Here is a 57,671-nt window from a genome sequence, read left to right on the forward strand (position 1 = left end):
GGACCAGTAGGACCAGTAGGGAGTTGGAAGGGTTGTATAGGTGGGAGTGTAGGTCCAATTAAATCCGGATTAAATGCAGCAGAAGATAGAAACTCATCCATTGTGTTATCACCTCTGAATAATTCGTATACTAATATTAAATGCAAGAGAGAGAAAAATGAAATGGACAAGTGATTGTATTTTTTCATTTAACAAAGCCTTTATTTAATAGAGTTTAGATAATATATCTAGGAGCCTTGAACATGCGAAAAGGAATATTAGTTTTTAGATACAATTATTGCGTACATTGATTTTTCGTACATAAAGAAAAAAAGACTGACATATTCTGTCGGTCCTATTTTCGTACCATAATATCATTAAGAATCGCATCAAATATATCTTTTTGCGTGAAGTTATCTGTAAAAATAGTTTCTCTAGCAACTTCAATTGTATCATGCGGATTATACCATTTTTGTAGGGAATCCTCACCAAATTCATTTCGCTTTTCCCTTGTAGTATGTCGTCGAATCGTTTCTTTTAACGATAAATCAAAGTAATATGTATACGTGTTTCCTTCAAAAAAATGTATTAATTCTTTCAGCATATCACCGTATCTACGACTGTTTAAAATACCTTCTAAAATAATAAACTCACATTTTCCTTTTCCGTACTTTGTAATTTCAAATAGTAAATCATGTGATAAATTACCCATTGTGTCGTGTACTCTAAGCATATCTCTACGTACAACATCCTGTGATACTAAAAGTGTACCTTGTCCGAAATATTCTTGTAGTTGCTTTGCGATTGTTGTTTTACCGCTTGCGGAGTTTCCTCTAAGGATGATTAAAGTTGATTTAAGTATAGGATTAGACATAATATATTCCCCCAACGCGAATGATTATATAGAAAATTTTAACAAATGAAACATAGAAAGTGTATAATTAATAGGATGCAAATAAAAAAGGTGGGGGCTAAATGGAAACGAACATGGTTTCGCTATCTTGGGGCATTTATAATTGTACAATTGTTGTTTATTATTTGTGAAGTAACTGCATGGGCACCAAACTTTAGACCTGGCGGAGAAATTTTTAATAGAGTATTAAATTCTCAATTTTTCACAGAATGGTTCACGCCATATAAAATCCCTCATTTTAATATGTTTACAGCTTTTTTTGCGGTTACATTGTTACCATACGCACTAATAGGTGCAATTAAAGATTTCACTACAAGAAAAAATATAAATAATTAAAAAGAGGTACTATATGCTATTTCAAAAAGATCATATATCGGTTCGGTACGTAAAAGAAGAGGATGCACAGAACATTTCAAAATGGTTAACAGACCCAGAAGTACTGCAGTATTATGAAGGGCGAGATAATCCGCAATCAGTAGAAATGGTACTGGATCATTTTATACATAATCCAAATAGTCATGAAAAAAGATGCTTAATAGAGTTTTATGGTATGCCGATCGGTTATATTCAAATGTATCCAGTTGATTCGGAGTGGAAAACTTTATATGGCTATGAAGCATCACAAAATGTATGGGGACTGGATCAATTTATCGGAGAACCGGCCTATTGGGGAAAAGGAATTGGAACTAAACTCGTTCAGGCAGCAATTACATATATTATGGAGAACGCGGGAGCAGAAGCAATTGCAATGGACCCGAAAGTAAATAATGAACGTGCAATAAAGTGTTATGAAAAATGCGGATTTAAAAAGGTAAAGATTTTAAAAGAACATGAACTGCATGAAGGGGTATTAGAAGATTGTTGGATGATGGAATATAAACAAAGGGAGCTGCGCGATATGAAAAAAGCGTTATTAGTAATTGATGTGCAAGCAGGTATGTATACAGCAGGAATGCCAGTACATAATGGGGAAAAATTTTTAGAAATATTACAAGAGCTTATTGGGGAATGTCGTTCAAATGATATTCCGATAATTTATGTGCAACATAACGGACCAAAAGACCATCCGTTAGAAAAAGGTACAGAGGGATGGAAGATCCATGCGGCAATCGCTCCACTAGAAGGAGATTGTGTTGTTGAAAAAACGACTCCAGATTCATTCCACAAGACGAACCTAAACGAAGTATTGCAAGACAAGGGAATCAATCATGTTATCATTTCAGGAATGCAGACGCAGTACTGTGTGGATACGACAACTCGCAGAGCATTTAGTGAAGGGTATAAAGTAACGTTAGTGAGTGATGCACATAGTACGTTTAATACAGAAGTATTACGTGCTGAAGACATTGTAAAGCATCATAATGTAGTGTTTGGAGCGTTTGCTGATGTTATTCCGTTAAAAGATTTGAAAGTGACTGCCTCTAAATAAGAGGCAGTTTTTTATTATAAGAAGTACGAATATTGACGGTAAGTCAATATTTTGAAATAATCGTTCTTATAATTTCATGTACCATAATGAATACATAAAAAAGGAGCACCACATAATTAAAAAGGGCGCTCCTGCATCAAAATGTCATTTCTTCTTATTCTTATCTTTATCCAATATATTCTGCTCTTCAGCAAATTCCGTACCATATGCAAAGCGGCGATTAATATGAATGTTATCATTGTTGTGCCTTGTGTGTGAGTTAGAGAAGCGATGAACGATTACTTCAGATAATGTAAAGACAATAGCGGAAAGGAAACTACCCCATGCAATTTGCATGTAATTGTCTAATAAAATATTACCGAAAATCCATACGCTTAAATATGTTAGTAAGAAATCCGACATAATGGCACCAGTATTGCCGATTCGGTTTAAGATGATTTTATCAACGAACATATAAGATACGATTGTAACAAAAAGACTGAATGAAATAATTTGGACGAAAGTTGCAGGGAAAAATAAAGCGAGTCCAATACTAAATGCGATAATGCACGATATAAACTTGATGAGTACTACAGTAAAACCATTCAATATTTACACCTCCGATTTATACATAGTTTTACAATAAAATTAGGAGTTCATACATTGTAACGAATATATTTATATAAAACTTTTTCACGTCCAATTTATGTCTAAATATTAAAAAAACAAAGAAAAAATGTTATAGTAAAATGAGAGTATATGACATTTTTAGGTAAGGGGGAATCCTAAGTGTGGATTACTTCAGAAGTAGAAATTCCAGATGAGTTAATTGATCATCTTGAACAAGGGAAGTTAGTACTATTTGTTGGAGCGGGAGTTTCTATGAAAGGGAAGTCAAACTTACCGAATTTTGATGATCTAGTTGATGAAATTGCGAAAACGTTATATGTAGAAACACGTGAAATAACAGAACCTCATGATTATTATCTTGGTAAAATTGCAAAAACAAAAGATGTACATCAAGTTGCAAGAGACCTAGTTCATATAGAAAAGTCAAAACCAAATCCGCTTCATTATGCAATTCCGAGGTTGTTTCCTTTAGATACAGAAGTCCGCATTGTAACGACAAACTTTGATCGACATTTTACAACTGCGATGAAAGAAATGAATAGAGAATTAAACGTATATTACGCACCTGCGTTACCTACAGGTAGGGCGTTTAAGGGACTCGCTTACATACATGGAAATATTGAACAAGAGAAAGAAGCGTTAATTTTAACAGATGGTGATTTTGGAAGGGCTTACTTAACGGAAGGATGGGCAAGAAGATTTTTAGTTGATTTATTCTCGAATTATACCGTTTTATTCGTTGGGTATAGCCATAATGATCCAGTAATGAAATATTTAGCGACTGGTTTACCACCAAGTACAAGGCGTTATGCATTTGTCGCACAAGGGGAAAACACATACCACTGGGAGCATTTAGGAATACGACCGATTGTATATCCGAATAAAGGTAACAATCATCAATCTCTTGTTAAAGCAGTGAAGCGATGGGCGGAATTAATGGGGGATAACTATATTACAAAACGAATGCGAATTCGTGACATTGTAACAGTTCCACCGTCAGTAGAGCAGGAACAATTATCATACATAAAACAGTCAATTAAAAAAATTGAAACAGTCCGCTACTTTGTTGAATTTGCTCACGATTATGAATGGGTGGAATGGCTTGAAGTAGAAGGGAAGTTACAAAATTTATTCTTAGTTACATCAAACTATAATGAGGTAGATGAATTACTTGCAGAATGGCTAGTGGAACAATTTCTTTTTAGTCATCAAAAAGAATTATTTCAATTAATTTTTAAAAACCATTCTAAAATATCTCCTTTATTATGGAGGACAATTTGTAGCTACTTAAACGAAACGAAAATGAAAATGAATCCGTTATTGTTTGCAAGATGGACACTCCTTTTATTAGAAACAGCTGAAAAAGATAGTAAATCAATTGAAAAAATTTCTTACTTACTGCAAAAATGTTCTTTCCCTGAGCATAAAGAAATTGCTTTATTGTTACTAACGTTTATTTTGGACGGAAAACTTAAATTGAAGCGGGAAAGGAAATGGGGAAATGATACGCAAGAATCAATAGAACTTGAGGAATCGAGTCGTTTACCAGTGTCTACATTTTCTTATGTGGAGCAAATGTGGAATGAGGAGATGAAACCGCATATTTCCTATTACGCCGTACCAATTATGATGATGGGAATAGAGAAGATGCGAATCTTATCACTACGACAAACGGCATTGAAAAAAAAGGATAAGGAAAATGTTGAAAAAGAGTTTCAGCAAAATGATCTTGCGTTTTTAATTCAAATTGTAAAAGAGTGTTTAGCCTATTTATGTGAAAACAATGAGAAAAAAGCAAATTATTATATTACAGAAATGATAGAAGCAAACAGTGTGCTCCAGACCCGAATTGCAATTGATGCGATGAATAAAAATTTATTTGTTAGCGCTGATGACAAAATGAAATGGTTGTTACAGGAAGGACTTCTTTTAGATGTCACGTATAAACACGAAGTTTTTCAACTTATAAAAAATCATTTCGCATCTTCTTTAGAAAAAACAAAGGAAGAGGTCATTCAAATTGTACTGAAAGACCTTGCAGAGGAGAGAGCATTTGATGTTTGTTTAGTATTAGATTTATTATTCACTTGCGATTCAAATAGTCCATCTACAGCAAAAGGTTATGAGGTAATGAAGCAAAAACATCCTCACTTTCATTCGGATCGATACAGTGTACAAAAGAAAGAGACCGCAGAACAAAGTATTACTTGTAATGTAACTGCTGATGGATTATTACAACTGAAAGACGATGAAATTATGAAACAAGTTCGGCAGTTTTCTCAAGACGGTGTTTTTGAACAACGTCATTTTTTAGAGATGTTATCAAAAGCATGTAAATTGAATACAGAATGGAGTATTTCATTTGCTTATCAATTAGTTAGCATGCATGAAATAAGTAATGAAGTATGGTTTGTTTGTATTAGAGAGTGGCGAAATAACCGAGGACTGACAAATGAACAAATCCAAAAAGTTATTCCGCTATTGCAGAAATTTGTTAGAAATACTGCTTTTCAGTGGTTAATTAGTAGCTTTCTATATGAAATTAGTAACCGATTAGAAGAGTTAGAGGAAAATAGTATACGTAATGTGAAACGATTTGCTTTTTCGGTATTCCCTCAAGTAATGAAAAGTGATACAGATTTTAAGCTTGGAAAACAAGATTTTTACAATGAATCAATCCAGCATCCTGTTGGGAAAATGACAGCTGTATTATTAAAACTGTTATCATATGATCATTTATACGATCGTAACGTGTATGAATATTTATTTTTATTTGAAGAACAAGTAAGAGTTAGTTCAGAGCGGACAAATTACATGTTAGCTCGTTTAGTAGCAGATATAACATTTCTTTATCATATTGAGAAACAATGGTGCCGAAAATATTTGTTACCGTACTTAGATTTAAAGAAGGAAAATGAGATTACGAAATACGCATGGGCAGGCTTATGTTACACGCAAATCAATTTACCTTTATTTACAGAGATGAAGCGATTTATTAAGTATGCGGTAGAACATTTGGAAGTATTGCATCCGCATACGAGGGAAGCTTTCTTGAAATGGCTTAGTTTTGTATTTATTAAATGTGTACTGTATTGGGAGCAAAAAACAGATTGGTTATACCCATTGCTTATACAAGAAAATGAAGAAAATAAAATTAAATTTATGCAGTTTTTATGCTATTACGTCAAAACGTTAAGTGCAAAAGAACAACAAAAATTTTGGGTAGCTTGGCTCAGTATATTTTTGCGAGAGCGACCGAAAATGGGTGAAATCACAGCTAGAGAATATGTAATGCTTTTACGTATTATTTTATTTATGGATGAAATAGTAGAAAGAGGATTATCTATCATTTGTAAAACATTTTTGGACGTGGGTGGAAAAGGAAATCAAACGGAGTTAAAACAGTTACTTAATGAAATACTTCAAAAAACAGAGAGTATAAAAATGTATAAAGAATTGTATGCAAATATATTTTTCACCTTACTGCAAACGCTTCAAGAGGCCGATATACTTGAAACTGAAATTATTCAAATAAAAGAAGTATTAGTCCGGTATGGGATAGGAAAATATGTATTAAATGCAATAGATAATGAGATAATTCGCATCGGAATTGTTATGGGAAATTTACAAGAAGAAATGTAGGACGAAAGTGGATTTTTAAAAAATATATAAAAAGTTGTTGACAGTGTTTTGAAAAGCGTTCTATAATACGAATCATACTTATTCAATTTCAAAAACATTTGAATAAACAAAGTGCAATGAAGAGATCACAGTAGTGGTTAGTCTTACTGTAACAGAGAGCTGGTGGTTGGTGTGAACCAGTACAGGGATAATCATGAATTACAGTCTTGGAGCATCTTTTTCGTAGTAAAGATAGTTTCGTCTTTATGAAGAAAAAGCGGTCAATTGATCGTTAACAGTGAAGAGAGGTAGACGGAAAGTTAGTCTACAACTAGGGTGGTACCGCGATAAATATCGTCCCTACTGATTTATTCAGTAGGGACTTTTTGTATTTTAGTGGTCCAACTTGAAAATTAAATATTCATGCGTTGAAAGGAAAAGCAGTAGTTGTTGTTTCCCTGTAACAGAGAGCTGGTGGTCGGTGCGAACCAGTACAAAAACAAGAGCGAATTACAGTCCTAGAGCATCTTTTTCGTAGTAAAGATACTATTTGTCTTTATGAAGGGAAAGACGGTCAGATGATCGTTAACAATGAAGAGAGGTAGACGAAAGAAGTCTACAACTAGGGTGGTACCGCGATAAATATCGTCCCTACTGATTGGATCAGTAGGGATTTTTTGTACAAAAAAAGTGGGTTTTTAGCTAGTAGATAGTGTCTTTGTACTAATTATTAGTTTAAAATAAGAAGAGGTATCGATTCCACTTTAAATTTGTATAATTGACCAGTTCAGAAAATAGAGAATTTTTCATTCTCTTACTATACTTTTAAAACATTAGAGGAGGATTTCCAAATGGCAAATCATGAATTAGATCAATTACGTAAACAGGTAGATGAAATTAACTTACAACTATTACACCTTTTAAACAAACGTGGTGAAATCGTTCAAAAGATTGGGGAACAAAAGCAAGTACAAGGTACGAAACGTTTTGATCCAGTACGTGAGCGTGAAGTACTTGATATGATCGCAGAGAATAACGAAGGACCATTCGAAACGTCAACAGTTCAACATATTTTCAAAACAATCTTCAAAGCTAGCTTAGAATTACAAGAAGATGATAACCGTAAAGCATTACTAGTATCACGTAAAAAGAAACAAGAAAACACAATCGTTGATGTAAAAGGTGAATTGATTGGTAACGGAACACAAACGTTCATCATGGGACCTTGTGCGGTAGAAAGCTTAGAGCAAGTTCGCCAAGTAGGGCAAGCGATGAAAGACCAAGGATTAAAATTAATGCGCGGTGGTGCTTTCAAACCGAGAACATCTCCATACGATTTCCAAGGTTTAGGAGTAGAAGGATTACAAATTTTACGCCAAGTAGCAGATGAGTTCGACTTAGCGATCATTAGTGAAATTTTAAATCCGAACGATGTTGAAATGGCATTAGACTACGTTGATGTAATTCAAGTTGGTGCACGTAATATGCAAAACTTCGATTTACTACGAGCTGTAGGTAAAGTTAACAAGCCAGTATTATTAAAACGTGGTTTAGCAGCAACAATTGATGAATTCATTAACGCAGCGGAATACATCATTGCACAAGGTAACGACCAAATTATTCTATGTGAGCGCGGTATCCGCACATACGAAAGAGCAACGCGTAACACATTAGATATTTCAGCAGTACCGATTTTAAAGAAAGAAACACATTTACCAGTTATCGTTGACGTTACGCATTCAACTGGACGTAGAGATTTATTATTACCAACGGCGAAAGCAGCACTTGCAATTGGTGCAGATGCAGTAATGGCTGAAGTACATCCAGATCCAGCAGTTGCATTATCAGATTCTGCACAACAAATGGATATTCCAGAATTCCATAGATTCATGGATGAGTTAAAAGGATTCAAAAATAAATTATCTTAATTCCATATTATATATGCGCTGAAGAGGAAACAGTAGTGCTTATCTCCCTGTTAAAGAGAGCTGATGGTCGGTGTGAATCAGTACAAAGGTAAGCATGAATTACAGCCTTGGAGCATCTTTCTCGCCATTTATGGAGGGAAAGACGGTCAAATGATCGTTAAAGAAGAAGAGAGGTAGACAGAAACGTAGTCTACAACTAGGGTGGTACCGCGATAAACATCGTCCCTACTGAGCGCTCAGTAGGGACTTTTTTGTACAAAAAAATAGTAAAGGGGCAAGAGAAATGAGATACATTACAGCTGGAGAATCACATGGGCCGCAGTTAACAGTCATTTTAGAAGGTGTACCAGCAGGTTTGACATTAACAGCGGAACATATTAATAAAGAATTATTAAGAAGACAAAAAGGGCACGGACGCGGAAGACGTATGCAAATTGAAACCGATACAGTTGAAATTGTAAGTGGTGTTCGCCATGGGATGACACTTGGCTCGCCGATAACGTTAATCGTAAAAAATGATGATTTCAAACATTGGACGAAAGTAATGGGTGCAGAGCCAATTTCGGAAAAAGAAAGTAAAGAAATGAAACGTACAATTACAAAACCACGTCCAGGACATGCGGATTTGAACGGAGCAATTAAATATGGGCATCGTGATATAAGAAACGTACTAGAGCGCTCATCGGCAAGAGAAACGACAGTTCGTGTAGCTGCTGGTGCAGTTGCGAAACAAATTTTAAAAGAATTAGGCGTAGAAATTGCAGGGCACGTTCTTGAAATTGGTGGTGTGCAAGCGAAGCATATTTCTAACTTACCAATAGAAGAAATTCAAACAATTACTGAAAATTCACCAGTTCGATGTTTGGATAAAGAAGTAGAACAAGAGATGATGGATGCGATAGATAACGCTAAAAGTAGTGGGGATTCAATCGGCGGTATTGTTGAAGTCATTGCAGAAGGTATGCCAATAGGTGTTGGTAGTTACGTTCATTACGATCGTAAATTAGATGCAAAACTTGCCGGTGCGATTATGAGTATTAATGCATTTAAAGGTGCTGAAATTGGTGTTGGTTTTGAAGCTGCAAGACAGCCAGGAAGTAAAGTGCATGATGAAATTTTATGGGATGAAGAACAAGGATATACGAGAAAAACGAATAATGCCGGCGGTCTAGAAGGTGGTATGACAACAGGAATGCCAATTGTCGTAAGAGGTGTTATGAAACCAATACCTACATTATACAAACCGTTAGCAAGTGTTGACATTGATACGAAAGAAGCATTCCAAGCGAGTATTGAAAGATCTGATAGTTGTGCAGTACCAGCAGCAGGTGTAGTAGCTGAATCTGTTGTAGCATGGGAACTTGCACATGCGCTTGTCGAACAATTCGGAAAAGATCGTATGGATTTAATTCAGCAAAACATTACGCAACATAATAAATACGCAAAAGAATTTTAATAAAAAGGTGGTTTTAACATGCAAGTAAAAGATCAACTATCATCATTACAACCATATAAACCAGGTAAATCACCTGAACAAATGAAAGAAGTGTACGGAGATCATGCATTTGTGAAATTAGCATCGAATGAAAATCCATTCGGCTGTTCACCACGTGTTTTAGATGAGTTGCAAAAATCTTGGTTAGAACATGCCTTATATCCTGACGGAGGTGCTACTACGCTCCGTCAAACCATTGCAAATAAGTTACATGTACAAATGGAACAAGTACTTTGCGGTAGTGGTTTAGATGAAGTCATTCAAATGATAAGTCGCGCAGTACTCAAAGCAGGAGATAACATCGTAACAGCCGGAGCAACATTCCCGCAGTATCGTCATCATGCAATTATTGAAGGGTGTGAAGTGAAAGAGGTTCCATTAAATAACGGTGTATACGATTTAGACGAAATTTCGTCAGCTGTAAATAATAATACGAAAATCGTATGGATTTGTAATCCGAATAACCCGACAGGCACATATGTGAATGACCGAAAATTGACTCAATTCATTGAAGGTGTTAGTGAAAATACGTTAATTGTCATTGATGAAGCGTACTATGAATACGTAACAGCAAAAGATTTCCCAGAGACATTACCGCTTTTAGAAAAACATAAAAATTTGCTTGTACTTAGAACATTTTCTAAAGCGTACGGATTAGCTTCTTTCCGCGTTGGATATGCGATTGGACAGGAAGAGTTAATCGAGAAATTAAATGTCGTACGTTTGCCATTTAACGTATCTTCATTAGCGCAAAAAGCAGCGACGATTGCTTTTGGTGACGAAGAGTTTATTGAAGAAATAGTTCGTGTGAATACAGAAGGATTACAGCAATACGAGAGCTTTTGTAAGGAAAAAGAAATTGCATTCTATCCATCACAAACAAATTTCATCTTCTTGCCGGTAAATGATGGTGGAGAGATTTATGAGGCTTGTGCACACGCAGGGTTTATTATTCGTCCGTTCCCAAATGGTGTCCGTATTACAGTCGGAACAAGGGAGCAAAATGAAGGAGTGATTTCAGTGTTAAAACAACACTTTGAAAATAAAAAAAGAAAGTCTCGAGATGAGGCTAATGTGTAAAAATGTAGTATTAATTGGAACAGGTTTAATAGGAGGCTCTCTTGCATTAGCAATTAAAAAAGAGCACGATGTAACGATAACAGGTTATGATATATTTCAAGAACAAGTAGAACGAGCGAAAGAACTACATGTAGTAGATGAAGTGGCAGTAGATTTACAGCAAGCATGTGAAGAGGCACATTTAATTGTTTTTGCTTCACCAGTTGAAGAAACGAAGAAGTTATTACACAAATTAGCGTCATTTCGTTTACGAGAAGATGTTATTGTAACCGATGTTGGTAGCACAAAAGGAACAATTATGAATGAAGCGGAAGCTTTGTTTTCAAAAGAAATTCCTTTCATTGGTGGACATCCGATGGCAGGTTCTCATAAAACAGGGGTTGAAAGTGCAAAAGCACATTTATTTGAAAATGCATTTTACATTTTAACACCGATGAAACATGTACAAAATGAACAAGTGGAAGAGTTAAAAGATTGGTTAAAAGGAACAGGGTCACATTTCCTTGTTTTAAATACAGAAGAACATGATTATGTAACAGGGATTGTAAGTCATTTCCCGCATCTTATTGCCGCTGGATTAGTAAAACAAGTAGAGAAACATGCAGGAGATAATCCGCTCATTCATCAACTAGCTGCTGGCGGTTTTAAAGATATTACGCGAATCGCATCTAGTAGCCCGAAAATGTGGAGTGATATTGTTAAGCAAAATCGTGAGCATTTAATGGTATTATTAAAAGAGTGGATCTCTGAAATGGAAGATTTATATGATACAGTTTCTTCCGGAGATGCAGGCGAGATTCAAAACTATTTTGCAGACGCGAAAGAATACCGTGACTCTTTACCAGTAAGAAAGAGAGGGGCGATTCCTGCCTATCACGACTTATACGTCGATGTTTTAGATAAAGTAGGGGCATTAGCTCACATTACGAGTATTTTAGCGCGCGAAGAAATTAGTATTACGAACTTGCAAATATTAGAAGCACGTGAAGGGTTGCTTGGGGTATTACGTATTAGCTTCCAACGAGAAGAAGATCGTATGAAAGCAAAGCTAGCGCTTGGAGAAGAAAAATACCAAACTTATGAAACAATTTAAATGAGAAGGTGAAAACGTGAAGGAAAGAACAATACAACCTGTTAATAACGGATTAAATGGCAACATTACAATTCCAGGAGATAAATCGATTTCTCACCGAGCTGTTATGTTCGGTGCGATTGCAGAAGGAAAAACAACAATTAAAGGTTTCTTGCCCGGTGCAGATTGTTTAAGTACAATTTCTTGTTTTAAAGAAATGGGAGTAGACATCGTGCAAAACGGTGATGAAGTCACTGTAGTTGGTAAAGGATTAGAAGGTTTACAAGAACCGAAAGCTGTATTAGATGTTGGTAATTCTGGTACAACGATACGTTTAATGTCAGGAATTTTGGCAAATACACCATTTTTCTCTTGCGTACAAGGTGATGCATCTATTGCAAAAAGACCGATGAAACGTGTAACAAATCCATTAAAACAAATGGGTGCGAACATTGATGGCCGCGAAGAAGGAACGTTTACACCGCTAACAATACGTGGTGGAGATTTAAAAGCAATTGAATACACTTCGCCGGTAGCAAGCGCACAAGTGAAATCAGCTATATTACTTGCAGGACTTCGTGCAGAAGGTGTAACAGCTGTTACAGAACCACATATTTCCCGTGATCATACGGAAAGAATGCTTGAAGCATTTGGCGTTAAAGTCAATCGCGAAGGAAAGACAGTGAAACTAGCAGGTGGACAAAAGTTAACAGCGACAGAAGTTCAAGTGCCAGGTGACGTATCATCAGCTGCATTTTTCCTAGTAGCAGGTGCAATTATTCCAAATAGTAAACTAGTATTAGAAAATGTAGGGATGAATCCAACTCGTACAGGCATTATTGATGTTTTAGAGAAAATGGGTGCTACGTTCACTGTAGAGCCAATTAACGAAGGAGCATCAGAACCAGCTGCAAACATTACAATTGAAACATCTTCATTAAAAGGAATCGAAATCGGCGGAGATATTATCCCTAGATTAATCGATGAAATTCCTGTAATTGCATTAGCGGCAACGCAAGCAGAAGGAATTACAGTTATTAAAGATGCACACGAATTAAAAGTAAAAGAAACGAACCGTATTGATACAGTCGTAGCGGAATTAACGAAACTAGGTGCCCGCATAGAAGCAACTGAAGACGGGATGATTATTTACGGGAAATCAGTTTTAAAAGGAAATACAGTTAATAGTTATGGTGATCACCGCATCGGAATGATGCTTGCGATTGCCGGCTGTCTAGCAGAAGGAAAAACAACAATTGAAGACGCAGAAGCAGTAGGTGTATCATACCCTACATTCTTCGAAGAACTTCAAAAATTAGCTAAATAAAGTAACGAGAAGCAGATACAGGATGTATCTGCTTTTTTTATTGAATTTGTGTCGTTAAGTCCATATAATTTCATTTACCGTACTGTAATATTTTAAATTATGGTACAATTCAAATAAAGAAGGGAGGAGAAATTTATGAACGTTATACGATTAAAAGAAGATAAATTTAGAGAAGCATTACGCTTATCAGAATACGCTTTTCAATATACAGTAGATGAGGAACGTTTACAGCAACAAATTACAAAAATGAAAGAAAGTCATGAAATATACGGTATTATGGAAGGAGAAGAGTTAGCAGCAAAACTACACCTTATTCCATTTCATATTTACATAGGTAAAGAAAAGTTTAAAATGGGTGGCGTTGCAGGGGTAGCGACGTATCCAGAGTATAGAAGAAGCGGATATGTGAAAGGATTGCTTCAATACTCACTTCAAACGATGAAAAAAGACGGATATACAGTATCGATGTTACATCCATTTGCTGTTTCATTTTACCGTAAATATGGCTGGGAACTTTGTGCGGATCTTCTTGTATGTCATATGACAAAGAGTGATTTAGTTATGAAAAAACAAGTGAATGGTACTGTGAAACGTTTCAATAAAGAAAATCACCCAGAAGAGGTCGAGAAGCTTTATGAAACATTTGCAGAACGTTTTTCTGGTATGCTAGTTCGCAGTGAAAAATGGTGGTTACAAGCTGTTTATGATGATTTAACATTAGCAATTTACTACGATGAAAATAAAACGGCCGCTGGTTATATGTTATATAAAATAGAAAACTATAAAATGACAGTAGATGAATTTGTTCCACTGCATAATGAAGCACGAAATGGTCTATGGAACTTTATTTGCCAGCATGATTCTATGATTAAAGAACTTGAAATGACAGTAAGCGAAAACGAACTGTTGTTATATACATTGCAAGAGCCACGTGTGAAGACAGAAATAAAACCATATTTTATGGGAAGAATTGTAGATGTAGAGCAGTTCTTAAAACAATATGAGTTGAACTGGAACAATGTACAGCAAGAAGTGATTTTACATATTACAGATTCATTTGCTCCGTGGAATAATGTAACAGTAAGACTTGCAAATCATGAAATAATAATTGTAGAAGAAACAACGGAAAAAGGAATTAAACTGGATATAACTGCGCTATCGACAATAATGCTTGGATATAAACGTCCATTAGAACTAAATGGACTTGAACTAATTAGTGGAAGTGATGAGGCAATACGGTCATTTGAGAATTTAGTACCAGTGCGTAAGCCCTTTATTTATGATTTCTTTTAGTTTTCATGTATGAAGGTGGGCTATCCCAAGTGAAATTTCGGGATAGCTTCCTCTTATATTGTGAATTTTTGTCTGTAAGTCGATATAACTGCATTTAAAAACAGTAATTATATTTTGTCACACACTTGACTTTTAGTGCTTCTAATTTATAATTAAAAACGGAATGAATTTTCATTCCTGAAATTGAGGTGAAAAAATGGCTAAAAATAAACAAGAAGACATTTTTGATGCGGCAATACAACTTTTTGCAGAACGAGGTTATGATGGTACAACAATTCCGATGATTGCTGAAAAAGCAAAAGTAGGTGCAGGTACCATTTATCGCTATTTTGAAAATAAAGAAGCACTTGTTAATTCTTTATTTACGAAAAGTGTTTTACAACTATCAGAGTTAATAAAAACTGACTTTCCAGTCAACGCAAATATTCGTGAACAGTTTAGCCATACGTACAAACGTTTATTTGAATTTGCGAGACAAAATGCAGATGCTTTTCTTTTTACAAATTCTCACTGTGATAGTTATTTTCTCGATGAACATAGTAATGAAATATTCGAGGACTTTATGAGCTTCTTTATGGACTTAATAGAAGATGGAATTGAAAAAGGTTTTCTTCGTCCACTACCACCAATTGCTTTAATTATCATTGTATATCAACCGATTGAAAAATTAATTAAAGTAATGGAAACAGGGCAATTAGAATATACAGAAGAATTGGTAAAAGAACTGGAAGAAAGTTGTTGGAATGCTATTAGAATCATTTGATTCTATAGCGTTATAAGGACAGGAATGAACATTCATTCCGATGAGGGTATGAAAAAGAAAAGCAGGAGATGATAAATCCGTACAACTTAAGGAATGAATATTCATTCCGGATTTCGCGGTATAATAGAGCTAACAAGTAATTTAATAGAATGATAGGAATGAACGTTCATTCCGAAAAAGTATTTTAAAAAGAGTAGGAATGAATATTCATTCCTTCCTTAGCAATTTTCATAACGGGAGATGATTAAAATGAGCAAGCTTAAAAGTTGGAGAAGTTTATCTTTTCTATTATGGATAGTTATTACTATTACAATGATCGTAACGATGCCTAATATGGATAAATTAGTGAAAGAAAAAGGGCACATTACGATTCCTAATACAGAACAAAGTAGTATTGCTGACAAAATGATAAAAGAAATGGATAAAGACGGGACTGAAAAGTATGACATTATAGCGGTTTTTAATAGTGGAAGTAAAACGGCTTTAACAACTGAGCAAAAAGAGGAAATAACAAAAACAATCAACGCTCTGCAAAATGAAAAAGAGCAATTAGGAATAAAGGAAGTTGTTTCACATTTAGATAATAAAGACTTGGAGAAACAATTAGTTTCTAAAGATAATACGACTATTTTAACGCAAATATCGATAGATAAAAAACATGGTGAAATATCGAAAGTTTCAAATAATCTTCATGAAAAAGTGCAAACGAAAGGGATAAAAACGTACTTAACAGGAAGTGACTTAATAGCGGGTGATTTTCTTAAATCCTCTCAAGAGGGAGTGAAAAAGACTGAAGTTATTTCAATCATTTTCATTCTTGTAGTATTAATCATTGTATTCCGTTCACCTGTTGTTCCGATTGTTTCTCTTCTTACAGTTGGGGTATCGTACTTAGTTTCAATGGGGATTATTGCTCATCTTGTAGATCAATTTAATTTTCCGTTTTCAAACTTTACGCAAGTCTTCGTAGTAGTCGTTTTGTTTGGAGTGGGAACAGACTATAACATTTTATTATTTACGAGATTTAAAGAGGAATTAAGTAAACAAGAAAACGCATTTTTAGCTACGAAAGAAACATTTAAATCGGCAGGAAAAACCGTATTGTATAGCGGGATAGCGGTACTTATTGGTTTTGCATCACTTGCTTTAGCAAGTTTTAAATTATATCAATCTACTTCCGCGGTAGCAATTGGTGTTTTAGTATTACTACTCGTTTTAACCACGTTAAATCCATTTTTCATGGTTCTATTAGGAAAAGGAATGTTTTATCCAGTTAAAAATTTTAAAGGTCATGAAGATAGCCGCCTGTGGGGAGCCTTTGCGAAAAACTCAGTAGCAAGGCCATTTGTAGCTTTAATTATTGTATTCGTGATATCGATTCCTTTCGTATTAAAATATTCTAACACACTTAATTACAATGATTTATTTGAAGTAGACAATAAGTACGAATCAAAGATGGGGATTAATGTAATAGAAGAGCATTTTCCACCTGGTTTTTCTTCACCAAGTACGTTAGTCATTCAATCTAACAAAAAATTAGATGAAGGGATGTCATTACAAACTTTAGATGAGCTAACTGATAAAATTTCGAAAGTTAAAGGTGTTTCAGAAGTATATGCACCGACACGTCCAACTGGAGATAAGATAAAAGAATTATATATAAATAAACAAGCCGGAGAACTAAATACAGGATTAGGAGATGCTAATGGTGGCATAAAAGAAATCAATGATGGATTAACGGATGCTAAAAATAAAATGGGTGGTAATGACTCAGACGGCCTCGCAAATGTTCAAAAGTTAATTGATGGAACGAACGAGGCGAAAAATGGTGTATCTGCTTTAGGAACAGCGTTGAATCAATTATCGAATGGAATAAACGAGGGGGCACAAGGAGCACAGCAAATTGAGAGTGGGTTAACTTTAGTAAGTGAAAATATAAATGTCCTATCTAATGCAACGTCACAGCTTCATGCTGGTTATGCACAGTTAGAAAAAGGTTTAAGTTCTTACGATCAATACTTCGGAAGTATTTCTCAAGCGATTGACGGTGCGAAAAAAGGATACGAACAAATTGAAATGTTAATGACCAATTTCGTTCAAACGAAACCGGAATTAGCAAATGATCCGAACATACTGCAAACGATAGGAATTGCTAAAGAGGCTCAAAAGCAATTAAGTGTACTATCAAAAGAATTAAATGAATTAGCGACGCAGCATAAAGCAGCTATGGGTTCATTTAAAGAAGCGAATCAATCGTTATTGAAAGTTGATAACGGCTTAAAAGAAATGAGTAATGGAGTTAATAAGTTACAAAAAGGAGCAACTGAGCTTAAAAATGGATTAAATGAAGGTGCTTTAGGTTCAAAACAAATTGCGAACAAGTCATCTGAGTTACAAACCGGATTAACAAAAATAAATGATGGGCAAGGCCAGCTATTAACCGGACTGAAAGACTTGCAAGAAAAAATGGGGCAATTACAATCAGGCTTATCTAAAAGTACAGAAGGGCTTGGAAAAGTAAGTGACGGCCTGAATGACGCACAGAAATATTTAGGCGAGCTAAATGAATCAAAAAGCTCTGAAAAGTTTTATATTCCAAAAGAAGTTTTAGAGGGAGAAGATTTCCAAAAAGCTTTGAATACGTATATGTCACATGATAGAAAGACTGCTAAAATGACAATCATTTTAGGCGTAAATCCATATTCAAAAGAAGCGATGCCGATTATTCAAGAAATCAATAAAACGATAGATGGCACTTTGAAGGGGACGGAATTAAATAATGCGAAAACAGCAATCGGAGGAACAACAGCTAGAAATGTTGATTTAAAAGAAGTAACTGGGCAAGATTTCTTACGTACAGCTACAATTATGTTAATTGGAATTGCGATCGTATTAATCGTGATTACGCGTTCATTATTAAATACAATCTTTATTATTGGATCGTTACTATTAGCGTACTTTGCATCATTAGGGATAAGTGAACAAATTAGTATGCATGTTTTACATGTAGATTCATTAAGCTGGAATGTTCCATTCTTTAGTTTCATAATGATTGTCGCTTTAGGAGTGGATTATAGTATTTTTGTAATGATGAGATACAATGAGTTAGAAGGGGACCCAGCGACGAAAATTGTAAATGCATCTCGTCACATAGGGGGAGTCGTATTATCAGCGGCACTTATTTTAGGTGGTACATTTGCTGCATTAATCCCTTCAGGTGTATTAACGCTTATACAAGTAGCATCCGTAGTTGGCGTTGCGCTGTTACTATTAGCTATCATTGTTATGCCAATATTGTTACCTGCTTTAATAGGGTTAACGAGTAAAATGAAAAATTATACAAAGAAATTAAGCAAAAGAAAATAAAAGAATCCCCATTTAAATGGGGATTCTTTTATTTAATAAGTATGAAAGAATAACATAGGAGCAGAATTTCCTAATTTATCGTAATATTTTTTAACTTTTTCTAGGCCTTCTTTCTTTGTAATTTCGAATAATCGACCACCTTTATCTTCACCAAGAGTTGGTACGACAATACGTTTTCCTTCTTTTCGAAGGTTACCAAATTCTTTTTGCGGAAGATCCGTTTGATTTTCTACTTGGAGACCAGCATTTTTTAACTCAGTGATAATCGAATCGACAGTTACTTTTGTTTCTTTTTTTCTCTTGTTTTGATTCAGTGGGTGTTTTTGTATTGTTACTTCTACATGCAGTTAAGGAAGAAATTGAAAAACATAATGCTCCAATTATAAATATTTTCTTTAACATAAAACCACCTTAAAGTGTGTATGTAACTTTAATATAATTAAAAATAAAGGTATTATTCAAGTTTGAAAAGAAAGGAATAGCAATCAACCGTTGCTATTCATCCAGCTTCTACTATATAATAGCTATAGTCTACAATAATTGAGTCGTTATATGCGATTTTTAAGACAATCGGTGAGAAAACGCTGAAATAAGCGGTATTAGTAGGAGGACACAAATGATTACAGTAAGTAACGTTAGTTTGCGTTTCGCGGATCGCAAATTATTTGAAGATGTTAACATAAAATTCACGCCAGGTAACTGCTACGGTTTAATCGGAGCGAACGGTGCTGGTAAATCGACATTTCTAAAGATTTTATCTGGAGAAATTGAACCATCAACAGGTGATATACATATTACGCCGGGTGAGCGTCTAGCAGTATTAAAACAGAACCACTTCGAATATGAAGAGTTCCCAGTATTAGAAACAGTAATTATGGGTCACACGCAACTTTACAAAGTAATGCAAGAGAAAAATGCCATTTACATGAAAGAAGACTTTAGTGATGAAGATGGTATGCGTGCTGCTGAACTTGAAGGTGAGTTCGCTGAGCTTAACGGTTGGGAAGCTGAGTCAGAAGCTGCAATCTTACTAAAAGGACTTGGTATTGGTGAAGATCTTCATGATAAGAAATTGTCAGAATTAACTGGGTCAGAGAAAGTAAAAGTATTACTTGCTCAAGCTTTATTCGGTAAACCGGACATTCTATTACTAGATGAGCCTACCAACCACTTGGACTTAAAAGCGATTCAATGGTTAGAAAACTTCTTAATGAACTTTGAAAATACAGTAATCGTTGTATCCCATGACCGTCACTTCTTAAATAAAGTTTGTACGCATATGGCTGATCTTGATTTCGGTAAAATTCAACTTTATGTTGGTAACTATGATTTCTGGTATGAGTCAAGCCAATTAGCTTTAAAATTAACACAAGATGCTAATAAGAAAAAAGAAGAGAAAGTAAAAGAGTTACAAAACTTCATTGCACGCTTTAGCTCAAACGCATCTAAAGCGAAACAAGCAACTTCTCGTAAAAAACTTTTAGATAAAATTACATTAGATGATATTAGACCATCATCACGTCGTTATCCATTCGTTGGCTTCACACCAGAACGCGAAGTAGGAAATGACTTATTAACAGTTGAAGGTCTTTCTAAAACAATTGATGGCGAAAAAGTGTTAGATAATGTGTACTTCACTTTAAATAAAGGTGATAAAGTTGCATTTATCGGTCGTAACGATATTGCGATGACAACATTATTTAAAATCCTTATGGGTGAGATGGAGCCAGATAGTGGTTCATTCAAATGGGGCGTTACAACATCTCAATCTTACTTCCCAAGAGATAACTCTAAATACTTTGAGAACAGTGACTCCAACTTAGTTGATTGGTTACGCCAATTCTCTCCACAAGATGAGTCAGAAAGCTTCTTACGTGGTTTCTTAGGCCGTATGTTATTCTCAGGTGAAGAAGTTAAGAAGAACGTTTCTGTACTATCTGGAGGAGAAAAAGTTCGTTGTATGCTATCTAAAATGATGTTAAGTGGTGCAAACGTAATCACACTTGACGATCCAACGAACCACTTAGACCTTGAGTCTATCACTGCATTAAACAACGGTTTAATCGCATTCAAAGGTACAATGTTATTCACATCTCATGACCATCAGTTCATACAAACAATTGCAAACCGCATTATCGAAGTAACGCCAAACGGTGTAATCGATAAAGAGGCTACTTACGATGAGTTCTTAGAAAATGAAGAACTTCAAAAACAAGTAGATGCAATGTACAAAGGTCAATAATAAATGATAAAAATCCTCGCTCTCGTTATGAGAGCGAGGGTTTTTTTAATCATTGTTTTTATGGATTGTGAATAATTATTCAACAATAGCTTTAGCGGAGAGGGAGAGATTTTGATGTTGCATATAGAGGAATGGTTGAGGTATGAATATACTTGAAATACGTGAAGAGATTTAATATACATAGAAAAAAACACATGCTTTCAATTATGAATTTAATTATATTACATTAATGTTCCAGAACTGGAGACATATTTATTTGCGAAGCAGTGAATAAAGGTATATAGTATGTGATGTCATAATTAGTGGATGAATCTTGGGAGAAAACAGGAAATGTTACAAATTTATTTTGTTAAATAGAAACCAAGGTCAAAATGTCTGGAAAGAAATAGTTGAATAAATACTAGCTTCAAATTATAATTACTAGTATTCTTCATATAGTTAAATAGATAAAATCTATGTGAAGATAAAAATTGAATAGAGAGACAGACTTATAAAAAAATAAGCCTTGGATGATCAAAAGAGGTGGAGAAATGAAACAATTCTTATTAAAAAGCAAAAGTGTGCTAAGCAATCATTTTGGATTCTTTCTGTTTGCCGTTATTTTATTTTGGCTTAAAACATATGCAGCTTATGTAACGGAATTTAATTTAGGAATTTCAAACACAATCCAAAAATTCTTGCTGTTTTTCAACCCGCTTAGTTCAGCAGTTCTATTTTTAGGACTTGCATTATTCGCAAAGGGGAAACGTGCTTACATTTGGTTAATTGTTATTAATTTGTTAATGTCCATACTTTTATACGCAAACGTAGTATATTATCGTTTTTTCAGCGACTTTATTACGTTCCCGACATTAACACAAACGAATAACTTTGGAGATTTAGGCGGTAGTATTTTTGCATTACTACACGTGTATGATCCACTATATTTCTTAGATACAATCATTTTAATTGTTTTAGTTGCGTCAAAATTTGCAAACCCAAAACCTGTTCGTGTTGCGAAACATAAAGTATCACTAGTATTTGTAGCAGGTATTTTATTATTCAGCATTAACTTAGGTCTTGCAGAATCCGATCGTCCTGAATTATTAACAAGAACATTCGATCGTAATTATATTGTGAAATATTTAGGGGCATACAACTATACGATTTATGATGGTATTCAAAGTGCGAAAGCATCAACAGAACGAGCGTTAGCTGATGGAGATAATATGACAGAGGTTCGAAATTATCTTGCATCAACATATGCAAGTCCAAATCCTGAGTACTTCGGTAAAGGAAAAGGAATGAACGTAATTTATATTCATTTAGAGTCATTCCAAAACTTTTTAATTGATTATAAATTAAACGGGCAAGAAGTTACACCGTTCTTAAATTCATTTACAAAAGATGCGAATACGTTATACTTTGATAACTTCTTCCATCAAACAGGGCAAGGTAAAACATCTGATGCTGAGTTCATGCTAGAAAACTCAATGTATGGATTACCGCAAGGATCTGTTTTTACAAATAAAGCTCATAACACGTATCAATCAGCACCAGCTATTTTAGGTCAACAAGGATACACATCAGCTGTATTCCACGGTAACTACAAAACATTCTGGAACCGAGATGATATATATAAATCATTTGGTTTCAATAAATTCTTTGATGCGTCATACTATGATATGAATGAAAAAGATGTAGTAAACTATGGATTAAAAGATAAACCGTTCTTTAATGAATCAATTCCGTTATTACAAACATTGAAACAACCGTTTTATACGAAGTTCATTACGTTATCGAACCATTTCCCTTACCCGATTGATAAAGCGGAAGCGACGATTGAACCAGCCAAAACAGGTGACTCTTCAGTGGATACGTATTTCCAAACAGCACGTTATTTAGATGAGTCTGTAAAAGGATTCTTGGATTACTTGAAGCAATCTGGTTTATACGATAACTCAATTATCGTTATGTACGGTGACCATTACGGTATTTCAGATAATCATGGCGCAGCAATGTCTCAAGTAATGGGTAAAGAAATGAACTCATTTGAAAATGCACAGTTACAACGTGTACCATTAATCATTCGTGTTCCAGGAATGAAAGGCGGCGTACAACATCAATACGGCGGAGAAATTGATGTTCTTCCAACGTTATTACACTTATTAGGTACAGATACGAAAGATTATGTCCAGTTTGGATCTGATTTACTATCACCAGAGCATAAACAAGTCGTTCCATTCCGTAACGGTAACTTCGTAAGTCCAACAGTTACTGCACTGAACGGCAAATACTATGATACAGCTACTGGTAACGCTGTAGAATTAACAGACGAAATAAAACAAAATGAACAAATGGTTCAAAAATCACTAAAATACTCTGACCAAGTCGTAAATGGTGACTTATTACGATTCTACACACCGGAAGGATTTACACCGGTCGATCGATCGAAGTACAACTATAACCATCGTGATAAAAATAAAACGAAGGTAAAGACGACTGAAGACGGGGAAACGAAATAAATATTAAGAGCGCTACTCATATGAGTAGCGCTCTTGTTTGTAAATAGAACGTTGTCATTATAGAGAAACATCTTTAGTTTTTTGTTTCATCTTTCCAAAGAATACTACACCGGCAATGATAATAATGATAAATGCCCATTTAATAAAAGGGTTACTTTCAAAAAATGCAGCGAACCATTTTTCATCTACAATCATTTTTGCAGCAGTATAAGCTAAAACAGCTGCTCCAATTGTAATAATGATAGGATACCGGTCAACCCATTTTAAAATTAATGTACTGCCCCAAACAACTACTGGAATAGAAACTAATAGTCCAATGATTACTAAAGAGAAATTGCCATGCGCAGCCCCTGCAACAGCGAGAACATTATCAATTCCCATTAATGCATCAGCTATAATAATGGTTTTAATAGCAGACCAAAATCCTTCTTCTGCTTTAATATCATGATCTTTGCCCTCAGCAATTAATTTGTAAGCAATCCATATAAGAAGTACACCACCAATTAGAAGTAGCCCTGGTATTTTTAACAACCAAACGACAACTAAGGTAGCGAGGGCTCTAATCGCGATAGCTCCGATAGTTCCCCATATAATCACTTTCTTTTGTTGATCTTTCGGTAATCGCCTTGCTGCTAATCCAATTACGATGGCATTATCACCGGCTAACACTAAATCAATTACAATGATGGCAAGTAAGGCAGACAAATATTCGGCTGAAAGAAAATCCATACACATATCACTCCTTAAGAGTAATATGTGCTAAAGTGTTGATAATATAAAAAATAGGATTGAATTTGTATATTCAACCCTTAATGTTTTACTGTATTTTGATATATATGTTTTAAATTCTTATAAGTCGCTTTTGTAGTCTTTTTTGCTTTTCTTTTCTTTTTCTTAATTTTCGAATCATCTTATGAATCCGGTTTGCCTTTCTCTCATCCCATTTATCACTTCTGGTTCTATGAATAGACTTATCTTCCTTAGCACGAAAACGTCGTACTTTTTTTACGAAAGAAAGAGGGATTCTACCAATGACGCCTTGTTTTTCTAATGAATCTTCTTTACCTAGATACCAATCAGGATGAGATAATAAATAGTTGAAATCGAATATCATTCCGTATTCTTTATCCATATAGGTATACCATTCATCTAATGTACACTTATTTTTTGTGTGTAAATATATTGATCCATCAGTCATAGCACAGCACCAATAGCTAAAATAGCTCCATAGTACCCATTCTTTCGGTACATCTAGTGTTAAAATTACCATTTTTGAATTTTGTTTACCCCAAGCTTTATGATTTCGGTTTGGATAATTAGTTGCTTCCCAGACCCAAATAGGATAGTTACCTTCGTAATGAGGTAATCTTGTTTTAGCAACGCGCACCATCCAGTCATATGAATAATTATCGTCTAAATCGATGACTTCTTTATTACCTTCTAAATAACCAAGTTTCTTAAATTGTTTCCAAGCTTCTTCAGTTTGTACTGTATATACGAGCATATAACACCTACTTATAGCATTTGATGTTTCAAAGGTACATTTATTTGATTTTTTCTTGCTAAAAGGGAAGGGACATACATTATAGGAATGCTGAATTTCTATATGAGAACATTCCAAAACGATAAAAAAGACTCAATAACCTACTAGAGGAAATCAAGTCTTTTTTATTACATACGATTATCATGCCAGAAGTTTAATGGGAAGTGTTCGTTCTCACTATAGGCTTCTAATTCATATCCTTTTTCTTTCAGTCCTTTAATAATACCAGGTACTGCTTTAACTGATTGTGGATGAATGTCGTGCATAAGAATAACTTCTGCTGGTTTATTAGCACCATTTAGAACGTTTTCTACAATTTTAGCTGATGCAGCGTCAACAGGCATTTTGTTATATCTCCAGTCTAATGAATCGATTGTCCAATCCCAAACTTTTAGCCCATTCTCAACAACTTTGTTACGAAGAGCTTCGTTTAATCCTGGCATTGAGCCGTAAGATGGACGAGTTAATACGGGGGATTTACCTAGAACGCCAGCGATTAAGCCTTGATCTTCTTTCATTTCATCTACGTAATGACCTTCAGTGTAAAGTTTTTTGTAGTTATGAGTCATACTGTGCATCCCAACGTAGTGGCCTTCAGCATCTTCACGCTTTACAAGATCAGGAAAAGCTTTTACATTTGAACCAATAAGGAAGAATGTTGCTTTTGCATTTTCTCTCTTTAACATATCTAAAAGCTCAGCTGTGTACTTTCCAGGACCATCATCAAATGTTAAGTAAGCTACTTTTCTAACTTGCCCATTATATTGTTTTGGAGCTTCTTTTGGTGCAAGAGATGATTGAATTTCACTTACAAGTTGAACAGATTTTGCTTCATCCTCTGTACTTGCTAGAGCAGTATGTGCTGATCCTAAAGCCGCTTCGTATGTAAATAATACCCCCGCGCAAATCAACATAGCCCTTTTTACTAAAGTTGTCATTCGAATTCCATTGTGCATAATTTTCCTTCTCTCTATAAAAGTTCTACTCTACTATATTAGCAATTATAGGGAGGTAATTGCAAAAAAACTTTTTTACAAGCGCAAAAAAGTTTGTCCAAAAGTATGCAAGATTTCATTATTTTGCAGGTTTACTAAAATGAAACAAGAATTGAATGAAAATGTATGTAATGTGTTCATATCTATAGTAAACCCAATGAGTGAGTTAGTAGGGGATTGAATACAGAGAATGCTAGCGAAGAGGATTTCTGTTGCATTAAAAAGCATCTGTAAAATTTCACATACCGTATTTTAAAAATAAATATAGGAAAACCAAAAAGTAATGTAGAATATATCGTACATACATATATGAAGTCAACATAAAAGATAAAGAGGTGGGCATATGTTACTTGAGGAAGTAATGCGGAAACTAGAGGAATATGGAACAGAACAAAATTGTAAAACGTATAAAAACCATGGAGCGAAAGAGCCACTATTCGGAGTTAGTTTTGCTAATTTAAAATTGTTAAAAAAGAAGATAAAAAAAGATCATGATTTAGCAATTTTATTATGGGAAACAAAAAATATGGATGCAATGACTTTAGCAACAATGATATTAGATCCAAAGAAAGTCACGACAGAACTGCTAAATAAATGGGTACAGGAAGTTGATTATTATTGTTTAATGGACGTTTTGATGACGGCTATTTGTACGTCGCCAATTGCGATAGAAAGAATGGAAGAATGGACAAAGTCTGATGATGAATGGATTGGAAGAGCAGGTTGGTCTTTATTAGCAAATATAGCGATTAAAAATAAAACGTTATATGATGATTTCTTCTCATCTTATTTAGAAGAAATTAAAACAAATATACATAATGAAAAAAATAGAAAAAAAGAAGCGATGAATCGTGCTTTAATTGCGATAGGCATTCGTAATGAAGACTTAGAGCGAAAAGCGATTGAAATTGCACGTGTAATTGGAAAAGTACAGGTTGATCACGGGGCAACATCATGCAAAACACCAGACGCAGAACCGTATATAAAAAAAGCGAGAGAAAGAGCTGAAAAAAAGAAAGTGAAATAAGAAAAGGGGAACGGTTATGAAAGCAATGGAAGCGGCAAAAAGCATAATTACATCACAATTTCCGAATTGTGATGTAGCTTTACTTGGAGGAAGCGTTGCAAGAGGAGAAGCGACAAAAACATCTGATCTTGACATTGTAATAATAGATCGTAGTTTGTCATCTTGTTATAGAGAATCTTTCTATAGTAATGGATGGCCAGTTGAGGTATTTGTACATAATTTTGAAACGTTAAAAACCTTTTTTAAAATGGATTGTGACCGCGGAAGACCTTCGTTACCACAATTAGTTGCAGAAGGTATTGTGTTAAAAGGGGAAGATGAAATTGTTGAGAAATTAAAAAGCGAAGCGAATGAGTTACTAAATAAAGGACCAGCTAATTGGACAGAAGAAATGATGGAGCAGAAGCGTTATTTTATTACAGATACTTTGGATGATTTTATTGGTGCATCAAAAAGAGAAGAAGAGTTGTTTATCGCGAATTTATTAGCTGATTTATTACATGAATATGTATTAAGAGTAAATGGGAAATGGCTTGGAAATTCAAAATGGTTTATAAGGGTACTTAGAATATATGATGAACATTACGCAGATCAATTTGTAGCGGCGTTCGATCATTTTTATACAACGGGAGAGAAAATGAAATTAATTACTTTTGTAGAAAAAACGCTAGAACAGTATGGAGGAAGAATGTTCGAAGGGTTTTCTATAGGAAAATAAGAAGGGGATAACACAATGAATGTACCAGTTGTTCAATTAAGAGAACTGACACTAGATGATGTAGAAGATCGATATCAATGGTCATTAGATACACAGGTAACGAAATATTTAGTTGTACCAGATCAATATCCACCGTTCACTCGTGAAGATACGAAAATATGGATTGAAGCATGTATAAATCGAAAAAATGGTTATGAACAAAGAGCTATCACTGCAGAGAACGGCATACATATTGGATGGGTAGATCTTAAAAACTTTGATAAGACAAATAAAAATGCAGAACTGGGAATCGCGATTGGTAATAAAGAGTATTGGGGCAAAGGATATGGAATAGCAGCTCTATATGGTATGTTACAGCTAGCATTCTTTGAATTTAAATTAGAAAAAGTTTGGCTACGTGTAGACGAAGATAATTTTCAAGCTAGAAAGAGCTATGAAAAGGCTGGTTTTGTTTGTGAAGGACTAATGAGAAATGATCGATTACGTAAAGGTCAGTTCATTCATCGATATCGTTATAGTATGTTAAGAGAAGAATATCAATGTTTAATTAGTAGTTTATAAAAATGTTATGTTAACTTAAAGGGGCTGGGGAAATATGATTCGATTACTTACGAAAGAAGATGCAAAAAAATATTGGGATTTACGTTTACAAGCATTACAAGTAAACCCGGAGGCATTTGTAACAACTTATGAAGAGGCGATTCGTCAGGAAAATCCTATTAAGCGAGTGGAAAGAAATTTAACAGCTGCTACTAGTTGTACATTCGGTGCTTTTAATGCGGATCATCAATTAGTTGGAGTTGTCACTTTACTAACAGAAGAGAAAGAGGCGTATAAACATAAAGGACATATCGTTGCGATGTATGTAGATGCAAGCAATCGAAGAAGTGGCCTTGCACGTGAGTTAATACGTAAGGCAATTGAAAAAGCAAGAGAAATGCACTTGGAACAATTGACTTTAGGTGTTGTGTCCACAAATGAGCCAGCAAAAAAATTGTATGAATCAATGGGCTTTCAAACGTATGGAATCGAGAAAAGAGCTTTAAAAATGAACGGTGTATATAGTGACGATGAATATATGGTGTTGTTCTTTTAAGAAAGGGAGTTTAGTATGAAAGATCTCCATTTAGAAAAAAATATGAATCCGCAAGTAGCGATTTTGTATGCGACGGTTACGGATACATTTAAACGATTGCAAAAGTTAGTAGAAGGTATTGATGAGAAAGAATTCTCTTTTAAAGGATCAGAAAATAATGGAAATAGTATAGGACAGCTACTTCAGCATTTAGCGGTGGTTGATTTACACTGGGTGTATCGTTTAAAAGGAGAAGAAATTCCACCAGCACTTGAAAATAAGTATGGACCTTTGCTGAATGAAATAGGAGAATTGCCAAGTTTAAGAAAACAGACGTTGCAACAAGTAATGCAAGATTATGAAGCCGTGCAACATATGTTATATGAGGAATGTATGAAACTAACAGAAAAGGATTTAACACGAGAAGTTTTTTACGAAAAGGGAGAAAATGCGACTATAAGGTGGGGGATATGGCATATAGCTGATCATAATCGGTACCATCAAGCTCATATCAGTCAGTTAAGAAAACTATTTAGAGCTAGAATACATGCGAGATGAAGATTTCGAATTTTAATTATATTTAATTTGTTGTATAGTATAAGAAGAAACTAAACAAGGGGTTTTATAATGAAAGCAATTGTCATAGGAATATTGGCATCATTTTTCTTTGCCTTTACCTTCGTTTTAAACCGGGCGATGGACTTAGAAGGTGGAAGCTGGATTTGGAGTGCATCATTACGGTACTACTTCATGGTTCCAATGCTTTTACTTATTGTCATGTATAGAGGAAACTTAAAGCAACTCTTTCAATATATGAAAAATAATCCGAAAGAATGGTTAGTGTGGAGTATCGTTGGATTTGGTCTCTTCTATGCACCACTTAGTTTTGCTGGAGCTTTTGGACCTGGTTGGCTCGTTGCCTCAACATGGCAAATTACGATCGTCGCAGGGATTTTGTTAACACCATTTTTTGCGGTAGATCCATTACATAAAAAACTTCCAATGAAGGAATTAGTTATGTCGGGTATTATTTTATGCGGTGTTGTACTCATGCAAGTAGAACATGCTTCTTCATTAGGAATTCGTGAAACCATTTTATGTGTAGTTCCTGTACTTATTGCAGCGTTTGCGTATCCTCTTGGAAATCGAAAAATGATGCAAATTTGTAAAGGGGAATTAGATGTATTCCAGCGAGTTCTCGGTATGACATTAGCAAGCTTACCATTTTGGTTTTTACTATCTGGTTATGAAGTATCAACAGGCGGACTACCGTCAAGTAGCCAAGTTTTCCAATGTTTTATTGTAGCTGTTAGTTCTGGTTTAATCGCGACCGTACTATTCTTCTTTGCGACAGATCTTGTAAAAGATGATCCACAAAAACTAGCAACAGTAGAAGCAACTCAGTCTGGTGAGGTTTTATTTGCGCTAGTAGGAGAACTTATCTTGCTATCTGCACCAATTCCGTCATCGTTATCTTGGATTGGCATGAGTCTCGTTATTGTTGGAATGATACTACATAGTTATGTAGCAGTTGTTGTGAAGAAAGAAGAAAAAATAACTGCGTGATGAGATTAGCTCTTTATATAAAGAGCTAATCTTTTTTCATAGAAAGGAATGAAGATATGAATTTGCAACGTGTGGAAAAAATTGAGAAAGATCCCATTTTAAATGTACTACAGTATGCAGTCGGCCCAAGTGAAACTAGCTTAAAGCAAGCAGTTTTATTTTATGAAAGGAATAATGGGACATTGTATAGATATGAAGAAAAGGCTTGTATAGGTATTGAAATAATTGGAGCAAATAAAGCGGAAATTTGCCACATATCAGTCGTTCCGCAATATCGTCATAAAGGAATTGCGTTGCAAATGATAAAGGAAGTATTAAGAATGCATCAATTGACTTATCTAGAGGCAGAGACAGACGATGAGGCAGTAGAATTTTATAAGAAAATTGGTTTTCAGGTTAAAAGTTTAGGAGAAAAATATCCGGGGAGTGAAAGGTTTCATTGTTACTTGGAAAAATAGTGTGAAAATATGCAAATGTACATATTGTGTTTAGTTTGAAAAAGGTGATATTTACATTATATAATAAAGATATCTGGAAAAATATAGATAATAGAAATTAGGTGTATAACACATGAGAATGGATAAAAGTAAATTTATAAAAATCGCTACTTCAATAGGAGTGTCATCTTTTTTGTTAACGGGCTGTGGTGATTATGAAGAAGAAACTGCACAGAAAGAAAGTACTGCTGTTAAAACAGATGGTGCAAAGCAAGGGAATGAACAAGAAACTTTAAATTGTGATGATAAAACTCCTACCAATGAAAATCTAGAAAATGATAAGTTGTGCAAGGAAAATAATCCATCGTTTTCATCGCATAATGAAAATTCACATTTACCAATACTTCCGTTCGTAGCAGGATATTTATTAGCAAGTAAAACTTCAAATATGAATTATACAGCAAAACCAAATGTAATGAAGAAACCGTATGCAAATAATGTTATTCCATATCGTGAAAAAGACGAACGTAGAACTGGTGGCAGCGGTGGTGGAGGGTATTACGGCGGAACTAACAGTAACAATAGTAATTCTGCCAATAAAGTAGATTTAAATAAACAGCAACCAAATCCATCAAATAAAGTAACACCAGATACAAATACGCCGAAATCATCTACGACACAAACGCCGAAAGTGAATTCTGGTTCAAGTGGAATTGGGAACGCAAAAGCGCCAGCCGGATCATAACACGAAAGGATAATAGGATTATGTATACAGAACAAGAGCAGAAAGAGTACATGAAAGTATGGTTTTCACTTGTGGAAGAGGCTGGTCGGAATGGATTTACGTGGCCGAGTCTATTAGAAAATGAAGAATGGAATCAATATATGGCAACAGGTATGTATCGTATGCCTGTAAACACATATACTGCTATTTCAAAAGCGACAGAAGAAATCATGTACGTGTTATATAGAACGTATCAATATATTGTAAATACGACAGAAGATTTTCAAAAACTAGGATTCCCAGCTGAAACGTGGGAAATTGCGAGAATGAAACATACTGGTTTGTTTTCATATTTTACAAGATTTGACTTTATCGTAAACGGTGAAGATATAAAGTTAATAGAAGTAAATTGTGATACACCAACAGGTTATTTAGAACCGTCTGTCGCTAATGAAGTATTGTGTCGTTATCATGATGTAAATCATCCAAACCATATAGAAGAGCATATAGTGCAGGCTTGGGAACAAATTAAACATGACTATAGTATAAATTCTAGAGAAACGATATATTTTACTAGTTATGATTGGCACGAGGAAGACCATCAAACAGTTCAGTTTTTAAGAAACTATTGTTTAGATCAATCAACGGATTATATAGGTATACAAGATATAGTCGTTGCAGATGATGGTATATATACGCCAAATGGTAAACGAATCCATTATTTATATAGACTATATCCAATTGAATATTTAGTTTCAGATGCTGATAAAAATGGAAAGAGAATTGGACTCCAGTTTTTAGATCATATAGCGCAAGGAAGAGTGAAAATCATTAATCCGCCGGCTGCTTTTCTTATGCAAAATAAAAGTATACTCGCATTAATTTGGCAACTTTACGAAGAAGAAGTTTTCTTTGAGGAAGAAGAGCGAGGAATCATTCAGAAATACTTCCTACCAACATATTTTACAAATAAACCATTTATAGAAAAAAATGAATCATATGTTTCTAAACCTTTATACGGCCGTGAAGGCGGAGGGGTATCTATATACAAAAATGATGAACTATTAGCTGAAGATAAAACAGAGTATTACTTTGAACAACGGAAAATATATCAGCAATATATAGAAATGCCTGACTATACAATTGACACATGGGATGGTCCATATACCGGTAAACTATTAATTGGTTCACACTGCATTAGCGGGAGAGCAGCAGGGTTATTTTTACGTGTAGGTGAGAAAATAACAGGAAACTTATCGATGTTTACAGGGGTTACAATTGAAGGGTAAATGAAACAAAGAGCTTATCATTTTTGATGAGCTCTTTGTTTATATAAAGTGTTATTATTGTTTTGATGTAACGCCTTCATGTTTCTTCTTTTGTTATATAAAATCAACATATTGTCATTTTTCACGTAGATGAAAATGATTAAGTTAAAAATTAAGAAAAATATGATAATATATGTATGTAGTAGTTTAAAATAAAATGGGGGAACAATCGTGAAAATGAATGACATAGTGGCACGTACACAATTGCCAAATACAATCAAAACAATTACAAATGATTTAAGAAAATTAGGGTTAGAAAAAGGGATGACGGTTATTGTGCATTCTTCGCTAAGTTCTATCGGCTGGATATCTGGTGGGGCGGTTGCGGTAGTTGAAGCATTAATGAAAGTTGTTACAAAAGAAGGAACAATCATTATGCCAACGCAATCTTCAGATTTATCTGATCCGAAACATTGGTCCAGACCGCCTGTCCCTGAAGACTGGTGGCAGATTATCCGTGATAATGTACCAGCGTATGATCCTCGCATAACACCAACAAGAGGCATGGGGGAAATAGTTGAATGTTTTCGTACATATCCGAATGTAGTTCGCAGCAATCATCCATTAGGGAGTTTTGCTGCATGGGGGAAACATGCAGAAGAAATAACAATGAATCAATCACTATCGATGAGTTTAGGAGAAGAATCTCCATTAAGAAAAATATATGATTTAGAGGGGTACATATTATTAATTGGTGTTGGATATGACTCCAATACGTCTGTACATTTATCTGAAGTACGTTCTGGTGCATGTGAGTTAATAAAAGTAGGAGCACCTATTTTAGAAAATGGTGAAAGAGTATGGAAAGAGTTTGTTGATATGGATTATGATTCTGAAAGGTTTGTAGAAATCGGTGTAGAGTTTGAGCAAAAGGGTACTGTAACAATGGGGAAAATAGGAAACGCAAAGTGTCGTCTTATGAAACAACGAGATATCGTTGACTTTGGAACAGAATGGTTTCGTAAGAAAAATCAGTAAGGGATGGTTACAATGAAGGGGAAAAAAGTATTAATTACAAGTGGTGGTTGTTTAGAAAAATGGGACCAAGTGCGTGGTCATACGAATATGGCAAAAGGAACAATTGGAAGAATACTTGCTGAAGAGCTTATATGTAAAGGAGCGCATGTAATATATTTACACGGTTATTTTGCCGAGAAACCAAACGATATAAATAATCAATTAGAATTACACCCATTTGAAGGAATTGTTGATTTACAAGATAAAATGAAAAGTATCATTACGCATGAAAAAGTTGATGCAGTCATTATGGCAGCGGCTGGATCAGATTGGATTGTGGACAAAATTTGTGATCAAGATGGGAATGTTCTTGATATGAATGGAAAAATTTCAAGTGATATAGCGCCAATTATTCATTTTCAAAAGGCACCGAAAATATTAAAACAAATAAAAAAGTGGGATGCAGAAACAGTGCTCGTAGGCTTTAAGCTTGAAAGTGATGTAAATGAAGAAGAACTGTTTGAAAGAGCAAAAAATAGAATGGAAGAAGCAAAGGCGAGTATAATGATTGCGAATTCACCACATTCTTTATATTCGCGCGGAGCGGTACACTACGTAATTGAACAAGACGGTAAAGGGAAGCTATGTAATGGGAAAGATGAAACAGCGAAAGAAATTGTCAAAAGGTTAGAAGTACTATGTAATCACATTACTGCTTTTTAATTTTAAGTATTTGGATAAGAGTAAATCCGCATAGTATATATAGGTAAGCGAAACTTTAATTTATGGGAATTTTACTTTTACACAAACGTTAACCATTCAATATGGATACATAGAATAATTGGTGAGGAGTGAATTCTATGGAACATTTATTAAAGCAAGCTATTAAACTCCGGAAAGAAAAGAAATATGCGCAGTCTAAAGAGATACTCATTGGATTAACAAACTTTACGAGGGATGCAGAAGTACTTTATCAATGTGCCTGGATACATGATGTAATGGGTCTTGAAACAGAGGCTATGCCATATTATGAACAGGCAATTGCAAACGGTCTTGAAGGTGAGTCACTTTGCGGCGCATATATCGGTCTTGGTAGTACATATCGTTGTATAGGTGAGTATGACAAAGCAATTACTGTTTTAGAAACAGGTTTGCAGCAGTTTCCAGATAATGATGTGATGAAAGTATTTTTGTCATTAGCGAAATATAACGTAAACGATCATGAATCCGCGATGAAATTATTACTTGAAACAGTCGTAAAAGTAGAAGAGGTTAAAGAATTTGAACGTGCTATTTCATTTTATAAAGACCATTTAAACGAGGTTTTTAAATAGAGGAGTGAACGTATGAGTGACACACTTTCGCGAAGGCGAAAAGGTATCTGGATTGGACTCGTATCTGTAATCTTGTTATCAAACTATTTATTATATGCTCTTCCGATTGTACCAGCTACTCCGAAAGAAGTTGTTCTTGGATCATTATTAGATTGCATGTTTGTAATTCCGGTCATTACGTATTTCTTTATTATTCGAAAAAGATACTCGTTAACGTATATATTTCCTGTTGTAATAGCTGGTTATATATTTGCAAGATTTATTATTCCGAGCGACTATTTACAAGGTTTTTCATACGTTTCTTATATTATAGTTGCAGGAGAAATTGCTTTTGTATGTTTAGAGTTATTCCTTCTATATAAAATTGTTAGAAAGCTTCCTACCATAATAAAAAAATATAAAGAATATAAAAGTGAGTACTCTTCATTTTCTTATGCAATTGATGCTGCATTTGACGCTACTATGAAAAGAAATAAATTAATAGATATCATTGTAACAGAGTCTAAGTTAATCTATTATGCATTTTTATCGTGGCGTGCAAAAGTGCCAGAAGGTGAATATGTATACTCATATCACAAAAAGACTGGTGCAATAGGTGTATATATCATGATCATCCATGCGACCTTAATAGAAAGTATCGGTTTTCATTATTTGTTTCATCAATGGAATCCGCTTGTAGCATGGGTGTTACTTATTTTAAACGTATATGCAATGTTTTATTTTTTAGCTGAAATTCAAGCAATGCGTAAAAATCCAATTATTGTTAAGGAAGAAAAAGTAATTATACAAATTGGATTAGGAAAGAAAATCATTATACCATTTATACAAATTGATAAGATTACGTTTTATAAAGGAGAACTTTTAAAGAAAGAGAAAGAGGTTCTTGACGCAACAGTGATGGAATTTATAAAGGAACCTCCGACATTTGAAATAACACTAAAAGAGCCAGCGAAAGCGCAATTGTTATATGGATTTTCTAAAACAGTAAGTCGTGTTTACTTAAATGTTGATAAGGAACGGAAATTTTATGATGCGGTTATCGAGAAATTAAAATATGAGTAATGCTACTAATTTTCATAGTGCGTTTGGTGTGTACGGCATTTGTATCGAAAACAATCACATATTAGTAATTGATAAAATTAAAGGTCCATATAGAAATCGGTATGATCTGCCTGGTGGTAGTTTAGAAGGTGGGGAATCAATATTAGCTGGACTTCATAGAGAGATTAAAGAGGAGACCGGGCTAAATGTAACGGTAGTAAAACAAATAGGTACATTTGATTTTCAATTTCCATCAAAATTCAAGGAGTACACACATGTACATCATATCGCAGTTTTCTACGGTGTTGAAAGGTGCGAAGGTGAATTTGTAGTACCGAAACAATTTGAAGGTCAAGATTCTTTAGGAGCGAGATGGGTTTCTATAGAAAGCATTACAGAAGACAATTCATCTCCACTTGTATGTAGTGCAGTGGAGTGGTTGAAAACGAATGAGCTTCCATTAGAAGTGAAAAAATATGAAACATGGACAGTGAAAAACTCCTTCTAAAATAAGAGGGAGTTTTTATTGTGTATTTGGAGACCAAACACTTCTTTATCACTATATAAATGGATATAATTAAGATTAGAAATAGCATAAGGGGAAGCAAAGAATGAATAAATTACTAACACCAAAAAGTGAAATTATAGAAAGAAAAATTCGGTATGACTCGACCGTAGTAGATCACACTTGCTTATTACTTGAAAAGCAGTTGCAAAGTATCGTGTTATTTCATGAGGTTCAGTATTCATTTACAATGACTGCACATCGTGCGAGTTTAACAATCCCAAAAGGAAGTTACACCATTGCATACTACTGGGAAAATCGTCCGTACAATTTATACATATGGAGAGATAAAAATGGAATGTATGTAGGCTCTTATTTTAATGTTGTAAAAAATACGCAAATAACAGACGAATTCGTGTCATTTGAAGACTTAATTATTGATATATTGGTACTTCCAAGTGGAGAATATTTTATTTTAGATGAGGATGAGTTACCTGAGCCTTTAGAGGGTTTTGAGGGTGGTTATGTGAATGAAGCTCTTAATGTATTAGAGGAAATAATTCAAAAGACGCTTCCTCAAATGATTGTAGAGACAGAAATGGTGTGGTTAAACTAAAGCGATTTGAAAAGAAAATATGTGTTTAATGAAATTGAGTAGTCTTAAGTTATATGATCTAACTTTTTGATAAGTCTAAGGTTAGATGTATATTTCTTGAGATTACTCTTTTTTTGTGGAAACTAATATTGACTGAATATAGTTCAGTTGTTTATGATTGAATCAGATTCAGTCGAAGGTAAAACATAATAGGAGATGACCTATGAAAAGAATATCAAAAGAACCAGATGTTAGACGGCAAGAGTTGATGGATATTGGTTTTGAACTATATATGAAAAATGGTATGAAAGGATTTGGCATAAAAGATGTTGTGAATCATGCAGGTGTAGCAACGGGCTTATTTTATTATTACTTCAAGTCTAAAGAGAATTTTGTTGATGAAGTATTAAATGATTTTATTGTGAAAAATATGGAGTTAATTGAAGAAATACTTATTTCTAATGAACGGTCTGTCATGCAAAAGCTGAAAGATTCTCTAAATATATTTTGGACATTTATTGAAAAATTAGCACCCTATAAAAATGTGAGTTCGTTTCAGACGGAACAACATTTTCAACTGGAACAGAAATTATTTACGCGAATGCAGCCATCAATTCGACAAGTAATCGAAGAAGGGGTGAAAACTGGGATTTTTAATACTGATAACTCATTATTAGCATCAGGATTTATTTTATACGGTCTTAGCAGTATTGCTCATTCAGAGGTGGATTTGAATCTAGACACGAAGCAAGAAATGATTAATTTAGTATTAAATACACTACGATACGATCAAAGCGAAGGAGAATGTATATGAAAATTATTATTGATGGAAACAATATTTCGAATGAACAACTTACAAAGTGGAAAAGAGAACGTATTAAAAAAGTTTTAAATACATTGGGACATAAAGAACCGGAATTAAATGATACAGACGTTATGCTAAAAAAACTAACGGAACTAAAGTTAAATTATTCATACAATGAAATGTATGATAAGTTAAAATCTAAACTTAAATTAAGTGAAATGGGTATGCGTATTTGTACTGTTTTATCTGGTGATAGACGAAAATTTTCAAAAACAAGTATCTATTTAGATGGGATTACAGCAGAAGAAGCGATAAATGGAATTGATAGTTTTATGCTTGAACAATCAGATGAAAATGATCAAGTGAATTTATCGGCCTGTCCAGATCATTACGTACTAAGACCCTTTGGGGAAAATGAATTAGAGGTTATCGAAACTACTGGTAATTCTCCATTTCCAGTTCAATTTTTTATTGTTTTTGGTGACGAAATGGGATTGAAGACACCTAGAGATAAGTCCTATCAATACCAATCAACAGGTGTTGCACGTATGAAAGACGGTACTACTATTGGTGGAGTTCGACATCAATTCAAAGATACAGATACTGGTATAGAAGTAAGTCTAGTTGTAGAGTTTCCGGCACTTTGTCCTAATAGCCTTATTAAATCGCATCAAATGCATTTGGCATGTGAGTTTTCTTATTGGTTACAGTGGATTAAGAACCATAAAAAATAATTTTTAAATAAATAACAATAAGGATGTTCAAACAAATCATACGTATGTTTTAATAAAACCGAGTTGACTTATCGGAAATATTTGTATAATATGTACTTAATTCCATTACGTATTGCTGATTGGAGAAACCAAAGGCATTTTATCAATAGATAAAATGCCTTTGGTTTTTTTATTGCATAAATACTGAATCTGTTCATTAAGATGAATCATTTCAAGGAGGGGGAAAAGTGACTGTATCAATTGATGGAGTATCAAAATATTTTTCGAAACAAACTCGTACTGTTCAAGTATTAGAGCATATTAATTTTCAATTAGAAAAAGGGGATTTTGTTACAGTAATTGGTCCGAGTGGTTGCGGAAAAAGTACACTATTAAAAATTATTGCAGGTTTAGACAACGATTTTGAAGGTGAAATCATTATTGACGGGGAGCGTATAACAAAACCGAGTAAGAAGCAAGGATTTATATTTCAAGAGCATCGATTGTTTCCATGGCTTACAGTGGAAGAAAATATTGCAGCTGATTTGTCATTAAAAGATAAATATGTGAAGGATAAGGTAAAGGAATGGGTTGAAATTGTTCGGTTAGACGGTTTTGAAAAATCATATCCGAAAGAAATATCAGGCGGGATGTCACAACGTGTTGCGATTGCAAGAGCGTTGTTAAGGGATCCCAATGTATTATTGCTTGATGAACCATTTGGAGCACTGGATGCATTTACCCGAAGTCATTTGCAAGAAGTACTGCTCAACATTTGGGAACAAAAAAAGACGACAATGATATTCGTTACACATGATATAGACGAAGCAATATATCTTTCAAACAGAATTGTCATCATGAGTGCAAAGCCTGGAAAAATACATAAAGTGATTGAAAATAATTTACCTTATCCGCGTAGTAAAACTTCCGAGTCATTCCAAGGAATTCGAAAGAAAGTATTACAGCAGTTTGAACACGGGGGACTAATTCAAACAAGTATATAGGGAAAGAGTGAGTATATGTATAAAAAAATCAAAGTTCTTTCTTTTGCAGTAGCTATTTCTTTATTTTTATTTGGATGTGAAAAAAGCACAGCAAGTAGTAAGAAGGAAGATGTAACAATACAAATTGGTATTCAGCAAGGATTAAGTCCACTATTACTCGCGCAGAAAAAAGGATGGTTTGAAGAAGAGTTTAAAAAAGAAGGAGTTAAAGTGAAGTGGACAGAGTTTCAAAGCGGTCCTCCTTATTTTGAAGCAATTGCATCAAATCGATTAGACTTTGGTGAAGTTGGGAACTCCCCAGTTATTTCAGCTCAAGCAGCTGGTATTGAATTTACCGAAATTGCTAATACAAGTTATGCGAGAAAAGGAACGGGGATTCTTGTACAAAAGGATAGCAAGATTGCGAGTGTAAAAGATTTGAAAGGCAAGAAAATAGCAGTGGCAAAAGGAAGTAGCGCATTTAATTTATTGTATCGAGCGCTTGATAAAGAAGGTATCAATGCGAAAGATGTAAATGTCATTCAGTTACAACCAGATGAAGCACAGCCGGCATTTGAATCAGGTTCAGTAGATGCATGGGCAATTTGGGATCCTTTCATATCGTTACATACGGTAAATAAAGGAGCAAAGGTGATTACAGATGGTGAAACATTAAATGTATCTTCTCCAGAGTTTTTAATTGCGAGAACAAAATTTGCGAAAGAGCATCCAGAATTAGTTGAGAAATTCCTTAAAGTATATGAAAAAGCACGTGTATGGCAAGATGAAAACTTGGATGAAGCAATAAACATATACACTTCTGCAAAGAAAATAGATGCAGAGATTGTAAAAGAAGTGTTTAATCACGACAAACCAATTTTAGTTCCGGTAACGAAAGAAATAATAGCAGAACAGCAAAAGACAGCAGATTTTCAATATAAGCTCGGTTCTATAAAGAAAGAAATCAACACAGATAAAGTTGTAGATAATTCTTTCGTAGAAAAAGCGTTAAAGGCGAAATGAAGAGAGGTTTTGTAAATTGGAGAATACGAAAGCTGTTATGAAACCAACGAGTATAACGATTGGTAATAACGATGTAAAGAAAGTGCGAAAGACAAAAGTAAAAGTGTTAGTAAGAGCGATTACTATACCAATTATCGTATTAATAATTTGGCAGTTGGCTGGCGTATTCGGTCTAGTTTCTAAAACAGTTTTACCAACGCCTCTAGATATATTTTTAGCTTTTCAAGAACTTATAAAAACAGGAGAGTTATTCGGTCATTTAAGTATTAGTGTATTCAGGGCTGCGACTGGTTTCTTTATTGGCGGGAGTTTAGGAATTATTTTAGGAACAATTGTTGGGTTTTCAACGAGAAGTGAGCAATATTTAGATCCTTCAGTACAAATGTTAAGAACTGTGCCTCACTTGGCTGTTGCACCGCTTTTCGTATTATGGTTCGGTTTTGGGGAAACATCGAAAGTGTTATTAATTGCAGATGGTGCTTTTTTTCCTTTATACGTAAATGCGTTTCTAGGAATACGAGGTGTGGATTCAAAGTTATTTGATGTTGCGAGAGTATTAGAGTTTAGTAAAAGAAAATTAATTACAAAATTAATTTTACCTGCAGCATTACCGAACCTATTACTAGGAGCGAGATTATCATTAGGAGTTGCATGGGTGAGTTTAGTAGTCGCAGAACTTATGGGATCTACAGAAGGTATTGGCTATATGATAATGGATGCAAGGCAATTTTCAAATACAGATATCGTATTTGTTGGTATTATCATCTTTGCATTCGTTGGGAAATTTTCGGATTCACTCGTACGTTTACTAGAAGTGAAGTTTTTAAGATGGCGAGATAATTTTAAAGGCGAGATAGGAAATTAACATATAAATTATTAGGGGTAATTTATATAGAGTATTTTAGTGTACGTTTCAAAATAAATAAGGGGTGTATAAAGGTATGGAATTATTATGGTTTATTCCGGCGTATGGAGATGGTCGATATTTAGGAACGACAAAACGAGGAAGAGCAGCTGAGTATGGTTATTATAAACAAGTTGCACAAGCAGCCGATTATTTAGGGTATACAGGTGTGTTACTTCCAACTGGTCAAGGTTGTGAAGATCCATGGGTATTAGCATCGGCACTTGCAGCTGAGACAGAGAAATTAAAATTTTTAGTAGCAGTTAGACCAGGATTAATGTCACCGACAGTTGCAGCAAGGATGGCATCTACATTTGATAGAATTTCAGATGGAAGATTACTTATTAATGTAGTAGCTGGAGGAGATCCCGTTGAATTGCAGGGTGATGGATTGTATCTTGAACATGATGAAAGGTATGAAGCTGCCGATGAATTTTTAAAAGTTTGGAAATCGACTTTGCAAGGTGAAACCATTTCATTGGAAGGAAAACATATTAAAGTTACAGATAGTAAAGTAGTGTTCCCGCCAGTTCAAACACCGTATCCCCCTATATATTTTGGAGGATCATCGGCTGCGGGTAAAGAAGTTGCAGCTGAACATAGTGATGTGTATTTAACGTGGGGAGAGCCACCAGAGCAAGTGAAAGAGAAAATAGATGAAGTAAGAAAACTTGCAGAAGAGAAGGGGCGTACGGTTCAATTTGGCATTAGATTACACGTAATTGTAAGAGAAACAGAAGAAGAAGCATGGGAAGAGGCAGAACGTTTAATTCAATATGTAGATAATGAGACAATTGAGCTTGCTCAAAAAACATTTGCAAGATACGATTCAGTTGGTCAAAAACGAATGACTTATTTAAATAAAGGTACACGGGAGTCGTTAGAGATAAGTCCAAACTTATGGGCTGGTATAGGACTTGTAAGAGGTGGTGCAGGTACTGCACTTGTAGGAGATCCGCATACAGTAGCAGATAGAATAAAAGAATATGAAGCGTTAGGAATTGATACGTTTATATTATCGGGATATCCTCATTTAGAAGAGGCATATGAAGTGGCAGAACTGTTATTTCCTTTATTAAAAGAAGAGAAACAAGAAAATAAAATTGTTGGTGAAATGATAGCTGATGCATATGCACTTAAAAAATAATGAGAAATAAAGTGAAACTTTAATCCTTTGGGTGAATTGTCCCAAAGGATTATTAGTTGAACCAATCGGGCATTTACAGGCAGTTTCAACTATGCTTTACTTCGTTTTGTTTACTGCCTGTTAATACGGGATAAAAAACTCGCAAGTAAATCACTTGCGGGTTTTCATCGTAAACTATTAGAAAATATGGTAAAATTAAATAGTAACTTAAGGTACGGTTGGTTGTTCAATTATCACTTCTCCAAGTAGGAGGGGGGTGATAATAAGTGAGTGAAATAGCGTTGTTATTGCAAGGTGGACTGTTTCTCGTTGCATTGTTAACGTTCGTCGTCGTTTTAATAGACAAGCTCAAAGAATAACAACCCACCTATGCCAATAGAATGTGGGTTGTTTTGTTTGTAAGAAACAAATAGGATAAATGAACAATCCAATCTGCTAAGTTACGTGGACTAGTGTGTAGCCGCACACTAGTCTTTTTTATTTATATACAATTAATAATTGGTTTATGTGATTGTATTGTTCTTTTCATACTTATTATAACACAGTGTCTTTTCATCAAGAAAGGAGACCGTATGTTCTGATTTCGATTAAATAGAAGGTGTTTTTTCTTTAAATAGTCCATCCATATACTGTTTTAAAGTTTGGACATAAAATTCTTGCTTATTTACATTATTTACGCCGACAATGGGTGATGAAAGTTCATATCTCTTTTCTGATAAATGAACGACAACGTCAAAGATATCAAATAGACGAATGAAACAGAACAGTCCATCTTTATCACTTAATAAAATAAAGTAATGGTTTTCGCTATTTGTATTTAATGTATTCCATAAAGAACTTTTGCTTAAATCACGAACGATGCTCTTTTCTTTTAATTCCATGAAGTCGGCATTTGATAGAATGTTAGAAATATCAATCGCATCTGGATCTTCAAAATAGCCATCGACTGCTTGTACAGCGAAAGTATAAGCCATTTTTAATACACTCATTTTATACTTACGGTTATCTAAAAGTAATTCACGTTGAATAGAGCTAGCTACTTTCGTTACACGTTCTTCTTTCCAAATTTCATTATGTAGTGAAATATCGTGCTTTTTACATAGTTTCATAATTAATGCATTGGAATAAAGTATTTCATCACTTACTTCAACAACATCTGTCTCAGCTGCTGCAAGTTCCTCACCATGCTCATTCGTATAGAGGGGGGAGTCAATTTGTTTTTTCATTTGCTCAATCTTAAATTGACTTAATTTATGCCGAATTAAGGGACGATCAATATTTGTTGTCATTTGTTCATGACAAGTATCACAAATTGAGTTTGTGAAATAATATCCACATAATATTTCTGGGATGACATATTGTTCACTAAGTTCTTTCGTATCTTTTCTGCAAATGATGCATTGTGTCATTTTTATCACCTTTACCTGCAAATTTGTATGTAATCTCATTGTAGTGTATTTATTGGTATTTTGGAATATTGTAAAGGAAAATATTATGTGAAATTCTTGCTTATTTTGGTACAATGAAGAGAAGTGCTAGTTTAAAGGAGGACGTTTTTTTGAAATCGAAAGTGCACTTTTGGACATTAGAAGTGCTAATGGTTGTAGCGATCATATTTATTTGCACAAAAATATCGTTTCTATTTCAACCGATTGGTATCTTCATATCAACGTTGTTTTTCCCAATCTTAATCGCGCTTTTTTTATACTTCATATTTAATCCGGTATTAGTCTTTTTGGAGAATAAAAAAGTACCTAGAAATTTAGCGATTTTACTGTTATATCTTTTTATCATAACATTAACTGCGGTTGGAGTTGGGGTAGTTGTTCCAACGATCTCCCAACAGCTAATGGATTTAGTAAAAAATATGCCAGGTTATATAAAAGAGGGAAAAGTATACATACAAGATTTATCCCATCATAGATTGTTTGAATGGTTATCTACTCAAAACTATGTTTCCATTGAAACAATTGAAAAAAATGCAATTGAATACTTAAAGGATATACCAAACACCATTACGTCGAGTGCAACGGCTTTATTTGGTATTATAACGAATGTCGCATTAGTTATCTTTACAGTACCGTTCATTTTATTTTATATGTTTAAAGATGGACATGCGTTTCCAGGGAAAGCAGTTAGTCTATTACCTGAATCTTACCGTGAAGAAGGACTTCGTATCATTAAGGAAACGAACGAAACATTATCTGCATATATTCAAGGGCAAGCTCTCGTTTGTATATTTGTAGGTGCTTTTACTTTTATCGGTTATTTAATTATCGATTTACCGTACGCTTTTGTTTTAGGAATAATAGCAGCATTCACAAATATAATTCCAAACTTAGGTCCATTTATCGGTGCAGCACCAGCTGTTATTGTAGGTCTGTTCGTATCTCCGATGCAAGCGTTGTACGTAATTATTATCGTAACAATTGTACAGCAGTTTGAAAGTAACATCATTTCACCGCGTATTATGAGCTCAAAATTAAATATCCATCCGTTAACAATTATTATTTTAATTTTAGGGGTAGGTAACTTTGCGGGAATTATCGGAATGATTTTGGCAGTGCCAGTTTATGCAGTAACGAAAACAGTTGTATCGAACTTGGTGAGATTGTTTAAGACGAAGCGAAGTAATAGAAAATAGTATATGTTTAGAAAGATACACCGCTTTTAAGTGGTGTATCTTTTGTTTATTACTCAATATTAAAAGTGTATGAATATAATTTTATTATATATTTAATACATATCAAAAGTAACAGAAAACTTGTATGATATAGCCACTATAAAACTATGTGGAATCCCTCTGAACTATCCAAATCATTTCCTTACAACGTGCTATCAACATCATAATCGACTCCTTTCAAGTTTTATATTTTTAAAGGATTATAGGTGAGTGTAGTATTTGCTTCTACGATCTCGAATTTCGTCCATAATCTTTTTGTATTGTTGCTCTTGTTTTAATTCACCTTCAGAAAAGATTTCTTTCTGGATTGTAATTGTTAAAAAGAAAAGGTGAAACTTCATGATACATTCCTCCTTTCGAAAGGAATTATAGATGGCTACAGTAGTGACTTTGACGTTCTTTCACATCTTCCATAGCTTTATTAATTTGATGGTCATGCAGTATCTCACTGTCTGAGAACTTAGTTTTCTGAATCGTGATTGTTAAAAAGAATACTTTAAATTTCATTAGATAAAACCCCTTTATAAGTTTATTAGAAAAGACGGCTGTAATAAGAAGCTTGGTGCTCTTTTACTTCGTCCATAATAGTTTGAATGTGTTGCTCACGTAAAATTTCTTTCTGTGAAAGCTTACGTTTTTGAATCGTGATTGTTAAAAAGAATGCTTTAAATTTCATAAGTGTATTGCCCCTTTAAAAGTTATTTAGAAAAGACGGCTGTAATAAGCAGCTTGACGCTCTTTTACTTCGTCCATAATGTTTTGAACGTGTTGTTCGTGTAAAATCTCATTCTGTGAAAGCTTACGTTTTTGAATGGTAATGGTTAAAAAGAATGCTTTAAATTTCATTAGATAAAACCCCTTATAAGTTAATTAGAAAAGACGGCTGTAATAAGCAGCTTGACGTTCTTTTACATCGTCCATAATAGTTTGAATGTGTTGCTCACGCAAAATCTCATTCTGTGAAAGCTCACGTTTTTGAATGGTGATGGTTAAAAAGAATGCTTTAAATTTCATGAAGATATTGCTCCTTAAAAATATATTTTTAATACATATGCGTATAGTATGAACTTTTAATGTCAGTCATTTTATCAGTCAGTTGTTTTAACTGTTGTTTACGAATAATTTCATCTTCAGATAAAGTGTTTTTCTGAAGTACAGTTGTAAAAAAGAAAATATGAAAAGTCATAAGTGAATTCCTCCTTTCGAAAAGGAATTACAGGTGATCACAATAAAGTGCTTGGCGCTCCTTAACATCATTCATAGCTTTTTCAATTTGCTCATTATGAAAAATTTCATCTTTGGATATTGTATTTCTTTGAATCGTAATACTTAAAAACAATACGCTAATAGTCATTGAATGTTGCTCCTTTCTTTAAAAAATAATGTAAGAGACTAAAAAATCACACAAAAAAGCCACAGGAAGATATAGTTCTCCTATGGCTAGGCGTGAAAAAGCCACAGGAAAGTATACGACCTCCTGTGGCGAATTTATGAATTAATAGAAATAAAGTACGATTTTCAATTCTCCATTAGGGTGGTCGAATTCATATTTAATTGTCCAGAAAACACAGGTGTAGTTAACGCTAAAGTTAAAGCATGTAAATGTAATTTCATCATTTCCTTCGACCTCCTTTTAGAATATTTTTCTTACGTTAGTAAGTATATACAATTAATGGATAATTGTAAACATAAAAAGTGAAAATTTTTAATTTTGATTAAAATGCGTATGTTTTAAAGGGATTTGATAAGTACTATTGTAATTAAAGAAATAGCGATAAAAATGTGGGATGCTAAATGAAATATATGCATCGTAATGTCATTGTTATGCTAACAATTTTTTTATTTATTACTGCTTGTTCTAGCGGAGAAAGAATAAAAGAAATATCTGATATGGAACCAAGTGATTAAAAAAAATATGCTGGGACATACGTTGGTAATAATTCGGTTGAAATTTCAAAATTTTAGAAAGAGAGTCATTCTTAAACGAATGACTCTCTTTTTTTGTAAAAGAAATTTATGGAAATAAGTAATTTAATGTGATATGGTTAATTACATAAGTAATGAACCTATGAACCTAAGGCGGTGAAATTGTGAAACCTACTCTGGAGCAAAATAAATTAATATACTTACAAATTGCAGAAACGATTGAGTCTGATATTTTAAAAGACATATTACTAGAGGAAGAACAAGTTCCATCAACAAATCAATTTGCGAAGATGTTACAAATAAATCCAGCTACTGCAGCAAAAGGGGTAAATGTATTAGTGGATGAAGGGATTTTATATAAAAAGAGAGGGATCGGGATGTTTGTTGCAAAGGGAGCGAAAGAAGTTGTATTAAAAAAAAGACAAAACACTTTTATGACCGAATATTTACCTAAAGTGTGGGAAGAAGCGAAAGTACTAGAAATATCGAAAGACGAATTAATGGATATGATTCAAAAAATTACGAAGGAGGGGAAAGAGGGATGATTGCACTTGAAACGAAAGATTTAACGAAAAAATATAAAAAGAAACTAGCTGTAAATGAAGTAACGATTTCATTGGAAGAGCATAAAATATATGGTTTGCTCGGTAGAAACGGAGCAGGAAAAACGACACTATTAAATTTACTTGCAGGCCAAATTACTTCAAGTAGTGGAAGCATATCAATATTTGGTGAACATGTTTTTGAGAATAGTAAAGCGATGCAAAATATTTGTTTTATTAAAGTGAAAGAAGCTGCATATCTAAATAATAAAGTTAAAGAGATTTTTAATTTATGTAGCATGTTTTATAAAAACTGGGATCAAGAGTTTGCTGAAGAACTTGCAAGGAAATTTCAACTTAATTTGAAAGAAAAATACCATAAGTTATCACATGGTATGCAAACAGTTGTCGGTATTATTCAAGGATTAGCAAGTAGGGCGCCAATTACAATTTTTGATGAGCCGACTACCGGCTTAGACGCAGCACATCGAGAGTTGTTTTATAGTTTACTACTAGAAGATTACGGTGAATATCCACGAACAATTATATTATCAACACATTTAGTAGAGGAAGTAACTCATGTTATTGAAGATGTAATCATCATAAAAGAAGGAAGACTGATTGTTCAATCATCTGTGGAGGATTTATTACAACAAGCTCATATTATTTCAGGAAAAAAAGATAAAGTGGATGAGTTTTCAAACAATAAAAAAGTAATAAATCGAGAAGTTTATGGAAATAAGGGGATTGCTGTTATATGGGAAGAACTTTCTAATGAAGATTATTACTCTCTTGAAAAGGAAGGTTTAGCAATTGATAGAATTACATTACAAAAACTATTTATTCATATAACCGGTGGTGAAGTAAAATGACGATGTTAATGAAGCAGTTGAAGTTACATATAAAATATCAGCATAAAGCCATTCTTATCTTTTGGACTGTAGCATTACTTATAAAAGGGACAATGACGGCAACAGATTTGAAGGGAATAAAGGTAGCGCTTTTACATGATATCTTTAATAATTCATCAATTGCAATCGTAATGTTTATTGTGATCAGTGTGTTTCTTATTCAACTTGATATTTTCCCTACAGTCGTCTCGTTCGGTGTCACTAGATTGCAATTCTTGATGGGTTCAATATGTTTTATTTTATTGCAATCAGCATTGTTTTCATGTCTCCAAGCTTTATTTTTACAGGATACATTTTATAAAACAGAACATATAAACTTAGGAGAAAATGCAATTGAACAATTCTTTGTGCAGTTCATATTTTATAGTACATTAGCTTGTTTATTCCAATCAACAATCATTTTTCAGAAAAGATTTAATTGGTTCGGATTAGCCTTTAGTATAATATTTTTATTTGGATTGGCGAGTGCAATGTATGCAGGGATAGGAATAAAAGAATTGGTGTTTATTAATAGTAAAATGTTGCTAGAAATACCTAATTTCATATCAGTTTCGATTGTTCTTATTTTCATATATATTGTAATTAGCGCACTATTTATTCGTAAGGTTTCGTTTGAAGATACAATTTAAATACAATTATTTTAGGGGAGAAGGAAGAGTAAATGAGAGATGCTTCTTCATTAATAACCGTCTTTTTATGCATTGCACTACTAATATTTTGGCGTCGTTATCGCTCCATGTATAAGCCGATAAAGGGATCGGGAAAACGTATTTTATGGTCATTACTATTTTTAACTCCAGGTATTGTATGGTTTTTTGGTCCCGTACATCCAGCTATCTTACAAATAATAATAGCAGCATTCATTGGGGGGCTTTTCGCCGTACCACTTATAGTTCTAACAAATTATGAGCGAAGAGATGATGGGAAAATTTATACGAAAAAAAGTGCTGCCTTTTTAATTACCTTTATTGCATTTGTCGTTTTAAGATATGGTTCAAGACAATTTATTGTGGATTTAGATCAACAAACGATAGGTTTATTATTTTACGTAGTTGCAGTATCGTATATTATTCCGTGGAGGATTGGTTGTTATATAAAGTTTAGAAAAGTTTGGCGAGAAAATAGTAATCACACAGTGTAATAACAAAGACTTCTCTATTGAGAAGTCTTTGTTTTGTAATTAATATATCGTATTCATATAATCTTTCCACTATAAATAACCATTATATGGTAAAATTTATAATATAGAAAATGAGTGAGCAGTGTTGAAAAGGGAACAAATGCATGAATTGAAAAGAGGTTCATGTAAGATGGGGGGATAAATCGATATGAGCTACTTTATTTCGTTAGTACTTGCTGTATTATTAGCTTTTTCATATAAAATTGTTGATATTAAAGTTGGCGTTGTTATTGGAAAAACGTTGTACCGCAAGATAGAAAATGAGATTATTTATATATGGGGAACACTACTAACGATAATTAGCTATTTTTATGAAGACAATTATGTATTCCGTTTGCCAATTCACTATGAATCAATTGTTGTATTAATTTTAATTGCTTTAGTAACGAATATTGTCATTTCACGATACTCAGGATATAATCCAATTGGGAAAAAGAATATCTTAAACTTTGTAATTATGTATCCTATTTTTGAAGAAGTAATTTTTAGAGGGATGATTATACCAATACTTAACAATGCATTCTCAATCTTCTCTTATTTTGAAATAGCTTACATACCAGTTACGCTACCAATTTTAATATCTTCCATTCTATTTGCTGTATCTCACTTACAATATTACAAATTTAATCAGACTAGTATAAAATTTATGCTGTTCGCATTTATAGGGGGAATTATACATGGTATGATTACGGATTCCTCACTATCAATTGTTTTTCCAATATTATTACATATAGAATTTAACTTGCTTTCTGTATATTATTCAAAAAAGCTGCAGTAAATTGGTAATTAAGTTAGTGTATTTATAAATGAATTATTGAAATCTTATTAAAAAAGGTAAGAAAAGAGCTTTTTTACTACAGCTAACGAATTTTACGTCAACAAGCACCTCTAGCTGGGGAACTAGTTGATTTTTACAGTAACAAAGATAAAATCTCACATTTAGGGATTGTTTTAGCGTATAAAATCCGCATTTCAAAAAGCTGACAAAAGTCAGCTTTTTTTATTCGTAACATGAAGTAAAGCACCAATCGCACCGCTATTACCACCATCTCGTAAAAAGATTGGTGTTTTATTTTGATATTTTGTGTAGCTACTAATAATATTTTGAAGGTGTACATTATTACATAGAGTCGAACCAATATAAATAATATGGTCAATGTTTTTTGTTTCGGCGAATTGAAGGCTTAATGCAGTAACGACTTCACCGACAAGTCCTTGTACAGTAGCAAGTATGTCTGAGCTAGTATAATTTGAGTCTGTATTAGCTGCTTTACCAAAGTTGCTAGCAGTTAAGCTATTATCAATAGGGGAGAGAATACCACTATAAATATCTCCAACCGTAATATCTAATTCTTTTCTAGTTCCTACTTTTGTTAAAGGAATCACATCTTCAAAATGATCTATATTTGTTAATAATTTTGAAAGCCCCATAATAGTACCACCGCCAACACCAGTTCCGCCAGCGCGAATATATTGGTCATTATAAACGTAATGAATGGAAGTACCTGTACCGATATTTGTTAATATAAAGTTATTTATATCATATTTTTCTTTTTTTAATATGTATTGGACACCTATAAGAGTAGCTTCAAATTCGTTTCGTTCTACTATTTTATATGATTCTAAAAGTAGTTGCTGTAATTGTTTCGCTTTACCACCTGTAATACATATTTGCTTTTTACCCGTGCGTTTCTTAAGCCAATCTATTATTTTATCTTGTTCATTTGAATAAAATTTTTCAAAAGCTAATTGCTTTTGTTCATCCAAATAAGCAATTTTCGTTAATGTGCCTCCAGCATCGATACCAATAGTACTTTCCATTTTCCTGCTCCTAACCAATTGATTTATTTACTCTGTTCGTGTTGTTGAAATGAATTTTTAGGAGATAGACACCCCGTTGAATTACATCATTTTTCTTCTGCTTGATATATTAATAGCTTTTCTATCGTTACAATCGGTTGATTATTAACAGTGGCGGTACCTTTACCGAGAACAAAACCTCGCCGATTTCGAGTTAACTCATAATGCAAATCAAGTTTATCACCGGGATATGCTTTTTCATGGAACGTAACCCCATCTAGCGAGGAGAGAAAACCTAATCCTTCAGAGTCACTCGTATGTACAAATGCACTAAGCTGAGCAAGTGCTTCTACAATTAACATATGAGGCATATGTTTTTGACTATCATTTATAAACCATTCGTTATTTGTAATGAGTTTATATCCTGTAACGGATGCATCTTGTTTTACATTTGTTACTTTATCAATCATTAAAAATGGATAACGATGAGGAAGAGTGTCTTCAATGTGCATATGAAAGTACCTCCAATAAATAATACCCCTGCTATAGTTAAGCAGGGGAGTTGCAATTAATTTTTAACCAATTCTTCTGCCTTTTCAAGAGAAAAAATACCACTATTTCTAATATTTTTAACAACTTGTTGTAAAACTGCTTTATCTTGAACGAGTGCAATGCGTACAAAGCCTTCACCGTGAGGTCCGAATGCATGACCTGGTGTGACAACGACATTTGCACGATCCATTAATGCATAAGCGAAGTCTATAGAAGTCCAGCCTTTCGGAATTTCGGCCCAGACGAACATACTACCAGCTGGTTTATCAACATTCCAGCCAAATGTTCGGAATCCATCAACTAAAGTATCTCTACGTTCTTGATAAATAGCCCGGTTTTTCTCACAAAAAGCAGCGCCATTTCTTAGTGCAGCTGATGCTGCTTTTTGAATTGGTAAAAATACTCCATAATCCGTATTAGATTTAAATTGTGTAAGCGCTCCGACAATTTCTTCATTACCAATCATATAACCAATACGACTACCTGCTAAACTATAACTTTTTGACAAAGAGTTGATTTCTACGCCAACTTCTTTAGCACCAGGTACAGAGAGGAAGCTAATTGGTTTTTTACCATCAAAATAAAATTCGGCATAAGCAAAATCATGGACAACAATAATGTTATGCTTTTTCGCGAATGTGATTACCTCTTTAAAGAAATCTTCATGAGCCATTGCTGGAACCGGATTCCCTGGGAAGTTTAAAATCATCATCTTTGCTTGATCCGCAATTTCTTCAGGAATTAGCTCTAAGTTAGGTAAGAAATCATTTTCTTTCTTTAATGGCATGTAGTAAGATGTTGCACCAGCCATTTGAATTCCAGTTTCATAAGCTGTATATCCTGGATCCGGAACTAATATAATATCTCCCGGATTTGCATAAACCATAGGTAAATGAACGAGTCCGTCTTGTGAACCCATTAATAATAAAACTTCTTTATCGGCATTTAATTTAACGTTATGAGTGTTGTTGTAATATTCAGTTACAGCTTCGTGAAATTCTTGAATACCACTTAATGTGTATCCGTAGCTTTCTTTTTCACTTGCTGTATGTACCATTTCTTCTCTTACGAAGTCAGCAGGCGGCATATCAGGATTTCCGATACTTAAATCAATCATTTTGTGACCTGCTGCAATTTTTTCTTTTTTATAAGCCCCTAATTCACTAAATATAGAAGATTGGAATGCTTTCATTCTAGTTGCTAACGTGTAAGTCATCAAAACCCCTCCTAAAAACAGTGTTTTCTTTCTGCGTTTTTAATTATTCTGAAAACACATGTTTACATTTTATCATTTTTTTATGAAAATTAAAACGATTGACAAATTTAGAGGGAGGATTCGTCTTTTTGGAAAGGGCGTTGTAAATAAGGATTGGTTAACTGAACTGTTTATTATATCTTTCTATACGGTTTAGGATGTTTTATAGTTTTTATTAAGTATATCCCGCATATTTTGGATGAAAAAGAACACGAAAACGAGGCCTAATATACCACTAAGCCAATAGTATGAATTTCCTGTCGTGAATCTTTCATAAAATGAAAGTGCACTCCATAGGATTAGGATAATGGAACAGATTGTTGATACAATTAATGAACTTAAACTTCTCAAAAAAAGCACCTCGCATTAAAATATTGTTATTATATAATACTACATTTAAATTTAAAGATTTAAAAGAGGAAAATGTTTTTGGGGAGGTTTTGTAAATTAAAAATAACGCAGAAAATATTTTCTGCGTTTTAAATGAAGTGTAATCATTTCTTTTTATATGTACATAACTTTTCCACTGCATAAAAGTATACATTTAATTTGCCATCGACAATTTTTAAAGTTTGATCCGATGTGAATGAGTTACCATAATCAATGTGATATACATTGGAATCTTTTACAAATGACCCTTTATATAAATCTTCTTTTTTCTTTGTTGTTTGCATTTCCACTAAGTTTTGAATAATTTTTTCTTTTTTTTCTTCTTTTACAACTGTTTCAAATTTATAAGATGCGGGACAAAGACCATTTTTGTTGTCAACAACTTCCCAAGAACCGTATATATCATTATTGCTACATCCACTAAGTAGCATGATGAATATTGGAATAATTAATACAAACTTTTTCATTTTGTGCTCCTTTCTTTTCATTTTCATTTAACGTGCGAATACGATAGGGATATTGTAATAAATAAAGTTTAAATTTTTATAAAGAATTATTTAATTTCATATAAAAATTTAGGGGGAATTGAAAAAGCATGAATCTAGTATAAAGTCAGATTCATGCCATTTGCGCTATCTTATGTTTTGTTTTTTGTGGATAAATGAAGCGGAAAGAAGAATGACAATGCCATTTAAAATATATATATTTACAATAGAAAAGGTTAGGTTGACCGCTCCAAAACTAGCTTTATTGAATATAGAAGTGAAAGCTGAAGTAGTCAAAAAGATAAGGGGAGTTAACAGTAAAAATATGAAGCCTGCCACAATTCTTCTTTTAAAGCTATGCTGAGAAAGGGAAATGGCTAAAAAATTTAGGATACTAAACATAGCAATTATAAAAAGAAGGATAATAATTAGCTGTATGCCATCAGACATTTTCGCACCTCCAGGATATCTTGTTAATATACTATATTCGAATGCAAAAGAGGGTACTCCTTTAAAAAATTTTAAGAAGCGTAATAAATAAAATTATATATAACAAAGACGCATGGATTAATCTAATAGGATCCATGCGTCTTTGTTTATGTTATAAATTCGCAGATTGCGAAGGCTGTTTTTCATATTGTTTCTGTTTAGATAAAGAAATGAAAATAATTAATAATGAAATGACGCCGAAAATTAAGACCATGTACTGTAAACCAATTGTATCTAAGAAGAAACCAGTACCGAGTAAAACGATTTGGAACATCACTCTCTCAAACATATTACGGAATGAGAATAGACGGCCGTGATAACTTTTTTCCACTTTCGTTTGGAAAATTGTCGACATAATAGGGAAGAAGCAACCGACACTAAAACCAAATAAACCAAATGATGTAAGAGACATCCATTTTATATCGCTAAAGAACAATGATAGATGTGCAAAAGCGGTACAAACTGCGAAGAAATATAGTAACTTTTCAGGTTTGAAATGGTCCGATAAACGTTTAATAACGAAGGCACCTAACATAAATGCGATACCTTCAATGGTATATATAAATCCTTTAATCGTTGGATCATGTTGCATTTCGCTAATGTTAATTACCATTAAATTAAATCCAGCTATAAATAATAGAGGGATAATACTTAATATAAGTGCTGTGAAAGCAATCGGAATTCCTTTTAAAATACGAAATACTTCCATAAAGCTATTATCTTTTGCAGCTTGTTTGCTTGGTGTTGTTGATTTCTTATCTTCGAATTGAAGGAAGAAAGTTGAGAGGAATAATAAAGCGTACGCTGCCATTGAGAAGGCATACATATACTGTAAACTCATTACAACTAAAAGAATTCCACCTAGTGAAGTACCTGCAATACGAGCGATTGTACCTACATTCATATGTACACCGTTCATCTGTAATAACTCATGCTCACGTACGATAAGTGGGATTACAGATTGTAATGCAGGGAAATAAAATGCTGCTGAAATTTGAAGAGCAACCATAAATGCAATCATAAAGGCTATACTTTCAAATTGGATAGCGAAAAACATAAAAATAACACTAATAACACGACCAAACCCGGCATAAAGAAGAACTTTTTTCTTTTCATACTGATCAATAATGCGACCAGCCATAGGCCCTACTAGAACACCTGCTAATAGTCCGATAAATAATATAACTGATTTCATGAAATCAGAAGGGACATACTTTTGCATAAATTCCAGATTGCCAAGAATACCAAGCCATAACCCTAAACCAGCAATAAACTCCCCAATTAAAACAATCCAAACATTTTTATTACGCCACATAATATAAAACCTCTCCGTCTTTTAAAATGAAAAACTCGTATATAAAACCTCCTTATTTTATGTATAATTTATAACGAACTTTTTTAGAGTCAGAGTCTATATTACGTGTTTCATGAGTGGATTTCAATTTTTTTGATTTGTCAAAAAAACGATTCGTTAATTGATAAAATAAGCACATCAAAATGTAAATACGAGATGATTGGAAATTAACTGAAAGTAGGGACAAATATCGCAAAAATAAAAAAAGCAAGAACGTATAATTACGTCTCGCTTTTCTCAATAGCAAAATTAAACATTAGATTCACTTAGCAGCATTTACGCTCTTGTCCAATAGCTAAAGCGCTAAAAGATAGAGGACCAACAACTTCTGCGCTTGCACCACTAGTAAGGTTTTCTACAGTTAATGAATATTCGTGTGTTCCACTGCTAACGTTTTGATCTATAGCTTGCAATGTTTGTACGTAGAATTGTTCAGAATCTGTAGATTCAATACCTACTTGTGCATTAAAAATTTCAATATTATCACGGAAAATTCGGAATAAAACTTGTGAAGTCCCAGTTATACCTTCTACACCAATTGTAGCGATTAATTCTACTCGATTATTACGTGAATCTCTACTTGAAATTCTTACTTTCAAATTTGCTAGAATTGCTTTATTTGGAGAAGTTGGGATTGCAAAAGTTGTTTCACCAGTTTTACTTATAGGTTGAGTAGCTTGGTAATCAATGATATGAGTCATATTCGTCACCTCCTCATATACTAAAATATGAAAATGGCGATGAGATAGCTTGGACAAATAATAGATTATTTTAATAGATTCGAAAATAATTGTTGAAAAGGGATAACTCACAAAAAAGCATCAAGAGTATATCACAATAAGGTGATGTTTTTCTAGATGCTTTTTGTAATTAAGCAGAATATTCTTCTTTACGTACTTCGAAAAATTCATTACGACGTAAGTAATTATAAACTTTCTCGGAAACCTCTTCTTCTTCAGACATTAAGAAACGATGATCAAAAGCATAGAAGGATTGACCTTTAATTAATTTTACGTAGTAAATTTTACACGCCTCCTCTAGCAAAATTAGTATGTACTTAATA

Annotated in this window: 63 protein-coding genes, 3 pseudogenes and 3 other annotated features; of the genes and pseudogenes, 43 read left to right on the top strand and 23 right to left on the bottom strand. The window is 33.8% G+C overall.

Annotated elements, in window-relative coordinates:
* Positions 1-188: exosporium leader peptide-containing protein (locus tag DN390_RS31695; RefSeq protein ID WP_370513485.1), on the bottom strand; the 188-nt coding region annotated here is incomplete at its 3' end.
* 146 nt (positions 189-334) lie between these two features.
* Positions 335-853 carry a kinase gene (locus DN390_RS22690; RefSeq protein ID WP_147808511.1) on the bottom strand — a complete coding sequence of 173 codons (519 nt, stop codon included), beginning with the start codon at positions 851-853 and terminating at the stop codon, positions 335-337.
* Between the two features lie 75 nt (positions 854-928).
* Here DN390_RS22690 and DN390_RS22695 point away from each other — a divergent pair, with 75 nt between their 5' ends.
* From DN390_RS22695 to DN390_RS31320, 3 genes and pseudogenes are all read left to right on the top strand, one after another.
* Positions 929-1,228, top strand: coding sequence for a YfzA family protein (locus tag DN390_RS22695; RefSeq protein WP_147808512.1), 300 nt, complete (start codon positions 929-931; stop codon positions 1,226-1,228).
* A gap of 13 nt (positions 1,229-1,241) precedes the next feature.
* Positions 1,242-1,775: pseudogene (locus DN390_RS31315) on the top strand (GNAT family N-acetyltransferase); the annotation flags it as partial.
* Positions 1,776-1,790: 15 nt separating this feature from the next.
* Positions 1,791-2,321 (top strand): cysteine hydrolase family protein, encoded by a 531-nt coding sequence (locus DN390_RS31320; RefSeq protein ID WP_255444163.1) that lies wholly within the window; start codon positions 1,791-1,793, stop codon positions 2,319-2,321.
* A 144-nt stretch (positions 2,322-2,465) separates the two neighbouring features.
* Here DN390_RS31320 and DN390_RS22710 read toward each other — a convergent pair whose 3' ends face one another.
* A complete protein-coding gene (locus DN390_RS22710; RefSeq protein ID WP_097951267.1) occupies positions 2,466-2,909 on the bottom strand; it encodes a YndM family protein in 444 nt (147 codons plus the stop codon).
* Positions 2,910-3,089: 180 nt separating this feature from the next.
* Between DN390_RS22710 and DN390_RS22715 the strand changes: the two genes are divergently transcribed.
* The 9 genes from DN390_RS22715 (at position 3,090) to DN390_RS22755 (ending at position 18,875) form a co-directional block, all read left to right on the top strand.
* On the top strand, positions 3,090-6,572 hold the full coding sequence (locus DN390_RS22715; protein ID WP_147808514.1) for a DUF4020 domain-containing protein: 3,483 nt from the start codon (positions 3,090-3,092) through the stop codon (positions 6,570-6,572).
* A 107-nt stretch (positions 6,573-6,679) separates the two neighbouring features.
* Positions 6,680-6,916 (top strand) — a binding site (T-box leader).
* A gap of 54 nt (positions 6,917-6,970) precedes the next feature.
* Positions 6,971-7,207: a binding site (T-box leader), on the top strand.
* 195 nt (positions 7,208-7,402) lie between these two features.
* Positions 7,403-8,479 carry a bifunctional 3-deoxy-7-phosphoheptulonate synthase/chorismate mutase gene (locus DN390_RS22720; protein WP_001273580.1) on the top strand — a complete coding sequence of 359 codons (1,077 nt, stop codon included), beginning with the start codon at positions 7,403-7,405 and terminating at the stop codon, positions 8,477-8,479.
* A gap of 9 nt (positions 8,480-8,488) precedes the next feature.
* Positions 8,489-8,709 (top strand) — a binding site (T-box leader).
* A 53-nt stretch (positions 8,710-8,762) separates the two neighbouring features.
* Entirely contained in the window at positions 8,763-9,935 is a 1,173-nt protein-coding gene (gene aroC, locus DN390_RS22725; RefSeq protein ID WP_097951269.1) for a chorismate synthase, read from the top strand.
* A gap of 18 nt (positions 9,936-9,953) precedes the next feature.
* A complete protein-coding gene (gene hisC / locus DN390_RS22730; protein WP_147808515.1) occupies positions 9,954-11,054 on the top strand; it encodes a histidinol-phosphate transaminase in 1,101 nt (366 codons plus the stop codon).
* Positions 11,047-12,147, top strand: a complete 1,101-nt coding sequence (gene tyrA, locus DN390_RS22735; RefSeq protein WP_255444138.1) for a prephenate dehydrogenase — start codon at positions 11,047-11,049, stop codon at positions 12,145-12,147. The genes hisC and tyrA overlap by 8 nt, the downstream gene beginning before the upstream one ends.
* A 16-nt stretch (positions 12,148-12,163) precedes the next feature.
* Positions 12,164-13,453, top strand: coding sequence for a 3-phosphoshikimate 1-carboxyvinyltransferase (gene aroA / locus DN390_RS22740; RefSeq protein ID WP_147808517.1), 1,290 nt, complete (start codon positions 12,164-12,166; stop codon positions 13,451-13,453).
* Between the two features lie 135 nt (positions 13,454-13,588).
* Positions 13,589-14,746, top strand: coding sequence for a GNAT family N-acetyltransferase (locus tag DN390_RS22745; protein WP_147808518.1), 1,158 nt, complete (start codon positions 13,589-13,591; stop codon positions 14,744-14,746).
* Between the two features lie 196 nt (positions 14,747-14,942).
* Positions 14,943-15,509: a TetR/AcrR family transcriptional regulator gene (locus tag DN390_RS22750; protein ID WP_147808519.1), complete on the top strand. Its 567-nt coding sequence runs from the start codon at positions 14,943-14,945 to the stop codon at positions 15,507-15,509.
* Between the two features lie 249 nt (positions 15,510-15,758).
* The gene (locus DN390_RS22755; RefSeq protein ID WP_147808520.1) at positions 15,759-18,875 is read left to right on the top strand and encodes an MMPL family transporter; all 3,117 of its coding nucleotides are present in this window, start codon (positions 15,759-15,761) and stop codon (positions 18,873-18,875) included.
* A gap of 35 nt (positions 18,876-18,910) precedes the next feature.
* Here the strand turns inward: DN390_RS22755 and DN390_RS31325 are convergent.
* Positions 18,911-19,277, bottom strand: a pseudogene (locus tag DN390_RS31325) (stress protein); the annotation flags it as partial.
* A 214-nt stretch (positions 19,278-19,491) separates the two neighbouring features.
* Here DN390_RS31325 and DN390_RS22765 point away from each other — a divergent pair.
* Both DN390_RS22765 and ltaS read left to right on the top strand, forming a co-directional pair.
* Positions 19,492-21,117 carry an ABC-F family ATP-binding cassette domain-containing protein gene (locus DN390_RS22765; RefSeq protein ID WP_097951276.1) on the top strand — a complete coding sequence of 542 codons (1,626 nt, stop codon included), beginning with the start codon at positions 19,492-19,494 and terminating at the stop codon, positions 21,115-21,117.
* A gap of 530 nt (positions 21,118-21,647) precedes the next feature.
* Positions 21,648-23,621, top strand: coding sequence for a lipoteichoic acid synthase (ltaS, locus tag DN390_RS22775; RefSeq protein ID WP_147808521.1), 1,974 nt, complete (start codon positions 21,648-21,650; stop codon positions 23,619-23,621).
* 57 nt (positions 23,622-23,678) lie between these two features.
* Here ltaS and DN390_RS22780 read toward each other — a convergent pair whose 3' ends face one another.
* From DN390_RS22780 to DN390_RS22790, 3 genes are all read right to left on the bottom strand, one after another.
* Positions 23,679-24,350 carry a TerC family protein gene (locus DN390_RS22780; protein ID WP_060631274.1) on the bottom strand — a complete coding sequence of 224 codons (672 nt, stop codon included), beginning with the start codon at positions 24,348-24,350 and terminating at the stop codon, positions 23,679-23,681.
* A gap of 112 nt (positions 24,351-24,462) precedes the next feature.
* Positions 24,463-25,125 carry a DUF3841 domain-containing protein gene (locus DN390_RS22785; RefSeq protein ID WP_147808522.1) on the bottom strand — a complete coding sequence of 221 codons (663 nt, stop codon included), beginning with the start codon at positions 25,123-25,125 and terminating at the stop codon, positions 24,463-24,465.
* 167 nt (positions 25,126-25,292) lie between these two features.
* Positions 25,293-26,120: a peptidoglycan-N-acetylglucosamine deacetylase gene (locus tag DN390_RS22790; protein ID WP_016087433.1), complete on the bottom strand. Its 828-nt coding sequence runs from the start codon at positions 26,118-26,120 to the stop codon at positions 25,293-25,295.
* A gap of 382 nt (positions 26,121-26,502) precedes the next feature.
* On the opposite strand from DN390_RS22790, the gene DN390_RS22795 reads away from it, so the two are divergent.
* From DN390_RS22795 to DN390_RS31330, 22 genes are all read left to right on the top strand, one after another.
* Positions 26,503-27,186, top strand: coding sequence for a DNA alkylation repair protein (locus DN390_RS22795; RefSeq protein ID WP_147808523.1), 684 nt, complete (start codon positions 26,503-26,505; stop codon positions 27,184-27,186).
* Between the two features lie 16 nt (positions 27,187-27,202).
* Positions 27,203-27,904, top strand: a complete 702-nt coding sequence (locus tag DN390_RS22800; RefSeq protein ID WP_147808524.1) for a nucleotidyltransferase domain-containing protein — start codon at positions 27,203-27,205, stop codon at positions 27,902-27,904.
* 15 nt (positions 27,905-27,919) lie between these two features.
* Positions 27,920-28,465, top strand: coding sequence for a GNAT family N-acetyltransferase (locus DN390_RS22805; protein WP_147808525.1), 546 nt, complete (start codon positions 27,920-27,922; stop codon positions 28,463-28,465).
* Between the two features lie 34 nt (positions 28,466-28,499).
* Positions 28,500-29,000, top strand: a complete 501-nt coding sequence (locus DN390_RS22810) for a GNAT family N-acetyltransferase (protein WP_147808526.1) — start codon at positions 28,500-28,502, stop codon at positions 28,998-29,000.
* 15 nt (positions 29,001-29,015) lie between these two features.
* Positions 29,016-29,537, top strand: coding sequence for a DinB family protein (locus tag DN390_RS22815; protein WP_147808527.1), 522 nt, complete (start codon positions 29,016-29,018; stop codon positions 29,535-29,537).
* A 69-nt stretch (positions 29,538-29,606) separates the two neighbouring features.
* Positions 29,607-30,545, top strand: a complete 939-nt coding sequence (locus DN390_RS22820; RefSeq protein ID WP_147808528.1) for a DMT family transporter — start codon at positions 29,607-29,609, stop codon at positions 30,543-30,545.
* A 56-nt stretch (positions 30,546-30,601) separates the two neighbouring features.
* Entirely contained in the window at positions 30,602-31,003 is a 402-nt protein-coding gene (locus DN390_RS22825) for a GNAT family N-acetyltransferase (protein WP_147808529.1), read from the top strand.
* 112 nt (positions 31,004-31,115) lie between these two features.
* Positions 31,116-31,727, top strand: coding sequence for a hypothetical protein (locus tag DN390_RS22830; protein WP_147808530.1), 612 nt, complete (start codon positions 31,116-31,118; stop codon positions 31,725-31,727).
* A gap of 20 nt (positions 31,728-31,747) precedes the next feature.
* Positions 31,748-32,995, top strand: coding sequence for a glutathionylspermidine synthase family protein (locus tag DN390_RS22835; protein ID WP_147808531.1), 1,248 nt, complete (start codon positions 31,748-31,750; stop codon positions 32,993-32,995).
* 216 nt (positions 32,996-33,211) lie between these two features.
* Positions 33,212-34,012: an AAC(3) family N-acetyltransferase gene (locus DN390_RS22845; protein ID WP_147808580.1), complete on the top strand. Its 801-nt coding sequence runs from the start codon at positions 33,212-33,214 to the stop codon at positions 34,010-34,012.
* A gap of 12 nt (positions 34,013-34,024) precedes the next feature.
* Positions 34,025-34,714, top strand: a complete 690-nt coding sequence (locus tag DN390_RS22850; protein ID WP_147808533.1) for a phosphopantothenoylcysteine decarboxylase domain-containing protein — start codon at positions 34,025-34,027, stop codon at positions 34,712-34,714.
* A 137-nt stretch (positions 34,715-34,851) separates the two neighbouring features.
* A complete protein-coding gene (locus DN390_RS22855) occupies positions 34,852-35,325 on the top strand; it encodes a tetratricopeptide repeat protein (RefSeq protein ID WP_000400626.1) in 474 nt (157 codons plus the stop codon).
* Between the two features lie 12 nt (positions 35,326-35,337).
* Positions 35,338-36,387: a hypothetical protein gene (locus DN390_RS22860; protein WP_147808534.1), complete on the top strand. Its 1,050-nt coding sequence runs from the start codon at positions 35,338-35,340 to the stop codon at positions 36,385-36,387.
* Positions 36,380-36,874: an NUDIX hydrolase gene (locus DN390_RS22865; RefSeq protein ID WP_147808535.1), complete on the top strand. Its 495-nt coding sequence runs from the start codon at positions 36,380-36,382 to the stop codon at positions 36,872-36,874. Before DN390_RS22860 ends, DN390_RS22865 begins: the two co-directional genes overlap by 8 nt.
* Before the next feature lie 103 nt (positions 36,875-36,977).
* The gene (locus DN390_RS22870) at positions 36,978-37,487 is read left to right on the top strand and encodes a ribonuclease FAU-1 family protein (protein ID WP_060631260.1); all 510 of its coding nucleotides are present in this window, start codon (positions 36,978-36,980) and stop codon (positions 37,485-37,487) included.
* Positions 37,488-37,689: 202 nt separating this feature from the next.
* Complete coding sequence (locus tag DN390_RS22875) at positions 37,690-38,280, top strand: TetR/AcrR family transcriptional regulator (protein WP_147808536.1); 591 nt, start codon at positions 37,690-37,692, stop codon at positions 38,278-38,280.
* Positions 38,277-39,005 (top strand): hypothetical protein, encoded by a 729-nt coding sequence (locus DN390_RS22880; RefSeq protein WP_147808537.1) that lies wholly within the window; start codon positions 38,277-38,279, stop codon positions 39,003-39,005. The genes DN390_RS22875 and DN390_RS22880 overlap by 4 nt, the downstream gene beginning before the upstream one ends.
* Before the next feature lie 227 nt (positions 39,006-39,232).
* On the top strand, positions 39,233-39,988 hold the full coding sequence (locus DN390_RS22885) for an ABC transporter ATP-binding protein (protein ID WP_147808538.1): 756 nt from the start codon (positions 39,233-39,235) through the stop codon (positions 39,986-39,988).
* Between the two features lie 15 nt (positions 39,989-40,003).
* A complete protein-coding gene (locus DN390_RS22890; RefSeq protein ID WP_147808539.1) occupies positions 40,004-40,990 on the top strand; it encodes an aliphatic sulfonate ABC transporter substrate-binding protein in 987 nt (328 codons plus the stop codon).
* Positions 40,991-41,006: 16 nt separating this feature from the next.
* Positions 41,007-41,855, top strand: a complete 849-nt coding sequence (locus tag DN390_RS22895) for an ABC transporter permease (RefSeq protein WP_097951299.1) — start codon at positions 41,007-41,009, stop codon at positions 41,853-41,855.
* Positions 41,856-41,931: 76 nt separating this feature from the next.
* The gene (gene ssuD, locus DN390_RS22900) at positions 41,932-43,041 is read left to right on the top strand and encodes an FMNH2-dependent alkanesulfonate monooxygenase (RefSeq protein ID WP_147808540.1); all 1,110 of its coding nucleotides are present in this window, start codon (positions 41,932-41,934) and stop codon (positions 43,039-43,041) included.
* 266 nt (positions 43,042-43,307) lie between these two features.
* Positions 43,308-43,400, top strand: a complete 93-nt coding sequence (locus tag DN390_RS31330; protein WP_255444150.1) for a putative holin-like toxin — start codon at positions 43,308-43,310, stop codon at positions 43,398-43,400.
* A gap of 228 nt (positions 43,401-43,628) precedes the next feature.
* Here the strand turns inward: DN390_RS31330 and DN390_RS22905 are convergent, their stop codons facing one another.
* Positions 43,629-44,450 carry an HNH endonuclease gene (locus tag DN390_RS22905; RefSeq protein ID WP_060631253.1) on the bottom strand — a complete coding sequence of 274 codons (822 nt, stop codon included), beginning with the start codon at positions 44,448-44,450 and terminating at the stop codon, positions 43,629-43,631.
* Positions 44,451-44,599: 149 nt separating this feature from the next.
* Here DN390_RS22905 and DN390_RS22910 point away from each other — a divergent pair, with 149 nt between their 5' ends.
* Entirely contained in the window at positions 44,600-45,685 is a 1,086-nt protein-coding gene (locus DN390_RS22910; RefSeq protein ID WP_147808541.1) for an AI-2E family transporter, read from the top strand.
* Positions 45,686-45,924: 239 nt separating this feature from the next.
* Here DN390_RS22910 and DN390_RS22915 read toward each other — a convergent pair whose 3' ends face one another.
* The 7 genes from DN390_RS22915 to DN390_RS22945 are packed head-to-tail and all read right to left on the bottom strand — an operon-like array spanning position 45,925 to position 47,078.
* Positions 45,925-46,065, bottom strand: a complete 141-nt coding sequence (locus DN390_RS22915) for a YrzI family small protein (RefSeq protein WP_147808542.1) — start codon at positions 46,063-46,065, stop codon at positions 45,925-45,927.
* A gap of 25 nt (positions 46,066-46,090) precedes the next feature.
* Complete coding sequence (locus DN390_RS22920; RefSeq protein ID WP_000669812.1) at positions 46,091-46,231, bottom strand: YrzI family small protein; 141 nt, start codon at positions 46,229-46,231, stop codon at positions 46,091-46,093.
* A 25-nt stretch (positions 46,232-46,256) separates the two neighbouring features.
* Positions 46,257-46,400: a YrzI family small protein gene (locus DN390_RS22925; protein ID WP_060631250.1), complete on the bottom strand. Its 144-nt coding sequence runs from the start codon at positions 46,398-46,400 to the stop codon at positions 46,257-46,259.
* A 26-nt stretch (positions 46,401-46,426) separates the two neighbouring features.
* Positions 46,427-46,570, bottom strand: coding sequence for a YrzI family small protein (locus tag DN390_RS22930; RefSeq protein WP_147808543.1), 144 nt, complete (start codon positions 46,568-46,570; stop codon positions 46,427-46,429).
* A 24-nt stretch (positions 46,571-46,594) separates the two neighbouring features.
* Entirely contained in the window at positions 46,595-46,738 is a 144-nt protein-coding gene (locus DN390_RS22935) for a YrzI family small protein (protein ID WP_097951304.1), read from the bottom strand.
* A 28-nt stretch (positions 46,739-46,766) separates the two neighbouring features.
* Positions 46,767-46,910: a YrzI family small protein gene (locus DN390_RS22940; protein WP_098274102.1), complete on the bottom strand. Its 144-nt coding sequence runs from the start codon at positions 46,908-46,910 to the stop codon at positions 46,767-46,769.
* A 27-nt stretch (positions 46,911-46,937) separates the two neighbouring features.
* Positions 46,938-47,078 (bottom strand): YrzI family small protein, encoded by a 141-nt coding sequence (locus DN390_RS22945; RefSeq protein WP_000156189.1) that lies wholly within the window; start codon positions 47,076-47,078, stop codon positions 46,938-46,940.
* A 440-nt stretch (positions 47,079-47,518) separates the two neighbouring features.
* Here DN390_RS22945 and DN390_RS31335 point away from each other — a divergent pair.
* From DN390_RS31335 to DN390_RS22970, 6 genes and pseudogenes are all read left to right on the top strand, one after another.
* A pseudogene (locus tag DN390_RS31335) lies at positions 47,519-47,629 on the top strand (DUF4825 domain-containing protein); the annotation flags it as partial.
* A gap of 185 nt (positions 47,630-47,814) precedes the next feature.
* Complete coding sequence (locus tag DN390_RS22950; protein ID WP_000805194.1) at positions 47,815-48,195, top strand: GntR family transcriptional regulator; 381 nt, start codon at positions 47,815-47,817, stop codon at positions 48,193-48,195.
* Complete coding sequence (locus tag DN390_RS22955) at positions 48,192-49,064, top strand: ATP-binding cassette domain-containing protein (protein ID WP_147808544.1); 873 nt, start codon at positions 48,192-48,194, stop codon at positions 49,062-49,064. Before DN390_RS22950 ends, DN390_RS22955 begins: the two co-directional genes overlap by 4 nt.
* The gene (locus DN390_RS22960; RefSeq protein ID WP_147808545.1) at positions 49,061-49,732 is read left to right on the top strand and encodes a DUF4052 family protein; all 672 of its coding nucleotides are present in this window, start codon (positions 49,061-49,063) and stop codon (positions 49,730-49,732) included. The genes DN390_RS22955 and DN390_RS22960 overlap by 4 nt, the downstream gene beginning before the upstream one ends.
* A gap of 32 nt (positions 49,733-49,764) precedes the next feature.
* Positions 49,765-50,244, top strand: coding sequence for a cytochrome c biogenesis protein CcdC (locus DN390_RS22965; RefSeq protein WP_147808546.1), 480 nt, complete (start codon positions 49,765-49,767; stop codon positions 50,242-50,244).
* 187 nt (positions 50,245-50,431) lie between these two features.
* Positions 50,432-51,061: a CPBP family intramembrane glutamic endopeptidase gene (locus DN390_RS22970; protein ID WP_147808547.1), complete on the top strand. Its 630-nt coding sequence runs from the start codon at positions 50,432-50,434 to the stop codon at positions 51,059-51,061.
* Between the two features lie 212 nt (positions 51,062-51,273).
* On the opposite strand, the gene coaW is transcribed toward DN390_RS22970, so the two are convergent.
* From coaW to DN390_RS23015, 8 genes are all read right to left on the bottom strand, one after another.
* Positions 51,274-52,104 carry a type II pantothenate kinase gene (gene coaW / locus DN390_RS22975; protein ID WP_147808548.1) on the bottom strand — a complete coding sequence of 277 codons (831 nt, stop codon included), beginning with the start codon at positions 52,102-52,104 and terminating at the stop codon, positions 51,274-51,276.
* Between the two features lie 86 nt (positions 52,105-52,190).
* Positions 52,191-52,595 carry a 3-hydroxyacyl-ACP dehydratase FabZ family protein gene (locus DN390_RS22980; RefSeq protein ID WP_147808549.1) on the bottom strand — a complete coding sequence of 135 codons (405 nt, stop codon included), beginning with the start codon at positions 52,593-52,595 and terminating at the stop codon, positions 52,191-52,193.
* Positions 52,596-52,651: 56 nt separating this feature from the next.
* On the bottom strand, positions 52,652-53,851 hold the full coding sequence (locus DN390_RS22985) for an LL-diaminopimelate aminotransferase (RefSeq protein WP_147808550.1): 1,200 nt from the start codon (positions 53,849-53,851) through the stop codon (positions 52,652-52,654).
* Between the two features lie 533 nt (positions 53,852-54,384).
* On the bottom strand, positions 54,385-54,747 hold the full coding sequence (locus DN390_RS22995; RefSeq protein WP_147808551.1) for a hypothetical protein: 363 nt from the start codon (positions 54,745-54,747) through the stop codon (positions 54,385-54,387).
* 165 nt (positions 54,748-54,912) lie between these two features.
* Positions 54,913-55,215 (bottom strand): hypothetical protein, encoded by a 303-nt coding sequence (locus DN390_RS23000; RefSeq protein WP_147808552.1) that lies wholly within the window; start codon positions 55,213-55,215, stop codon positions 54,913-54,915.
* 151 nt (positions 55,216-55,366) lie between these two features.
* On the bottom strand, positions 55,367-56,569 hold the full coding sequence (locus DN390_RS23005) for an MFS transporter (RefSeq protein ID WP_000269246.1): 1,203 nt from the start codon (positions 56,567-56,569) through the stop codon (positions 55,367-55,369).
* Between the two features lie 305 nt (positions 56,570-56,874).
* The gene (exsC, locus tag DN390_RS23010) at positions 56,875-57,309 is read right to left on the bottom strand and encodes an exosporium protein ExsC (protein WP_060631235.1); all 435 of its coding nucleotides are present in this window, start codon (positions 57,307-57,309) and stop codon (positions 56,875-56,877) included.
* A 169-nt stretch (positions 57,310-57,478) separates the two neighbouring features.
* Positions 57,479-57,631 carry a YqbF domain-containing protein gene (locus DN390_RS23015; RefSeq protein WP_071680000.1) on the bottom strand — a complete coding sequence of 51 codons (153 nt, stop codon included), beginning with the start codon at positions 57,629-57,631 and terminating at the stop codon, positions 57,479-57,481.
* Between the last annotated feature and the right edge of the window lie 40 nt (positions 57,632-57,671).

The organism is Bacillus sp. SH7-1 (assembly GCF_008042405.1).
Lineage (GTDB): Bacteria > Bacillota > Bacilli > Bacillales > Bacillaceae_G > Bacillus_A > Bacillus_A thuringiensis_N.

Coding starts and splice junctions, on each gene's coding strand:
- DN390_RS22925 (WP_060631250.1), bottom strand. CDS start 46,400: ATGAAATTTAAAGCATTCTTTTTAACAATCACGATTCAAAAACGTAAG.
- DN390_RS22940 (WP_098274102.1), bottom strand. CDS start 46,910: ATGACTTTTCATATTTTCTTTTTTACAACTGTACTTCAGAAAAACACT.
- DN390_RS22805 (WP_147808525.1), top strand. CDS start 27,920: ATGAATGTACCAGTTGTTCAATTAAGAGAACTGACACTAGATGATGTA.
- DN390_RS22865 (WP_147808535.1), top strand. CDS start 36,380: ATGAGTAATGCTACTAATTTTCATAGTGCGTTTGGTGTGTACGGCATT.
- DN390_RS22690 (WP_147808511.1), bottom strand. CDS start 853: ATGTCTAATCCTATACTTAAATCAACTTTAATCATCCTTAGAGGAAAC.
- DN390_RS22810 (WP_147808526.1), top strand. CDS start 28,500: ATGATTCGATTACTTACGAAAGAAGATGCAAAAAAATATTGGGATTTA.
- DN390_RS22795 (WP_147808523.1), top strand. CDS start 26,503: ATGTTACTTGAGGAAGTAATGCGGAAACTAGAGGAATATGGAACAGAA.
- DN390_RS22930 (WP_147808543.1), bottom strand. CDS start 46,570: ATGAAATTTAAAGCATTCTTTTTAACCATTACCATTCAAAAACGTAAG.
- DN390_RS22860 (WP_147808534.1), top strand. CDS start 35,338: ATGAGTGACACACTTTCGCGAAGGCGAAAAGGTATCTGGATTGGACTC.
- DN390_RS23000 (WP_147808552.1), bottom strand. CDS start 55,215: ATGTCTGATGGCATACAGCTAATTATTATCCTTCTTTTTATAATTGCT.
- DN390_RS22835 (WP_147808531.1), top strand. CDS start 31,748: ATGTATACAGAACAAGAGCAGAAAGAGTACATGAAAGTATGGTTTTCA.
- DN390_RS22970 (WP_147808547.1), top strand. CDS start 50,432: ATGAGCTACTTTATTTCGTTAGTACTTGCTGTATTATTAGCTTTTTCA.
- DN390_RS22960 (WP_147808545.1), top strand. CDS start 49,061: ATGACGATGTTAATGAAGCAGTTGAAGTTACATATAAAATATCAGCAT.
- DN390_RS31320 (WP_255444163.1), top strand. CDS start 1,791: ATGAAAAAAGCGTTATTAGTAATTGATGTGCAAGCAGGTATGTATACA.
- DN390_RS22695 (WP_147808512.1), top strand. CDS start 929: ATGCAAATAAAAAAGGTGGGGGCTAAATGGAAACGAACATGGTTTCGC.
- DN390_RS22985 (WP_147808550.1), bottom strand. CDS start 53,851: ATGACTTACACGTTAGCAACTAGAATGAAAGCATTCCAATCTTCTATA.
- DN390_RS22790 (WP_016087433.1), bottom strand. CDS start 26,120: ATGCACAATGGAATTCGAATGACAACTTTAGTAAAAAGGGCTATGTTG.
- DN390_RS22905 (WP_060631253.1), bottom strand. CDS start 44,450: ATGACACAATGCATCATTTGCAGAAAAGATACGAAAGAACTTAGTGAA.
- DN390_RS22800 (WP_147808524.1), top strand. CDS start 27,203: ATGAAAGCAATGGAAGCGGCAAAAAGCATAATTACATCACAATTTCCG.
- DN390_RS22995 (WP_147808551.1), bottom strand. CDS start 54,747: ATGAAAAAGTTTGTATTAATTATTCCAATATTCATCATGCTACTTAGT.
- DN390_RS22745 (WP_147808518.1), top strand. CDS start 13,589: ATGAACGTTATACGATTAAAAGAAGATAAATTTAGAGAAGCATTACGC.
- aroC (WP_097951269.1), top strand. CDS start 8,763: ATGAGATACATTACAGCTGGAGAATCACATGGGCCGCAGTTAACAGTC.
- DN390_RS22780 (WP_060631274.1), bottom strand. CDS start 24,350: ATGGATTTTCTTTCAGCCGAATATTTGTCTGCCTTACTTGCCATCATT.
- DN390_RS22755 (WP_147808520.1), top strand. CDS start 15,759: ATGAGCAAGCTTAAAAGTTGGAGAAGTTTATCTTTTCTATTATGGATA.
- DN390_RS22750 (WP_147808519.1), top strand. CDS start 14,943: ATGGCTAAAAATAAACAAGAAGACATTTTTGATGCGGCAATACAACTT.
- DN390_RS22890 (WP_147808539.1), top strand. CDS start 40,004: ATGTATAAAAAAATCAAAGTTCTTTCTTTTGCAGTAGCTATTTCTTTA.
- DN390_RS22815 (WP_147808527.1), top strand. CDS start 29,016: ATGAAAGATCTCCATTTAGAAAAAAATATGAATCCGCAAGTAGCGATT.
- DN390_RS22850 (WP_147808533.1), top strand. CDS start 34,025: ATGAAGGGGAAAAAAGTATTAATTACAAGTGGTGGTTGTTTAGAAAAA.
- tyrA (WP_255444138.1), top strand. CDS start 11,047: ATGTGTAAAAATGTAGTATTAATTGGAACAGGTTTAATAGGAGGCTCT.
- DN390_RS22830 (WP_147808530.1), top strand. CDS start 31,116: ATGAGAATGGATAAAAGTAAATTTATAAAAATCGCTACTTCAATAGGA.
- DN390_RS22980 (WP_147808549.1), bottom strand. CDS start 52,595: ATGCACATTGAAGACACTCTTCCTCATCGTTATCCATTTTTAATGATT.
- DN390_RS22965 (WP_147808546.1), top strand. CDS start 49,765: ATGAGAGATGCTTCTTCATTAATAACCGTCTTTTTATGCATTGCACTA.
- hisC (WP_147808515.1), top strand. CDS start 9,954: ATGCAAGTAAAAGATCAACTATCATCATTACAACCATATAAACCAGGT.
- DN390_RS22825 (WP_147808529.1), top strand. CDS start 30,602: ATGAATTTGCAACGTGTGGAAAAAATTGAGAAAGATCCCATTTTAAAT.
- DN390_RS22915 (WP_147808542.1), bottom strand. CDS start 46,065: ATGAAGTTTCACCTTTTCTTTTTAACAATTACAATCCAGAAAGAAATC.
- DN390_RS22720 (WP_001273580.1), top strand. CDS start 7,403: ATGGCAAATCATGAATTAGATCAATTACGTAAACAGGTAGATGAAATT.
- DN390_RS22855 (WP_000400626.1), top strand. CDS start 34,852: ATGGAACATTTATTAAAGCAAGCTATTAAACTCCGGAAAGAAAAGAAA.
- ltaS (WP_147808521.1), top strand. CDS start 21,648: ATGAAACAATTCTTATTAAAAAGCAAAAGTGTGCTAAGCAATCATTTT.
- DN390_RS22920 (WP_000669812.1), bottom strand. CDS start 46,231: ATGAAATTTAAAGTATTCTTTTTAACAATCACGATTCAGAAAACTAAG.
- DN390_RS23005 (WP_000269246.1), bottom strand. CDS start 56,569: ATGTGGCGTAATAAAAATGTTTGGATTGTTTTAATTGGGGAGTTTATT.
- DN390_RS22875 (WP_147808536.1), top strand. CDS start 37,690: ATGAAAAGAATATCAAAAGAACCAGATGTTAGACGGCAAGAGTTGATG.
- DN390_RS22880 (WP_147808537.1), top strand. CDS start 38,277: ATGAAAATTATTATTGATGGAAACAATATTTCGAATGAACAACTTACA.
- DN390_RS22935 (WP_097951304.1), bottom strand. CDS start 46,738: ATGAAATTTAAAGCATTCTTTTTAACCATCACCATTCAAAAACGTGAG.
- DN390_RS22765 (WP_097951276.1), top strand. CDS start 19,492: ATGATTACAGTAAGTAACGTTAGTTTGCGTTTCGCGGATCGCAAATTA.
- DN390_RS22870 (WP_060631260.1), top strand. CDS start 36,978: ATGAATAAATTACTAACACCAAAAAGTGAAATTATAGAAAGAAAAATT.
- coaW (WP_147808548.1), bottom strand. CDS start 52,104: ATGGAAAGTACTATTGGTATCGATGCTGGAGGCACATTAACGAAAATT.
- DN390_RS22845 (WP_147808580.1), top strand. CDS start 33,212: ATGAATGACATAGTGGCACGTACACAATTGCCAAATACAATCAAAACA.
- DN390_RS22945 (WP_000156189.1), bottom strand. CDS start 47,078: ATGACTATTAGCGTATTGTTTTTAAGTATTACGATTCAAAGAAATACA.
- DN390_RS22955 (WP_147808544.1), top strand. CDS start 48,192: ATGATTGCACTTGAAACGAAAGATTTAACGAAAAAATATAAAAAGAAA.
- DN390_RS22820 (WP_147808528.1), top strand. CDS start 29,607: ATGAAAGCAATTGTCATAGGAATATTGGCATCATTTTTCTTTGCCTTT.
- DN390_RS22785 (WP_147808522.1), bottom strand. CDS start 25,125: ATGCTCGTATATACAGTACAAACTGAAGAAGCTTGGAAACAATTTAAG.
- exsC (WP_060631235.1), bottom strand. CDS start 57,309: ATGACTCATATCATTGATTACCAAGCTACTCAACCTATAAGTAAAACT.
- ssuD (WP_147808540.1), top strand. CDS start 41,932: ATGGAATTATTATGGTTTATTCCGGCGTATGGAGATGGTCGATATTTA.